Source organism: Guyparkeria sp. (assembly GCF_046540515.1).
GTDB lineage: Bacteria > Pseudomonadota > Gammaproteobacteria > Halothiobacillales > Halothiobacillaceae > Guyparkeria.
In genome coordinates this window covers 1-53,880 of the sequence record NZ_JBKHFB010000003.1, presented here as the reverse complement: position 1 = coordinate 53,880, position 53,880 = coordinate 1, and the positions used below count along the sequence as shown (strand labels likewise).

At 65.6% G+C, this 53,880-nt stretch carries 55 protein-coding genes and 1 tRNA gene; 15 read left to right on the top strand and 41 right to left on the bottom strand.

Annotation, left to right across the window (positions count from 1 at the left end; translation table 11 throughout):
* Positions 1-53 precede the first annotated feature (53 nt).
* The 4 genes from cysS (at position 54) to ACLFRM_RS00805 (ending at position 4,541) form a co-directional block, all read left to right on the top strand.
* Positions 54-1,442 carry a cysteine--tRNA ligase gene (gene cysS / locus ACLFRM_RS00820; protein WP_410753690.1) on the top strand — a complete coding sequence of 463 codons (1,389 nt, stop codon included), beginning with the start codon at positions 54-56 and terminating at the stop codon, positions 1,440-1,442.
* A 117-nt stretch (positions 1,443-1,559) separates the two neighbouring features.
* Positions 1,560-2,645 (top strand): DHHA1 domain-containing protein, encoded by a 1,086-nt coding sequence (locus tag ACLFRM_RS00815; RefSeq protein WP_410753689.1) that lies wholly within the window; start codon positions 1,560-1,562, stop codon positions 2,643-2,645.
* A complete protein-coding gene (greB, locus tag ACLFRM_RS00810) occupies positions 2,642-3,121 on the top strand; it encodes a transcription elongation factor GreB (RefSeq protein ID WP_410753688.1) in 480 nt (159 codons plus the stop codon). The genes ACLFRM_RS00815 and greB overlap by 4 nt, the downstream gene beginning before the upstream one ends.
* 166 nt (positions 3,122-3,287) lie before the next feature.
* A complete protein-coding gene (locus ACLFRM_RS00805) occupies positions 3,288-4,541 on the top strand; it encodes a diguanylate cyclase (RefSeq protein WP_410753687.1) in 1,254 nt (417 codons plus the stop codon).
* A gap of 10 nt (positions 4,542-4,551) precedes the next feature.
* Here the strand turns inward: ACLFRM_RS00805 and ACLFRM_RS00800 are convergent, their stop codons facing one another.
* Positions 4,552-4,896 carry a carboxymuconolactone decarboxylase family protein gene (locus ACLFRM_RS00800; RefSeq protein ID WP_410753685.1) on the bottom strand — a complete coding sequence of 115 codons (345 nt, stop codon included), beginning with the start codon at positions 4,894-4,896 and terminating at the stop codon, positions 4,552-4,554.
* Positions 4,897-5,000: 104 nt separating this feature from the next.
* Between ACLFRM_RS00800 and ACLFRM_RS00795 the strand changes: the two genes are divergently transcribed.
* Both ACLFRM_RS00795 and ACLFRM_RS00790 read left to right on the top strand, forming a co-directional pair.
* A complete protein-coding gene (locus tag ACLFRM_RS00795; protein ID WP_410753684.1) occupies positions 5,001-5,906 on the top strand; it encodes a D-hexose-6-phosphate mutarotase in 906 nt (301 codons plus the stop codon).
* Positions 5,907-6,303: 397 nt separating this feature from the next.
* Entirely contained in the window at positions 6,304-6,504 is a 201-nt protein-coding gene (locus ACLFRM_RS00790) for a cold-shock protein (RefSeq protein ID WP_125198616.1), read from the top strand.
* A 429-nt stretch (positions 6,505-6,933) separates the two neighbouring features.
* Here ACLFRM_RS00790 and ACLFRM_RS00785 read toward each other — a convergent pair whose 3' ends face one another.
* Positions 6,934-7,563, bottom strand: coding sequence for an exopolysaccharide biosynthesis protein (locus tag ACLFRM_RS00785; protein ID WP_410753683.1), 630 nt, complete (start codon positions 7,561-7,563; stop codon positions 6,934-6,936).
* 136 nt (positions 7,564-7,699) lie between these two features.
* Positions 7,700-10,420, bottom strand: a complete 2,721-nt coding sequence (locus tag ACLFRM_RS00780; RefSeq protein WP_410753682.1) for a cation-transporting P-type ATPase — start codon at positions 10,418-10,420, stop codon at positions 7,700-7,702.
* Positions 10,421-10,693: 273 nt separating this feature from the next.
* Here ACLFRM_RS00780 and ACLFRM_RS00775 point away from each other — a divergent pair, with 273 nt between their 5' ends.
* Positions 10,694-12,955, top strand: coding sequence for an Orn/Lys/Arg decarboxylase N-terminal domain-containing protein (locus tag ACLFRM_RS00775; protein WP_410753681.1), 2,262 nt, complete (start codon positions 10,694-10,696; stop codon positions 12,953-12,955).
* A gap of 33 nt (positions 12,956-12,988) precedes the next feature.
* Here ACLFRM_RS00775 and ACLFRM_RS00770 read toward each other — a convergent pair whose 3' ends face one another.
* From ACLFRM_RS00770 to ACLFRM_RS00755, 4 genes are all read right to left on the bottom strand, one after another.
* Positions 12,989-13,624 carry an exopolysaccharide biosynthesis protein gene (locus ACLFRM_RS00770; RefSeq protein ID WP_410753680.1) on the bottom strand — a complete coding sequence of 212 codons (636 nt, stop codon included), beginning with the start codon at positions 13,622-13,624 and terminating at the stop codon, positions 12,989-12,991.
* 69 nt (positions 13,625-13,693) lie between these two features.
* On the bottom strand, positions 13,694-14,032 hold the full coding sequence (locus tag ACLFRM_RS00765) for a hypothetical protein (protein ID WP_410753679.1): 339 nt from the start codon (positions 14,030-14,032) through the stop codon (positions 13,694-13,696).
* Positions 14,029-14,295 (bottom strand): hypothetical protein, encoded by a 267-nt coding sequence (locus ACLFRM_RS00760; RefSeq protein ID WP_410753678.1) that lies wholly within the window; start codon positions 14,293-14,295, stop codon positions 14,029-14,031. Before ACLFRM_RS00760 ends, ACLFRM_RS00765 begins: the two co-directional genes overlap by 4 nt.
* A gap of 5 nt (positions 14,296-14,300) precedes the next feature.
* Positions 14,301-14,642, bottom strand: coding sequence for a YqjD family protein (locus ACLFRM_RS00755; protein ID WP_410753676.1), 342 nt, complete (start codon positions 14,640-14,642; stop codon positions 14,301-14,303).
* Positions 14,643-14,878: 236 nt separating this feature from the next.
* Between ACLFRM_RS00755 and ACLFRM_RS00750 the strand changes: the two genes are divergently transcribed.
* On the top strand, positions 14,879-15,544 hold the full coding sequence (locus ACLFRM_RS00750; protein ID WP_410753675.1) for a putative metalloprotease CJM1_0395 family protein: 666 nt from the start codon (positions 14,879-14,881) through the stop codon (positions 15,542-15,544).
* A 70-nt stretch (positions 15,545-15,614) separates the two neighbouring features.
* On the opposite strand, the gene ACLFRM_RS00745 is transcribed toward ACLFRM_RS00750, so the two are convergent.
* Together ACLFRM_RS00745 and ACLFRM_RS00740 are read right to left on the bottom strand one after the other, a co-directional pair.
* On the bottom strand, positions 15,615-17,078 hold the full coding sequence (locus tag ACLFRM_RS00745; protein WP_410753674.1) for an NAD-dependent succinate-semialdehyde dehydrogenase: 1,464 nt from the start codon (positions 17,076-17,078) through the stop codon (positions 15,615-15,617).
* A 9-nt stretch (positions 17,079-17,087) separates the two neighbouring features.
* Positions 17,088-18,128 carry an aldo/keto reductase gene (locus ACLFRM_RS00740; protein ID WP_410753672.1) on the bottom strand — a complete coding sequence of 347 codons (1,041 nt, stop codon included), beginning with the start codon at positions 18,126-18,128 and terminating at the stop codon, positions 17,088-17,090.
* A 109-nt stretch (positions 18,129-18,237) separates the two neighbouring features.
* On the opposite strand from ACLFRM_RS00740, the gene ACLFRM_RS00735 reads away from it, so the two are divergent.
* On the top strand, positions 18,238-18,801 hold the full coding sequence (locus ACLFRM_RS00735) for a hypothetical protein (protein WP_410753670.1): 564 nt from the start codon (positions 18,238-18,240) through the stop codon (positions 18,799-18,801).
* A 13-nt stretch (positions 18,802-18,814) separates the two neighbouring features.
* On the opposite strand, the gene alr is transcribed toward ACLFRM_RS00735, so the two are convergent.
* The 6 genes from alr to ACLFRM_RS00705 all read right to left on the bottom strand — a co-directional run bounded on the left by alr (position 18,815) and on the right by ACLFRM_RS00705 (position 23,385).
* A complete protein-coding gene (alr, locus tag ACLFRM_RS00730) occupies positions 18,815-19,912 on the bottom strand; it encodes an alanine racemase (RefSeq protein WP_410753669.1) in 1,098 nt (365 codons plus the stop codon).
* A complete protein-coding gene (dnaB, locus tag ACLFRM_RS00725) occupies positions 19,912-21,336 on the bottom strand; it encodes a replicative DNA helicase (protein WP_410753667.1) in 1,425 nt (474 codons plus the stop codon). Before dnaB ends, alr begins: the two co-directional genes overlap by 1 nt.
* 293 nt (positions 21,337-21,629) lie before the next feature.
* Positions 21,630-22,085, bottom strand: a complete 456-nt coding sequence (rplI, locus tag ACLFRM_RS00720; RefSeq protein WP_410753666.1) for a 50S ribosomal protein L9 — start codon at positions 22,083-22,085, stop codon at positions 21,630-21,632.
* A 35-nt stretch (positions 22,086-22,120) separates the two neighbouring features.
* Positions 22,121-22,345 carry a 30S ribosomal protein S18 gene (gene rpsR / locus ACLFRM_RS00715; RefSeq protein WP_125198602.1) on the bottom strand — a complete coding sequence of 75 codons (225 nt, stop codon included), beginning with the start codon at positions 22,343-22,345 and terminating at the stop codon, positions 22,121-22,123.
* 19 nt (positions 22,346-22,364) lie between these two features.
* The gene (gene rpsF, locus ACLFRM_RS00710; RefSeq protein ID WP_410753665.1) at positions 22,365-22,772 is read right to left on the bottom strand and encodes a 30S ribosomal protein S6; all 408 of its coding nucleotides are present in this window, start codon (positions 22,770-22,772) and stop codon (positions 22,365-22,367) included.
* A gap of 277 nt (positions 22,773-23,049) precedes the next feature.
* Positions 23,050-23,385, bottom strand: a complete 336-nt coding sequence (locus ACLFRM_RS00705) for a c-type cytochrome (protein ID WP_410753664.1) — start codon at positions 23,383-23,385, stop codon at positions 23,050-23,052.
* A gap of 413 nt (positions 23,386-23,798) precedes the next feature.
* Between ACLFRM_RS00705 and ACLFRM_RS00700 the strand changes: the two genes are divergently transcribed.
* From ACLFRM_RS00700 to ACLFRM_RS00690, 3 genes are read left to right on the top strand one after another with little or no spacing between them, the layout of a single operon-like run.
* The gene (locus ACLFRM_RS00700) at positions 23,799-24,764 is read left to right on the top strand and encodes a hypothetical protein (protein WP_410753662.1); all 966 of its coding nucleotides are present in this window, start codon (positions 23,799-23,801) and stop codon (positions 24,762-24,764) included.
* The gene (locus ACLFRM_RS00695; protein ID WP_410753661.1) at positions 24,761-25,522 is read left to right on the top strand and encodes an ABC transporter permease; all 762 of its coding nucleotides are present in this window, start codon (positions 24,761-24,763) and stop codon (positions 25,520-25,522) included. The genes ACLFRM_RS00700 and ACLFRM_RS00695 overlap by 4 nt, the downstream gene beginning before the upstream one ends.
* Positions 25,515-26,333, top strand: coding sequence for an ABC transporter ATP-binding protein (locus ACLFRM_RS00690; protein WP_410753660.1), 819 nt, complete (start codon positions 25,515-25,517; stop codon positions 26,331-26,333). Before ACLFRM_RS00695 ends, ACLFRM_RS00690 begins: the two co-directional genes overlap by 8 nt.
* Positions 26,334-26,336: 3 nt before the next feature.
* Here ACLFRM_RS00690 and acpS read toward each other — a convergent pair whose 3' ends face one another.
* The 13 genes from acpS to rpoE form a co-directional block, all read right to left on the bottom strand.
* Positions 26,337-26,711, bottom strand: a complete 375-nt coding sequence (gene acpS, locus ACLFRM_RS00685; RefSeq protein ID WP_410753658.1) for a holo-ACP synthase — start codon at positions 26,709-26,711, stop codon at positions 26,337-26,339.
* Entirely contained in the window at positions 26,708-27,478 is a 771-nt protein-coding gene (gene pdxJ / locus ACLFRM_RS00680) for a pyridoxine 5'-phosphate synthase (protein ID WP_410753657.1), read from the bottom strand. Before pdxJ ends, acpS begins: the two co-directional genes overlap by 4 nt.
* Positions 27,479-27,529: 51 nt before the next feature.
* Positions 27,530-28,240, bottom strand: a complete 711-nt coding sequence (recO, locus tag ACLFRM_RS00675) for a DNA repair protein RecO (RefSeq protein ID WP_410753656.1) — start codon at positions 28,238-28,240, stop codon at positions 27,530-27,532.
* A 30-nt stretch (positions 28,241-28,270) separates the two neighbouring features.
* The gene (era, locus tag ACLFRM_RS00670; protein WP_410753655.1) at positions 28,271-29,170 is read right to left on the bottom strand and encodes a GTPase Era; all 900 of its coding nucleotides are present in this window, start codon (positions 29,168-29,170) and stop codon (positions 28,271-28,273) included.
* The gene (gene rnc / locus ACLFRM_RS00665) at positions 29,167-29,910 is read right to left on the bottom strand and encodes a ribonuclease III (protein ID WP_410753653.1); all 744 of its coding nucleotides are present in this window, start codon (positions 29,908-29,910) and stop codon (positions 29,167-29,169) included. Before rnc ends, era begins: the two co-directional genes overlap by 4 nt.
* The gene (locus tag ACLFRM_RS00660; RefSeq protein WP_410753651.1) at positions 29,897-30,307 is read right to left on the bottom strand and encodes a DUF4845 domain-containing protein; all 411 of its coding nucleotides are present in this window, start codon (positions 30,305-30,307) and stop codon (positions 29,897-29,899) included. The genes rnc and ACLFRM_RS00660 overlap by 14 nt, the downstream gene beginning before the upstream one ends.
* Positions 30,308-30,359: 52 nt before the next feature.
* Entirely contained in the window at positions 30,360-31,190 is an 831-nt protein-coding gene (lepB, locus tag ACLFRM_RS00655) for a signal peptidase I (protein ID WP_410753650.1), read from the bottom strand.
* Between the two features lie 43 nt (positions 31,191-31,233).
* Positions 31,234-33,048, bottom strand: coding sequence for a translation elongation factor 4 (gene lepA, locus ACLFRM_RS00650; RefSeq protein WP_410753649.1), 1,815 nt, complete (start codon positions 33,046-33,048; stop codon positions 31,234-31,236).
* Positions 33,049-33,182: 134 nt separating this feature from the next.
* Complete coding sequence (locus ACLFRM_RS00645) at positions 33,183-34,658, bottom strand: trypsin-like peptidase domain-containing protein (RefSeq protein WP_410753648.1); 1,476 nt, start codon at positions 34,656-34,658, stop codon at positions 33,183-33,185.
* Positions 34,659-34,744: 86 nt separating this feature from the next.
* Complete coding sequence (locus ACLFRM_RS00640; protein ID WP_410753692.1) at positions 34,745-35,251, bottom strand: SoxR reducing system RseC family protein; 507 nt, start codon at positions 35,249-35,251, stop codon at positions 34,745-34,747.
* Positions 35,251-36,363: a MucB/RseB C-terminal domain-containing protein gene (locus tag ACLFRM_RS00635; protein ID WP_410753647.1), complete on the bottom strand. Its 1,113-nt coding sequence runs from the start codon at positions 36,361-36,363 to the stop codon at positions 35,251-35,253. Before ACLFRM_RS00635 ends, ACLFRM_RS00640 begins: the two co-directional genes overlap by 1 nt.
* Before the next feature lie 10 nt (positions 36,364-36,373).
* The gene (locus tag ACLFRM_RS00630; RefSeq protein WP_410753646.1) at positions 36,374-37,054 is read right to left on the bottom strand and encodes a hypothetical protein; all 681 of its coding nucleotides are present in this window, start codon (positions 37,052-37,054) and stop codon (positions 36,374-36,376) included.
* Between the two features lie 16 nt (positions 37,055-37,070).
* Positions 37,071-37,661: an RNA polymerase sigma factor RpoE gene (gene rpoE / locus ACLFRM_RS00625; RefSeq protein ID WP_410753645.1), complete on the bottom strand. Its 591-nt coding sequence runs from the start codon at positions 37,659-37,661 to the stop codon at positions 37,071-37,073.
* A gap of 239 nt (positions 37,662-37,900) precedes the next feature.
* Here rpoE and nadB point away from each other — a divergent pair, with 239 nt between their 5' ends.
* Positions 37,901-39,571 (top strand): L-aspartate oxidase, encoded by a 1,671-nt coding sequence (nadB, locus tag ACLFRM_RS00620; protein WP_410753644.1) that lies wholly within the window; start codon positions 37,901-37,903, stop codon positions 39,569-39,571.
* A 130-nt stretch (positions 39,572-39,701) separates the two neighbouring features.
* Here nadB and pal read toward each other — a convergent pair whose 3' ends face one another.
* Positions 39,702-40,226, bottom strand: coding sequence for a peptidoglycan-associated lipoprotein Pal (gene pal / locus ACLFRM_RS00615; RefSeq protein WP_410753642.1), 525 nt, complete (start codon positions 40,224-40,226; stop codon positions 39,702-39,704).
* A 232-nt stretch (positions 40,227-40,458) separates the two neighbouring features.
* Here pal and ACLFRM_RS00610 point away from each other — a divergent pair.
* Positions 40,459-40,549 (top strand) — tRNA-Ser (locus tag ACLFRM_RS00610).
* A gap of 80 nt (positions 40,550-40,629) precedes the next feature.
* On the opposite strand, the gene ACLFRM_RS00605 is transcribed toward ACLFRM_RS00610, so the two are convergent.
* The 12 genes from ACLFRM_RS00605 to truA all read right to left on the bottom strand — a co-directional run bounded on the left by ACLFRM_RS00605 (position 40,630) and on the right by truA (position 52,928).
* A complete protein-coding gene (locus ACLFRM_RS00605; protein WP_410753641.1) occupies positions 40,630-41,319 on the bottom strand; it encodes an FMN-binding negative transcriptional regulator in 690 nt (229 codons plus the stop codon).
* A gap of 4 nt (positions 41,320-41,323) precedes the next feature.
* Positions 41,324-43,189 (bottom strand): dihydroxy-acid dehydratase, encoded by a 1,866-nt coding sequence (ilvD, locus tag ACLFRM_RS00600; protein ID WP_410753640.1) that lies wholly within the window; start codon positions 43,187-43,189, stop codon positions 41,324-41,326.
* Positions 43,190-43,225: 36 nt separating this feature from the next.
* Complete coding sequence (locus tag ACLFRM_RS00595) at positions 43,226-43,744, bottom strand: L,D-transpeptidase family protein (protein WP_410753691.1); 519 nt, start codon at positions 43,742-43,744, stop codon at positions 43,226-43,228.
* A gap of 166 nt (positions 43,745-43,910) precedes the next feature.
* Entirely contained in the window at positions 43,911-45,446 is a 1,536-nt protein-coding gene (gene purF, locus ACLFRM_RS00590) for an amidophosphoribosyltransferase (protein WP_410753639.1), read from the bottom strand.
* Positions 45,447-45,625: 179 nt separating this feature from the next.
* Positions 45,626-46,114 (bottom strand): CvpA family protein, encoded by a 489-nt coding sequence (locus ACLFRM_RS00585; RefSeq protein ID WP_410753638.1) that lies wholly within the window; start codon positions 46,112-46,114, stop codon positions 45,626-45,628.
* A gap of 55 nt (positions 46,115-46,169) precedes the next feature.
* On the bottom strand, positions 46,170-46,967 hold the full coding sequence (locus tag ACLFRM_RS00580; protein ID WP_410753637.1) for an SPOR domain-containing protein: 798 nt from the start codon (positions 46,965-46,967) through the stop codon (positions 46,170-46,172).
* An 18-nt stretch (positions 46,968-46,985) separates the two neighbouring features.
* The gene (locus tag ACLFRM_RS00575; protein ID WP_410753636.1) at positions 46,986-48,308 is read right to left on the bottom strand and encodes a bifunctional folylpolyglutamate synthase/dihydrofolate synthase; all 1,323 of its coding nucleotides are present in this window, start codon (positions 48,306-48,308) and stop codon (positions 46,986-46,988) included.
* Between the two features lie 41 nt (positions 48,309-48,349).
* Positions 48,350-49,234 (bottom strand): acetyl-CoA carboxylase, carboxyltransferase subunit beta, encoded by an 885-nt coding sequence (accD, locus tag ACLFRM_RS00570; RefSeq protein ID WP_410753635.1) that lies wholly within the window; start codon positions 49,232-49,234, stop codon positions 48,350-48,352.
* Between the two features lie 80 nt (positions 49,235-49,314).
* A complete protein-coding gene (trpA, locus tag ACLFRM_RS00565; RefSeq protein WP_410753634.1) occupies positions 49,315-50,169 on the bottom strand; it encodes a tryptophan synthase subunit alpha in 855 nt (284 codons plus the stop codon).
* On the bottom strand, positions 50,166-51,407 hold the full coding sequence (trpB, locus tag ACLFRM_RS00560; RefSeq protein ID WP_410753633.1) for a tryptophan synthase subunit beta: 1,242 nt from the start codon (positions 51,405-51,407) through the stop codon (positions 50,166-50,168). The genes trpA and trpB overlap by 4 nt, the downstream gene beginning before the upstream one ends.
* Entirely contained in the window at positions 51,388-52,038 is a 651-nt protein-coding gene (locus ACLFRM_RS00555) for a phosphoribosylanthranilate isomerase (RefSeq protein ID WP_410753632.1), read from the bottom strand. The genes trpB and ACLFRM_RS00555 overlap by 20 nt, the downstream gene beginning before the upstream one ends.
* A 101-nt stretch (positions 52,039-52,139) precedes the next feature.
* Positions 52,140-52,928, bottom strand: a complete 789-nt coding sequence (gene truA, locus ACLFRM_RS00550) for a tRNA pseudouridine(38-40) synthase TruA (RefSeq protein ID WP_410753631.1) — start codon at positions 52,926-52,928, stop codon at positions 52,140-52,142.
* Positions 52,929-53,281: 353 nt separating this feature from the next.
* On the opposite strand from truA, the gene ACLFRM_RS00545 reads away from it, so the two are divergent.
* On the top strand, positions 53,282-53,880 hold a 599-nt coding region (locus ACLFRM_RS00545), incomplete at its 3' end, for a TolC family protein (protein ID WP_410753629.1).

Here is a 53,880-nt window from a genome sequence, read left to right as displayed (position 1 = left end):
TGGCATTCGTGCAGAGTTTCCTTCCCGACCTTCGACCCGGAATCGTAGCCAACATGCTCACAATCTATGACAGCGCCGCCCGCGCCAAGCGCGAGTTCAACCCGATCCGACCCGGCCATGTCGGCATCTACGTCTGCGGGATGACGGTCTACGATCGCTGTCACATCGGGCATGCCCGGGTGCTGGTCGTCTTCGACATGGTGGTGCGCTACCTCAAGGAGCGCGGATTCGACGTCAACTACGTGCGCAACATCACCGACATCGACGACAAGATCATCGCCCGCGCCGCGGAGAACGCCGAGAGCATCGAGTCGCTCACCGAGCGCTTCATCGACCTGATGCACCGCGACGCCGAGGCGCTGGGCTGCCTGCCGCCGAGCGCCGAGCCACGGGCGACCGAGAACGTCGGCGAGATGATCGCGATGATCGAGACGCTGATCGAGCGCGGCAACGCCTACCGGGCGGACAACGGCGACGTCTACTTCGACGTCTCGACCTTCGAGCGCTACGGCGTGCTCTCCGGGCGCGACCCCGACGACCTGCGTGCCGGGGCCCGCGTGGCGGTGGACGAGGCCAAGGACGACCCGCTGGACTTCGTGCTCTGGAAGCACGCCAGGCCCGGCGAGCCTCAATGGGACGCGCCCTTCGGCCCGGGCCGCCCCGGCTGGCACATCGAGTGCTCGGCCATGTCCACCGAGGCGCTGGGCACCACCTTCGACATCCACGGCGGCGGCGCGGACCTGATGTTCCCGCACCACGAGAACGAGATCGCCCAGAGCGAGTGCGCCACCGGCTGTCACTTCGTCAACTACTGGATGCACAACGGTTTCGTGCGGGTCGACGACGAGAAGATGTCCAAGTCGCTGGGCAATTTCTTCACCATCGAGGAGGTCACCCAGCGGTATCACCCCGAGGTGGTGCGCCTGTTCATCCTCTCGTCGCACTACCGTAGCCCGCTCAACTACTCCGACCAGCACCTCGACGCCGCCCAGGCGAGCCTGTCGCGCTGGTACAGCGCCTTGAAGAAGGTACCGGCCAACGCCGAACCGCTCCCCGAGGTCATGGACACCTTCCACGCCGCCATGGACGACGATTTCAACACCCCGAAGGCCATCGCCCTGATCCACGAGCAGCTCGGTCTGGTCCACAAGATCGGCGAGGACGACAAGGAGGCCGCCGCACCGCACGCCGCCGCCATCAACGCGATGGGCGCGGTCCTCAATCTCGGCCAGCTCGACCCGGACGCCTTCCTCCACTGGAGTGCGGCGGGCCAGCACGAGGACACCCTCGACGACGCCGAGATCAACCAGCTGATCGCCCAGCGTGCCGAAGCCCGCGCGGCGCGCAACTTCGAGGAATCCGATCGCATCCGCGACCTGTTGCTCGACAACGGCATCACCCTCGAGGATGGCGCGCAGGGCACCACCTGGCGCCGCCAGTAAGAAACAGCCAAGAGCACACCGACGGGAAGCACTTGCATTTTCCCGTTCAATCAATAGCTTGAGGCTACCTTTTCATTCACGGCCGCCGCCCTTGGCGGCCGCTGTCAGCGAGCATCCATGAGCACACCGACCATCATCCGTCCCGAAGGCTGGCTGTACCACCTGTCGCACACCGACCTCGACGGTTACGGCGCGCAGTACATGGTCGACCAGACCGACCAGCGCTGCCATTTCTTCAATGCCGATTACCGCGACATCAACAACGCCATCGACGACATCGTCGCGCGCATCATCAAGGCCGGTGAACCGGCCGGCCTGCTGATCACGGATCTCAACCTGACCCTCGATCAGGCCAAGGCGCTGGACAAGCGCATCGGCAAGATGAAGGTCCCGGTCGAGCTGCAACTGCTCGATCATCACGCGACCGGCGCCGATTGCGCCGAGGTCTTCGACTGGTATTACCTCGACACCGACCGCTGCGCGAGCCTGCTGACGTTCGAGGCCGTCGCCGACCAGCTCGACGACACCAGGCGCGAACTGATGCGCCAGCGCGCCGAGTTCATCGACGTGGGCGACCGCTGGCTGCGCGACCACGACGATTTCCGTCGGGCCATCTACCTGATCGGCCTGGTGATGCAGGACGACCACCTCGCCCCGCCGCTCAAGGACCTGAAACGCGCCTATCGCTTCCACGTGATGGAGGCATTCTTCCGTTCGCACGAGTCGGGCGAGACGCTCGAGGCCTTCGAGCGCCAGCTGTTCGACGTGCGCAAGGGCTTTCTCAAGGGACGAGTGGAAAAACGCATCTTCAACGACGAGAACCTGCCGCTCAACGACAAGTTCCACATGCTGTCGGCCTCGGTACTCGACGAGGATTTCGTCCCGGTGGTGGAGATCGACGGCGTGCGCACGGGCGTGTTCTTCAACTGGCCGCACGACGTCTGGCGCGGCGTGATCATGGACATGATGGAAGTCCGCGGCCAGATCGACATGGCGATGGGCATCCGCGGCAACGGCCGGCTATCGCTGCGCGCCAATCCCGGCGTCAACGCCGGCGAGATTTCGGCGCGCTACTTCGGTGGTGGCGGTCACCCCGGGGCCGCCGGCGGCGAGCTCAAGGACACCCGTCTGCGCGATCTCGCCCACGCGGTCAGCGCCATCCAGAAGACCCTGGAGAAGACACCGACCGCCGGAGAGCGATGAGTACAGCTGTCATCACCCGGCCCGGATTCAAGGCCCTCGAGGCCGAGCTGGATCGCCTCTGGCGCGTCGAACGCCGCGAGACGGTCCAGGCGGTCTCCGAGGCCGCCGCGCTGGGGGATCGATCGGAAAACGCGGAGTACATCTACGGCAAGAAACGCCTGCGCGAGATCGACCGGCGCATCCGTTACCTGCAGAAACGCCTGCCGAACCTCAAGGTGGTCGACCGCGCCCCGGACGACACCGACAAGGTCTACTTCGCCGCCTTCGTCGAGATGGAGTGCGAGGCGCATGCGCTGGAACGCACGCTGCGCCTGGTCGGACCGGACGAGATCGATCCCTCCCGGGGCTGGATCAGCATCGACTCGCCGGTCGCTCGCAAGCTGATCGGCCGGCGCGCCGGCGACGTCGTTCGACTGCCCGCCGGCGAGGACCGCGGCCCCCTGGCGTGGGAAATCGTCGATATCCGGTACGACTGACTCGCCGGGACGAACATGACGTCATACGGCAGTGGCAATCCGAGACGAGGTTTCCTACCATTCATCGGTTGGCGTAGGCGATTAGCCACGGCAGCCCGCCGATGCCCGTCTGCGCGATCACTACCGGCGCTCCCGCCCATCCCCACACGCTGAACCAAGGGCCACCATGCTCGATAACGAGGACTTGAGACTGCTCCAGGCCGCCGTGGAACAGTCGTTCGATGCGGTAATCATCACGACCGCCGAACTCGATCGCCCGGGCCCCGAGATCGTTTACGCCAACCCGGCCTTCCTCGCCATGACCGGTTATCGACTCGACGAGGTTCTTGGCGAGACGCCGCGCCTCTTCCAGGGCGAGGCGACCCACCGACCGATGCTCGCTCGACTGCGGGCGGCGTTGAGCGCCGGCGAGCGCTTCGCGGCGCAGACGGTCAACTATCGCAAGGACGGCAGCGCCTACGACGTCGAATGGAGCATTTCACCAGTACGTGACGAAGCCGGCCGTGTCACTCATTTCGTGTCCATTCAGCGCGACATCACGCTCGAAACCCGTGAGCATGAGCGTCGGGAAATGCTGGTCTACGCCCTCGACGCCAGTAGCGACAACGTCGTGATCACCGACCGCGAAAACCGCATCCTCGACGTCAACCGCGCCTTCGAGGAGCATACCGGCTATAGCCGGCAGGAGGTGCGCGGCAAGAATCCCAGCATCCTGCAGTCGGGCATCCACGATCGCGGCTTCTACCAGCGACTGTGGGACACCCTCGAGCGTGGCGAGATCTTTCGTGACACCTTCATCGACAAGCGCAAGAACGGCCAGCTGGTCCACATCGAGGAGACCATCACGCCCGTCAAGGACGACCACGGACATCTGACTGGCTATGTCTCGATCGGCAAGGACATCACCGACCGGGTTCGCACGGAAAACGAGCTAAAGCGTCTTGCCACCACCGACATGCTGACCGGGCTGATCAACCGCATGCATTTCGAGAAGATCCTCGCGCACGAGCACGAACGGGTGCAGCGTTACGGCCACCCAGCGGCCCTGATCATGATCGACATCGATCACTTCAAGCAGATCAACGACGAGTGCGGCCATCCCTGCGGCGATGCCGTACTCACCCGGTTCGCCCGACTGATAAGCGAGCACGTGCGCGCCACGGACCATGTGGCACGCTGGGGCGGCGAGGAGTTCATGCTGGTCACCCCGGATACCGACGTGCCAGCGGCCAGGGCGCTGGCCGAGAAACTGCGGCGATTGATTCGCGAGACCGATTTCCCAGACGTGCAACGCGTGACCGCGAGTTTCGGCGTCGCCGCCCTGGCAGAGGATGCAACACCCGCACAAACGGTACATCTGGCCGACCAGCGACTCTACGCGGCCAAGCAGCAGGGGCGTGATCGAGTGGTGGCCGACTAGGGAAGATTCCCTAGCCTTTCTCGAAAGCCTCCAGGGCATTGTGCACTTCGGCGATGTAGGTCATGGCCGGGCCACCACCCATGAGAATGGCGACCTTGCATACCTCGATGATCTCGGCATGGGTTCCGCCGGCCTTGAGCACCTTTTGCACGTGAATGCCGATGCAATACTTGCACCGCGCGGTGATCGCCATACCCAGGGCGATCAGTTCCTTGGTCTTGGTGTCGAGTACGTCATCTTCCAGCACCTTCTCCATGAAGCCGCTGAACGCCTGCATGGTCTCGCCGGCCTCGGCCTTCATCATGCCCATGCCGGTCTGGAAATCGTGCATTGCCTCGGTCATTCCGTTACTCATCTCGCAGTCTCCCGTCGGGTTGTCGTTATGATCGAACCACCACGAGCATCGTCCAAAATCGATCCCAGTCAAGATAACTTTCCTCAATGTCATGGAAACTTCACATGATCGAAACCCTGCGCGACCGCTTCGCCCTGCCCGGGGTCCGCTTTCATCGGTGTGATCGGATCGTCGTGATGGAGCTGACCAACTCGCACGGCAGTGCCTCCATCACCCCGATGGGGGCGACCGTGCTCAGTTACCTCCCTGACGGAGAACAGGAAGTGATATGGGTCAGCGACACGGCCCATTTCGATGGAGTGCATCCGGTGCGCGGCGGGATTCCGATCTGCTGGCCATGGTTCGGGGCCCACCCGAGCGATCCCGGGCAGAAAGCGCACGGCTTCGCTCGGCGCCTGCCCTGGGAGATCGAATCCGTGACGGTCGAGGCAGACACCACCCGCACAGTCCTGCGACTGGACGCGGACGAGACCACGCGCCGTATCTGGCCCCGCGAGTTTGCCCTTCGACTTGCCGTGACGCTCGGGGACACCCTCCGTCTCGATCTGACCGCGGAGAACAAAGATGACGAGACCTGGGAACTCTCGGAGGCACTGCACAGCTATTTCCGGGTCCGGGACGCAGGCGACGTGACCGTCCACGGATTGGAAGGCTTGTCCTACTGGGACAAGCAACAGGGAGGTCGTCGTGGCATCCAGACCCGACCATTGCGTATCTGTCCACCCGTCGACCGCGTGTTTTTCGAGCATCTGGGTCAGGCCGTGATCGACGACGGCTCGCGGCAGATCGCGATCGAAAAGGCCGGGAGCGCCAGCACGGTGGTCTGGAACCCGGGCCCCGCCGGCGTTCTGGATCTTGATGACATGTCCGAACATGCCTGGCGCGAGATGTTGTGCGTCGAAACGGCGAACGCCGTCGATAACCGCTATACGCTTCGACCGGGCGAACACCACACCTTGTCTGCCGAAATTCGTGCCGAAACGGCAACACTTGCGGTCCAATCGGGATGAATCGAGGCGACTGCGCTTCGGGGGACAAAAAACTTTGTCGGCAAAAATGCCGACAAAAGTACCTTATTTTCGCAAACCGGTTGTCTTCGTCGCGTAAAACACATATCCGGCCTCGACGATGGACCGCGAACCACACGATTTCTGCAAAAAAACTATGGCCTTGCAGGCCGAACACGGGATAATGCGTTCCGGGAAAACGAAACAGCGTTGTCCCGAGAGGAATCGGTCAAGGACTCCTCAATTGCACCAGGCTCGAACCCCGCAGGACCACAGATTGAATTATCCAGTTTGTATTGCCCCGCTACGATTTGCAGTTCTCTGACGCTTTTGCAGTCCTTCAGTACCCCCTCGTTTTTCAATCCAAATATGCACATGCATAGCATCAGAGGTATCCATCATGGCTACAGGCACCGTTAAGTGGTTCAGTGACGAGAAAGGCTTTGGCTTCATCGCCCCGAGCGACGGCTCCAAGGACGTATTCGTCCATCACAGCGCCATCCAGGGCGGCGGCTTCAAGTCGCTGGCCGAAGGCCAGACCGTCACCTTCGAGGTCGAGCAAGGCCAGAAGGGCCCGGCGGCGGTAAACGTCCAGATCTAAACCGACCCACAGGTCGACCGCGAAACCCCGCCTCGTGCGGGGTTTTTTGTTGTCCAGCGGAACGTGCATTCGGAACCCACCGCAACCAACCGCTGACTGGAACCAGTTCGTCCGTGACCCGCCCCGCTGATCGTTCTGGCCCAGATCTTCGGCACATCGCTCAGGTTCAGCGTCAAAGGTGTCTCTGACGCCTTGGTAAACGAGTGGGGGCTAGCGACGATGAATCTCGGCATACTCATCGCCGCCGCGCACTGCTCACGGCCGCCGCGCAGTTGAGCCTTATTCTGGGGCATCCCGCTTACCGGCAAACTGTGGATGTCGTTGCGCGCGCATGAAATGGTCACTCCATCCCTGCCAGGCTACCTGCTCGGCGTCATGGTCATGCGTCCCTTGCTCGAGCGGCAAACACCATCGGTTTCGGCCAGCAGCTCATAACAAGGCCCATCCAACCACGCCGAAACTGACCCCGGTCAGGACAAAGGCGAACAGCGCCAGCAATCCGTCCCTCGAGATCAGTGCGAGACCGAATACCGTCAGCGTCGCCCCGGCGATATTCGCCGAGAACGGTACGAACTCCATCAGTGGCATCAGGATGGCGACCATCATGGCGAGAACAGCCACGCCGTAACGGGCACCGCCATTGACGAGAAAGGTCAGTCGGGGGCGCAGAAAACGATCGACGAATCGCGCGGTCGGCGTCATCCAGACGACAACCTTGTGCAGGGTTTGCCGCCGAATGCGCCGATCGAGCAGGAACTCGGGCATCCAGAAATACTCACGCCCCAGCATCAGTTGCAGGGCGACCAGAAAGACGAACACGCCGATCAGGGTCGGAACGCCGGGAATGTCACCGATCACCGGCGCGATCGTGACCAGCCCGGCCAGCAGCAGCATCGGCCCGAACGATCGGCGGCCGACCAGGTCCAGCACCGTCGCCAGACGAACCGACTCACCCTGCTCGCGAATGTTCGCCAGCAGCTGCAGCAGGCCAACCAGCCCTTCGGGCTCCCTATCCCGGTGGGCTGTCCGATCGTCACCACAATCACATGAATCCGCCATCGATACCCTCAACAAACGTATGCCTCACGCCTCCAACCGGGGTTTGTCGAGACCAAATCGTCCGGCCAACGACGCGCTGGATCAAACCGCAAGTCGGCGGTGTACCCGATCCTCGTGCCCTTATGCGACCTTCGGTCTAGGCTGAGGCACTCTGACGCCTTCCACGTAACCGCCTGCGAACCCACTTTTCCAACTCGAGCAGGGCAAACAGCGTCACGCCGATAGCGATGATCTCCATCCCGTGAATGAAGTCGACCGGCCGCGTGTCGAACAGGCGCTCCATGAACGGAGCATAGGTGAACAGCAACTGCAGGCCGACCACGACAGCCACGGCGATCAGTACGGCCGGTGTGCCCTTGATCCGCGCAAACCCGAGCGAGCTGCTGTCCAGGTAACGGATACTGAACAGGTAGAAGACTTCCATCACCACCAGGGTGTTGACGGCATAGGTGCGCGCCTCCTCCAGGGTCGAGCCGTGGAACTGGCTCCAGGCGAAGATCCCGAACACGCCGCTGACGAACAACGTCGACACGAATCCGATCCGCCAGAGCAGGAAGGCCGACAGCATCGGCTCGTCGCGCCGCCGTGGCGGACGCCGCATGACGTTCGGTGCGGGGGGCTCGAAGGCCAGCGCCATGGCCAGACCGACGCTACTGACCATGTTCACCCAGAGGATCTGCAACGGGGTGATCGGCAGGGTCAGACCGACCAGCACGGCCGTCAGGATCGCCAGCGATTCACCGCCGTTGACGGGTAGCAGGAACAGGATGGCCTTCTTGAGGTTGTCGTAGACCGTGCGACCCTCGCGCACCGCTTGAGCGACCGAGGCGAAGTTGTCGTCGGCCAGCACCATCTCGGCGGCCTCGCGGGCCACCTCGGTGCCACCATGGCCCATGGCCACCCCCACGTCGGCACGCTTGAGTGCCGGCGCATCGTTGACGCCGTCGCCGGTCATCGCGACCACCTGCCCCTGAGCCTGCAGGGCGGTCACCAGGCGGAGCTTGTGCTCCGGAGTGGTCCGGGCGAAGACATCCACCGTCATCGCCTTGCGTGCCAGTTCCTCGTCGTCGAGACCATCGATCTCGTGGCCGGTGATGACCTCGTCGACGTTCTCGAGCGCAAGCTGGCGCGCGATCCCGGCAGCCGTCCGGGCGTGGTCTCCGGTGATCATCTTGACCCGGATGCCGGCCGTCCGGCAGTCGTGCACGGCCACGATCGCCTCGTCTCGCGGCGGATCCATCAGCCCGAGCAGGCCGAGGAAGGCCATGCCGTCGTCCAGGTCATCGTAGCTCAACGTGCGATGCTCCGCCGGCACGCGGCGCACGGCGATGCCGAGCATCCTTTGGCCCTCGGTGGCGATGTTCTCGATCCGGCCTTCCCAGTACGGGCGATCGAGCGGCTGGCCTCCACCTTTCGCGTCTCGCTGCTCGCGGCATAGATCGAGAATGCGCTCGGGCGCGCCCTTGACGAAAATGTAGCCCTGCCCCTCGTGGTCGTGGTGCAAGGTGGCCATCAGCCGATGCTCGGTCTCGAAGGGAATGACGTCGGTGCGCGGCAGTCGCTCGTCTTCGTGATCGAGGTCGAGACCCGCCTTCATGGCGCCGACCAGAAGCGCCCCCTCCATCGGGTCTCCGTCGACCTGCCACACGTCCCCGTGGCGGCGCAGGGAGGCATCATTGCACCGCGCGGCGGCCTGCACGGTTTCCCGCAACACCGGCACCCCCTCCGGATCGACCTCGCCGCCGTCGATGGAGAAACCGCCGTGCGGATCGTAGCCCGCCCCGCTGGCGGTGAACGTTTCTCCCGACGTCACCACGGTGCGCAGGGTCATCTCGTTGCGTGTGAGCGTGCCGGTCTTGTCCGAGCAGATGACCGACACCGAGCCGAGCGTCTCCACAGCGGGCAGGCGGCGGATGATCGCCTTGCGCCCCGCCATGCGCTGGACGCCTATCGCCAGCGTCACGGTCAGGATGGCGGGCAACCCCTCGGGTATCGCCGCCACGGCGAGACCCACCACCGTCATGAACATCTCGGTGGCCTCCCGGCCCTGCAGCCAGAACCCGTAGGCGAACACCGCCGCCGAGATGCCGACGACGACCATGGCCAGCAGTCGGGCGAAGCGGTCCATCTGCTCGAGCAACGGGGTCGTGATGGACTCGACCTCGGCGAGCATGCCGCTGATACGGCCGATCTCGGTGTCCGCCCCCGTGGCCACCACCACGCCGACACCCTGACCGCCGGCCACCAGGGTGCCGGAATAGGCCATCCCGACACGGTTGCCCAGGTCGGCATCCGGCGCGACCGGCTCGACCGCCTTTTCCACGGCCACCGATTCTCCGGTCAGCACCGCTTCCTGGACACGCAGGTTGTGCACGCGCAATAGCCGCAGGTCGGCCGGCACCTTGTCGCCCGGCTCGATCAGCACCACGTCCCCGGGCACCAGTTCCTCGGCCGGCAACGTGCGCCGCTTCCGGTCCCGGGTGACCGACGCCCGCGGCGAGAGCATGTGCCGGATGGCTTCCAGCGCCTGCTCGGCCTTGCCCTCCTGAACAAAGCCGATCACCGCATTGACCACCACCACGCCCAGGATCACCCAGGTGTCGATCCAGTGACCGAGCAGCGCGGTGACGACGGCCGCGCCGATCAGGATCTGGATCAGGAGGTTGTTGAACTGGGCGGCAAGACGCGCAATCGGGCTGCGCCGTTTTCCGGCCGGCAGCCGATTCGGTCCATGCGACTCCAAGCGGCGATCCGCCTCGGCCTGGCTCAACCCATCCTTGCCGCTGTCGACACGTGACAGTGCCTCGTCGGTGTCCAGGCTGTGCCAGTCGGTCACCTGATCGCGTCGTTCCGCCATGCCGCCCCCATCATGATGCCGGGATCGTCCCCGGGATATTCCGCCCCGAGCTTACGACACAGAACCTCGACCGACATCCTGCATGTTTCCCGGCCGCCGGATCGGCCACCCGTCGCGGGTTCCAGCTCGGTCGAGCACAGAAGTATGGTGTAGAATTCGAGGTTATTCCGCCCGGGGTCCCAGCCCCGGGTTTTGCCATTGACGACTGACAGGGCGGTCCGTCCGGTTTCGTCGTCCGATCAGCCATTTGCGGGTTCCGAGGTTGCCGCTCCCATGATCTTCCGCTTCCCCATCGTCATCATCGACGAGGATTTCCGTTCCGAGAACGTCTCCGGTCTCGGCATCCGTGCTCTGGCCGACGCGATCCGTGCCGAGGGCGAGGAAGTGCTCGGGGTGACCAGTTACGTCGACCTCGCCGCCTTCGCGCAGCAACAGGCCCGGGTATCCGCCTTCGTCATCTCCATCGATGACGAGGAATTCCATGGTGGCAACGCCTCGGTGGACGAATCGCTGGAGGTCATCGTCCAGCTACGCAACTTCATCCAGGAGATCCGCTTTCGCAACGCGGACATCCCGATCTTCCTCTACGGCGAGACTCGCACCAGTCGCCACCTGCCCAACGACGTGTTGAAGGAGCTGCACGGCTTCATCCACATGTTCGAGGACACGCCCGAGTTCGTCGCCCGGCACGTCATCCGCGAGGCGCGCAGCTACCTCAGCTCGCTCGCCCCGCCGTTCTTCCGCGCGCTGACCGGCTACGCCGCCGACGGGTCGTATTCCTGGCACTGTCCGGGGCATTCCGGCGGGGTGGCCTTTCTCAAGAGCCCGGTCGGCCAGATGTTCCACCAGTTCTTCGGCGAGAACTTGCTGCGCGCCGACGTCTGCAACGCCGTCGACGAGCTCGGCCAGCTGCTCGACCACACCGGACCGGTGGCCGCCTCGGAGCGGAACGCCGCGCGCATCTTCAACGCCGACCACCTGTTCTTCGTCACCAACGGCACCTCGACTTCCAACCGCATGGTCTGGAACTCGAACGTCGCCCCCGGGGACGTGGTGGTCGTCGACCGCAACTGTCACAAGTCGATCCTGCACTCGATCATCCTCACCGGGGCGATCCCGGTGTTCCTGATGCCGACGCGCAACCACTACGGCATCATCGGACCGATCCCGCGCAGCGAGTTCTCCAGGGAGAACATCGAGAAGAAGATCGCCGAGCACCCGTTCGCCGGCAAGGCCGAGGATCAGCAGCCCAAGATCCTGACCATCACCCAGTCGACCTACGACGGCATCCTCTACAACGTCGAGGAGATCAAGGACGAGCTCGACGGCTTCGTCGAGGTGCTGCACTTCGACGAGGCCTGGCTGCCGCACGCCGCCTTCCACGACTTCTACGGCGATTACCACGCCATCGGTGCCGACCGGCGCCGCTGCAACGACTCGGTGATCTACTCGACCCAGTCGACCCACAAGCTGCTTGCCGGCCTGTCGCAGGCCTCCCAGGTGCTGGTGCAGGACTGCGAGAAAAAGCGCTTCGACCAGGACGTGTTCAACGAGGCCTACTTGATGCACTCCTCGACCTCGCCGCAGTACGCGATCATCGCCTCCTGCGACGTGGCCGCCTCGATGATGGAGCCGCCGGGCGGCACCGCCCTGGTCGAGGAGTCGATCTTCGAGGCGATGGACTTCCGTCGCGCCATGCAGAAGGTGGATGCCGAGTACGGTGACGACTGGTGGTTCAAGGTCTGGGGGCCGGATACCATCCCCGAGGAAGGCATCGGCACGCGCGATGACTGGATGCTGCACGAGGACGACCGCTGGCACGGCTTCGGGCAGGTGCCGACCGGGTTCAACATGCTCGACCCGATCAAGGCGACCATCATCACGCCCGGCCTCGACGTCGACGGCGACTTCCACGACTGGGGCATCCCGGCGGCGATCGTCACCCGCTATCTCGCCGAGCACGGGGTGGTCGTCGAGAAGGCCGGCCTCTACAGCTTCTTCATCATGTTCACCATCGGCATCACCAAGGGCCGCTGGAACACGCTCCTGACCGCGCTACAGCAGTTCAAGGACGAGTACCAGCGCAACCAGCCGCTGTGGCGGATCATGCCGGAGTTCGTCAACAAGCATCCGCGCTACGAGCGGGTCGGGCTGCGCGACCTCTGCGAGAAGCTCCATGCCGTCTACCGCGAACACGACGTCGCCAGGCTGACCACGGAGATGTACCTCTCCGACATTCAGCCAGCCATGCGCCCGGCGGATGCCTGGTCGAAGATGGCGAGAAAGCAGATCGACCGCGTGCCGATCGACGAACTCGCAGGACGGATCACCGCATCGCTGGTCACACCCTACCCCCCCGGCATTCCGCTGCTGGTCCCCGGTGAGCGGTTCAATGCGCGTATCGTCGAGTACCTGAAATTCGTTCGGCACTTCAACAAGCAGGTACCGGGCTTCGAGACCGACGTCCACGGCCTGGTGGCCGAGGACACCGAAGAAGGGCTGCGTTACTTCATCGATTGCGTGCGCGACGATTGATCGAAAGCCGACGTAAGTCGGCCCATCGCTATGTCAGGCAGCGGTCAGGCCACCCACGGCCAGGCTGGCCACGGTCAGCAGGTAGAACACACCGAACAACACGAACAGACCGTCGAGCGCGACCAGTGCCAGGCCGAACGCGACCACGGCCAGGCCCGCCGCCGTCGCCGAGAAGGGCACGAGCTCCATGACCGGCATGGCGAGACCGAGCACCAGGCAGATCGCAGCGATCAGCAACGCGCCGCCATTCGATGCCAGCAAAGACAGACGGGGGCGTAGCCACCAGTCGATGAACCGTGCCGGCCGGTCCAGCCATGCGAGTGCACGCCGGAGTCGAGCACTCGAGATATGCCGATCGAGCAGCCAGCGCGGCAACCAGAACACGTCTCGCCCCATCACGAGTTGCAGCGAGATCAGCACCAGGCCCACGCCCATCGTGGTCGGCATACCCGGCAGTCCGCTTAAGGGAGAGACCAGGATCACGCCGATCAGCAACAGCACGGGCCCGAACGAGCGCGTGCCCAGAGCATCCATGATCGTGCCGAGATAGACCTCATCCCGCTCCGAGGCCACTTGGGCAATCCGTTGCAGAAGATCACCCAGGTTGCGGGGCGGCTGGCCGATGGTCACCAGCCGCCCCGGCTGCGTTCGATCGTCATCTCGCGGCATGAGCGCTCTCCCCAGTGTGCCGCCCAAGTGGAAGCCGGCGTGTGCCGTTGAAAGGCCTAGGCTGCGCGGTTAACGCAGTCCAAGACCGCCACGAGACACGCCGGTTCGCACGACACGCCACAGCAAACGAGAAACAGCGCCGTGGCTCGCCTCGTCCAGCCAGCCGAACGTTGCTCCGGCAATGCCGGCAAGCCCGAGGGTTTTCCAGGGATGCTGATCGATGCCCACCGACACCGGCAACCAGACGATGTCGATCTCCATCGAGACTCGACGCCCGGATGCCCGCAACGCCGCCTTGGCAGCCCGCACTTCGTCGACGGGCGACAGCTCACGACGCTGGCTGGCGCCGGTGTCAGTGCCGGCGTCGACGAACCGTGCGTGCGCTTCGAGCCGATCGATGCCGCTCATCGTAGCCATCGATATGCCCAGAAGGCGAAGACTGCACCCATCGTCAAGCAAAGCCCGGCGATAACCGCAAAACCGCCGGCCGCCCCCCAGAACGGCGTCACCCAGTGGTATACGGCGGCGAGCGCGAGGCCGATACCGGCGAGCGCCAACAGCGCGACAACACCCAGCAGCACCACGGCGGCGGCGACGCGCCCGACCTGCTGCCGCAACAATCGTCCCTCGGCCTCGACCAGATGAGTCAGGGCGAGGACATAATCAGTCAAGGCTTTCAGCGTCGACCTCCGTCGAGCAACTTGGCAATCACGAAACCGACACCGAAGGCGGCCACCACCGACGTCAGGGGGTGACGCCCGACGAGCTGTTCGGCTTCTTCCACGCCCTTCTCGCCACGTTCACGTGCCCTCTCGTAGCCTCGATTGAAGGTTTCCATGCCCTCGTCGAACGCGGCCTTGACCTCGTCTCGCGCCTGATTGGCCCGATAGCGTACCTGCGCCTCGTTCTGTTCCTTGAAGGCCTTGAGCAGGTCACCCATGTCGCCACGAAGTTTGGCCAGATCGGCCTTGACCGCATCGAGCTCGGCATTGCTGTCTTTTTCTGGAGACTGTGCCATGTCATTGATCCTCGTGATATGTGATGGAGCCTGTCGCGTCCATCAAAAGACTAGTCGCCCCGACGGCCGAATCCAAATCCGCCCTTGCAGATCTCCTAAGCACCTGATCGGTCATGACCGGATCGGGAGCGTCGTTGCCCGTGTCGCGACTGCACCCGGCCTTGGCCACCGTCTCATTGCAGACAGCAGGGAAACGGGATATAACCCATTGAAACAGCCACAACCGAACCGTATTCATGACACCGATCGGCGCCTCGTTATCCAGCCTGCCTCCCGCCCCGGCCCTTATGCCGGGCGGCGTGGCCGACGTGGGGTCCCGTGCCATCGGAGCCGGCGCGGGTGGCGGAGAGCCGGCATCAGGCGCCAATGCAACGGGCAACACGAGACCGTCCACCCCAGGGCAACGCGCAAGCGAGGGGCAAGTAGCCCCTACCCCCACCCCGGACCGCAGAGCAACCGCCGAGGAACAGCGCGCCCTGGTCGAGCTCAAGGCGCGCGACCAGGAAGTACGAGCCCACGAGAACGCCCATCGTGCTGCCGGCGGCGATCTGGTGCGCGGCGGGTCATACGACTACCAACAGGGACCCGACGGCAAGCGCTACGCGATCGGCGGCGATGTCCAGATCGACACCACCCCCGTACCCGGGGATCCTCAAGCCACGGCGGAGAAGATGGCCCGGGTGATTCGTGCCGCACTGGCCCCGGCCGAGCCCTCGCCCACCGACCTGGCCGTCGCCGCCCAGGCGACCGCCGAACGCAATCGCGCTCTCGCCGAGAAAGGTTCGACCAACGACGAACCCGCCGAAAACGGCAACACAAGCGAAACCAACGGTGTCACCGGCACCTATCGCCGCGCGACCGAACCATCCATCGCCGGCGCCACCTTCGACGCCACCGCCTGACGCCCCCCGATCATGGCGTCGTCGTTACCTCCAGGCGCCGAAACCGACCGATTGCCGCATCCGGTCACGATCAGCCCATCAACAGGTACTTGGTCTCCAGGTACTCGTCGAGTCCCTCGATGGCGCCTTCCCGGCCGAGGCCGGATGCCTTCACGCCGCCAAACGGGGCCGCGGCGTTGGAGATCAGCCCCGCGTTGATGCCGATCATCCCCGCCTCGATCGCCTCGGCGACGCGCCAGATCCGGTGGACGTTCTCGCTGTAGAAGTAGGCGGCCAGGCCAAACGGCGTGTCGTTGGCCATCTCGATCGCCTCGGCCTCGTCGCGAAAGCGGGATACGGCGACCAGTGGACCGAAGGTCTCTTCCTGCATCACCTGCATGGACTGGCGGATCTCGGTCAACAGGGTGGGTAGCACGTAGTTCTCGCCACGCGGGTCCCGCCCCCCGCCGGCCAGCAGTCGCGCGCCCTGCCCGGTCGCCTCCTCGATCTGGGCCATTACCTTGTCGGCAGCCCCCTTGTCGATCAGGGGCGTCACGTCGGATTCCGGGTCCATCCCGTCGCCCAGCTGCAGGGTGCCGATACGGCGCCTGAGCCGCTCGACGAAGGCATCATGCACGCCGTCCTGGACGTAGAAGCGATTGACACAGACGCAGGTCTGGCCGGTGTTGCGGAACTTGGCGGCGATCGCCCCCTCGACCGCGGCGTCAAGATCGGCGTCATCGAACACGATGAAAGGGGCGTTGCCGCCCAGTTCCAGCGAGATCTTCTGCACGTTGCCCGCCGCCTCACGCATCAGCCGGCTGCCCACCTCGGTCGAGCCGGTGAACGAGAGCTTGCGCACCGTCGGGTTTGCCGTCATCTCGCCGGCGATCTCGCCAGCCGATCCGGTCAGCACGTTGAAGACCCCGGCGGGCATGCCCGCCCGTTCGGCGAGCACGGCGAGTGCCAGCGCCGAGAATGGCGTGGCACTCGCCGGCTTGACCACGATGGGGCAGCCGGCGGCCAGCGCAGCGGCGGCCTTGCGGGTGATCATCGACGAGGGAAAGTTCCATGGCGTGATCGCCGCACACACGCCGATGGGCTGGCGCAGCACGACGATCCGCTGACCGGGCTTCGCCGCGGGGATGGTGCGCCCGTAGGCACGGCGGGCCTCCTCGGCGAACCACTTGAGAAACGAGGCGGCATAGCGGATTTCCCCGGCCGATTCGGCCACGGGCTTGCCCTGCTCGAGCGTCATGATCCGCGCCAGCGTCTCCTCGTGCTCGAGCATCAGCTCGTACCAGCGATAGAGGATCGACCCACGCGCCTCGGCGGTCTGCTCCCGCCAGGCCGGCCAGGCACGTTCGGCCGCCTCGATCGCCCGCCGGGTATGCTCGCCAGCCAGTCTTGGGACGGCACCGATGGTCTGTCCATTGGCCGGATTGTCGACCTCGATCCGGTCGCCGTCGTCCGTGGCCACCCACTGACCATCGATGAAACATTCCTCTCGGAACAGTTGATTGGCGCGGATTTCTTCGAGAATGGATGGGCTCATGGGGACCCTTCAGACGGTGGGATTGGGGTAGCGCGCATCGATCGCGTCGATCGCCTCGAGCAACTCCGCCGAGAGTGACACGTCGGTGGCGGCAATGTTCTCTTCAAGTTGAGTCAGGTTGGTGGCACCGATAATGGTCGCCGCCACCTCGGGCCGCCGCAGGGTGAACGCAATGGCCATCTGCGCAGGCGTCAGGCCGTGTTCGCGCGCCAGCTCCACGTAGGCTCGGGTGGCCGCCGCGGCGTTGGGTTTCTCGTAACGCTGACCAAAATCCGGGAACTGCGTGATCCGCCCGGTAGCAGCGGGGTTATCGACGTACTTGCCGGTCAGGTGGCCGAAGGCGAGCGGACTGTAGGGCAGCAATGCCACGTCCAGCTCGTTGCATACCTCGGCCAGACCACCGGTCTCGAAGCTGCGATTCATCAGATGATAGGCATTCTGCACCGAGGTCACCACGGGCAGGTCATGGCGCCGGGCCGCCTCGACGAACGCCATCACGCCGAACGGCGTCTCGTTCGACAGGCCCAGGTAGCGGATCTTCCCCGCCTCGACCTGCTCGGCCAGCGCTCGCAACTGCTCGTCGATCGGTTCGCTTTCCCAGCGTCGCTCCGGGTCGTAGTAGACCTGGCCGAACTTGGGTACGTAACGATCCGGCCAGTGGATCTGGTAGAGGTCGACGTAGTCGGTCTGCAACCGCTGCAGACTGTCGTCGATGGCCCGTCGCACCTGTTCGCGCGTCACGCGCGGTCCGCCCCTGACGTGGTTGAGGCTGGTGCGGCCGGCCCCGGTGATCTTGGTGGCGAGGACCAACTGGTCCCGGGGCTGGTTGCGCAGCCAGGTACCGATGTAGCGCTCGGTTCGCCCCTGGGTTTCGGCCCGCGGCGGGACCGGGTACATCTCGGCGGTATCGATGAAATTGATGCCGGAGGCGACCGCGTGATCCAGTTGCCGGTGGGCCTCGGTCTCGCTGTTCTGCTCGCCGAAGGTCATGGTCCCAAGGCAGATTTCGCTTACCTCGAGGCCACTGTTGCCAAGACGTCGGTATTCCATCGTTGCTCCACGCGTTTTAGTCTGTGTCGTCATGCCGGACGCATGGCGCAAACGTCCCCGCCTTGGGATGAGCCACGTCCGGTCCAGCCAGCCCTGTAGAGTAGCCAAGATGACAGACGTTTCCAGCCAGGTCGCCGCCGCCCACCTCGAGCTGATCGAGGCGATCACCACCGCGCTCTCCCCTCAGCCGGACACGACAGCCCGGATCGCCGCCCGATCGATGATCGTGCGCTACCGGGAAGACGGCTGGCAGGCGCTCGCCGATATCCTGGAATCAAGGCTGGCCGACCGGAGCGACGATATCCCCGAGGCCTCCCGCTCCACGCTGGACGAGGAGGACCGCCTCATACTCTCTGCCATCGACCGGGCCATCGCTGAGCCAGATTGGCTGGAAGGCGTGGTCGAACAGGCCGAGATCGACGCCGCCGAGCAGATCGCCGCCCTGATACTGGCCGCGACCTGGGGCGAACGCGAGGCCCTGGCCGCCTTGAACGAGATGCGCGAGGCGGCCCAGGCAGCGGGTGTCGATGGTTCGACGGCCCATGCCTTCGTCGCCATGGTCGAGGGCGAGCGCAATCGTCACACCCTGCTCGCGACACACGTCAATGCCCAGGCCGGGCTGGTCGAGCGGACGCTGGATGCCCTCGAACGACGCGAACGCGACGAGAGCTGATGGCGCTACGCGTCTATTCGCCGAGAATGGTGGCCTCCGCCCGCAACTGGCCGCTGACCTGGCACATCAACTCGTAGCTTATCGTCCCGGCCGCCTGGGCTATCTGGTCGATGGAAAGGGCGCCGCCCCAGCATTCGACCTCGTCGCCCACCCGCGCCTCGACGCCGCGCAGATCCACGGTGACCAGGTCCATCGATACCCGGCCGACCACCTGGCAGCGCCGCCCGTTGACCAGGATCGGCGTGCCGTCCGGGGCGTGGCGCGGGTAGCCATCGCCATAACCGACCGAGGCCAGCCCCACCGGCATGGTCTCGGGGGCGATGAAGCGCCCGCCGTAACCGATCGGCTCGCCGCTGGGCACCTCGCGCACGGCGACCAGGACCGTCTTCAGGGTCATCGCGGCCTGCAGCCGGTGTTGGGCCGCCTCACCGAAGATGAAGGGGTTGCCGCCGTAGAGCATGATGCCGGGGCGCACCCAGTCACCGGCGGCCGCATGTGCCCCCAACAGCCCGGCCGAGTTGCACAGGCTGGTCTCGCCATCCCAGTTCGCCGCCACCGATCTGAATGTCGCGATCTGCCGTTGCGTGGGTGCCGGGTCCGGCTCGTCGGCACGGGCGAAATGCGTCATCAGACCGATCCGGCCATCGATCGCGGCGCTTCGCTCGAGGCGCTCGCGGGCCGCTGCCACGCGCTCGGGCATCAGCCCCTCCCGGTGCATGCCCGTGTCCACCTTGATCCAGGCACGGACACCACGGACCGGCAAGGTCGCGTCGTATCGCTCGAGCAGTTCGAGTTGCGCCGGGTCGTGGAAGACCAGCTCGAGCGAACGCGTCGCGGCCACCTCGAGCTCGTCGGGAAGCAAGGCCCCCTGCATCACCAGGATGCGCTCCGCGAAACCGGCCTCGCGCAGGGCCACCCCTTCGCCAGGCGTCGCCACGGCGAACCCGTCGGTCCCCGCCGCGGAGAAGGCGCGCGCCGCCGTCAACAGCCCGTGGCCGTAGCCGTCGGCCTTCACCGCGGCAAAGACCGACCGACCGCCCGCCGCCTCGCGGGCCACGCCAAGGTTGTGCCGCATGGCCGCGGCATCGATCAGGAGCCGTGCCCGCCGCATCACCGGTAGGCTTCCGGCACGCTCTCGGGGCTGATGAAATCCTCGAACCGCGTGTTCTGGCCGCGGAAGGTCATCGGCACGGTCCCCACCGGACCATTACGCTGCTTGCCGATGATGATCTCGGCCATGCCCTTCTTCTCGGTATCCGGCTCGTAGACCTCTTCCCGGTAGATGAACATGATGATGTCGGCATCCTGCTCGATCGCACCGGATTCGCGCAGGTCCGACATGACGGGACGCTTGTTGGGACGCTGCTCGAGCGAGCGGTTCAGCTGGGAGAGCGCGATCACCGGCACGTCGAGCTCCTTGGCCACCGCCTTGAGCGAACGCGAGATCTCCGAGATCTCGGTGGTGCGGTTCTCCTTGGAACCCGGTACCTGCATCAGCTGCAGGTAGTCGACCACGATCAGGCCGAGATCCTCCTCGCGGGCCAGCCGGCGGGCCCGCGAACGCAGGTCCGACGGCGAGAGTGCCGGCGTGTCGTCGATGTAGATCTTCGTCTGGCTCAACTGCCCGACCGCCCCGGAAATCCGGTGCCAGTCACTGTCCTCGAGCCGACCAGTACGGACCTTGGTCTGGTCGATGCGGCCCAGCGAGGAGAGCATCCGCACGGCAAGCTGGTCGCCGGGCATCTCCATCGAGAACACGGCCACGGCCTTCTTGCTGTAGAGGGCGACGTTCTCGGCAATGTTCATCGAGAACGTCGTCTTGCCCATCGAGGGACGCCCGGCGACGATGACCAGATCACCCTTCTGCAGCCCGGTGGTCATCTCGTCGAGATCGCTGAAGCCGGTGCTGATGCCCGTGATCTCGCCCTTGTTCTCGTAGAGCTCGGCGATGCGGTCCATGGCCACCGTCAACAGGTCCGTGATGCTCTGAAAGCCGCGCCGCGTGCGCGAGCCCTCGTCGGCAATCGCGAAGATCTGCTTTTCGGCCAGTTCCAGCACGTCGTAGGCCGTCTGCCCCTCGGTCTGGTAGCTCTTGCGCGAGATCTCGGTGCCCACCTCGATCAGGCGGCGCAGCAGCGAGTGCTCGCGGATGATCTCGGCGTAGGCGGCAATGTTGGCCGCACTCGGCACGGAATCGACCAGCGCGGCGAGGTAGTCGTTGCCGCCGATGTCGTCCAGCTTCTCGAGCGTCTTCAGACGTTCGGAGACCACCATGGCGTCGAACGGCTGGTTCCGTTCGGCCAGTTCGCCGATCACCTGGAAGATCACACGGTGATCGTGAAAGTAGAAATCCGCCGAGGTGAGCTTGTCGCCGACCTGCTCGAAGGCGAGCGGGTCGAGCATCAGGCCGCCCAGCACGGCCTGCTCGGCCTCCTGCGAATGCGGGGGCACGCGCAGTGCCAACGGCGAACCCCCGGTGGCATTCGCGCTGCGACGGGGCTTGGGCGTTTCGGAGTCGTATTCCGGAAGTGACATGAATCTCGCGTACCAGAAGGTGTCAGGGCGCTGGGGGCCTGGTCAGAGGGGCTTGACCTCGTCCCGGCCGCGACGGCCGGGGCCGAACCCGAATCAGACGGAAGATGATACGCCTTGCACTCGGCATTGACCACGACGAGACCGGCCGGTTCCGGCCCCCACCAGCACAGCTTGGAGTGCCGGACACACGGGAGGAAAACAGAAAGGCCCGCGCCTCATGCGAGGGCGGGCCTTGTCGTCACCGCGATCACCAACACGGACCCGTCTGGGCCCTTGGGCAATCGATCGCGCGATTACTGTTCGGGAACAACGACGACGTTGATCTCGACGTCGACTTCCGAGTGCAGGTGCAGCTGGATCGGGAACTCGCCCAGGGCACGCAGGGCGCCCTCCGGCATCCGCACCTCACGCTTCTCCATCTCGACACCGAAGGTCTCGGTGACGGCGGCGGCGATCTCGTCGGTTCCGACCGATCCGAACAGCTTGCCTTCCGAACCGGCCTTGACCGGGATGGTGACGCTGGCCTCTTCACCGATCTTCTCGGCACGAGCCTGGGCGGCAGCCAGCTCTTCGGCGGCCTTCTTCTCGAGCTCGGCGCGGCGCGCCTCGAACTCTTCCATGTTGGCCTTGGTGGCCGGCTTGGCCTTGCCGTACGGGATCAGGAAGTTACGGGCATAACCCGGGCGGACGCGAACCACGTCGCCCAGCGAGCCCAGGTTCTCGACCTTACTCAACAGAATGACTTGCATGGATATTGACTCCTGGAATCGGGGGACGGACGCGATCAGTGACGGTCGGTGTACGACAGCAGGGCCAGGAAGCGCGCACGCTTGATGGCGGTCTGCAGCTGACGCTGATAGCGGGCGTTGGTACCGGTCACGCGGCTCGGCACGATCTTGCCGGTCTCGGTGACGTACTGACGCAGGGTGTCAATGTCCTTGTAATCGATGTGCTTCACGCCCTCGGCGGTGAAACGGCAAAAACGCTTGCGACGGAAAAAACGGGCCATGGATCAAACCTCTTGAAACTTATTCGCTGGAGTCGTCTGACTTGTCGTCGTCACGACGCTCTTCGCGCTTCTCTTCATCGTCACGACGGCGCGGGCGACGCTCGGCTTCGCGCTCCTGCATCATCGGGGAGGCGTCGGTGTAGGCCTCGTCGCAACGGATGGTCATGTGACGCAGGACGGCGTCGTTGAACTTGAACGCTTCCTCGAGTTCGGCAAGGGCAGCCTGGTCGGTCTCGACGTTCATCAGCACGTAGTGCGCCTTGACCAGTTTCTTGATCGGGTAGGCCAGCTGGCGGCGACCCCAGTCCTCGAGGCGATGGACCGTGCCCTGCGCGGCTTCGATGATGCCGCGGTAGCGCTCGATCATGGCCGGGACCTGGTCGCTCTGGTCCGGGTGGACCATGAAGACGATTTCGTAATGACGCATGGATCAAAACTCCTGTGGATTGAAGGCAGCCTGCCGCATGCGGAACGGTCAGGCAGGAGAAACAAGGCGCGCATTCTACGCTGACTCGATCGCACCATCAAGGCCTTGGGGGCTTGCCCGCCTGTCCCATCGAAGGAAAGTCTTTCGATAGCGGCCCATCCGCTCCCCTCACACAAGCGACTTCCCATCGGTATTCCGAAGGGAAACCACGGGGTCGCCCGGGCACAAAAAGACCCGGGCAGGGCCCGGGTCCGAAACAACGACCATCATAGCCGGATCACAGAGACTCGATATACGCACCGAGGTTCTTCATGTCGTCCTCGCTGAGGGAGGCGGCATTGGGCGCCATCTGCGCATAGTCGTCCCCGGCCAGTCCCTTTTCCTTCAGCGCCTCCTTGTCACCCGCCTTGTAGAGCGCAAGAACCTCGGCGACCTCGTCCTGGCTCTGGCCCTGCAGAGACGGATAGACGTCCGAGCCCTCGCCCTTGGCGCCGTGGCAGGCGGCACAGACCGAGTCGTACTTCGACTTGCCCGCGTCGGCGTCAGCAGCCATCGCCTGCGGGCCCATCAAGGCGAACGCAAGACCGGCAAGACCTGCAATCGTGGATCTCATGGCGAATTCCTCCATTGCTAGCGTGGTACATCACGCCCAGTCCCGAATAACGGCGGACCGGAACTGATCGCGCGCCAACCTAACATGGCAGATTTTCGGCAACAAATCCCGAATAAACGGGTCGATCGGCCTCGTCCAGCCGGAATCGAACATGCGACCGGAGTGAAATCTCGGGCGTTGGAGCGGTAACCGGGCTTTGGCCTCGCTGACCGGCGTCCGCCCTGCCCGCGCCCGTCCGCCCGCTTCGGACCGGCAATGCGGGAGCCACCCGCGATCATGTCCTGCCGATCGATCGTTCGAGCCGACCGAGGCGAACCCCCGCTCATAAATCCCTTGTATCTACCCATAGTCGGAATTATTCTCATTGCGGTTGAGTAACGCATCCGCATGACACATCCCTCGGAGGATTCACGATGGAATCGATCACGCGCCAACTGGCTCGCCTTTCGGCCCTGCCCCTGGCACTGCTATTCGCTCTCCCCTCTCAAGCGGCGGAAATCCGGTTGTCGTTGCCGCCGGATCCCAACGCCCTGCCGGTGTTCGTGCTCGAGGCGAAGCAGGAACGGTTCCTGCCGGAAGATGACCTCAAACTGGTCTCCAACCCGGCCGGGGATCCGTCGGCGATGCGAGCGATGATCCAGGCACGTCGGGTGGACTTCGCGCTGTTCAACCTGATCGGGGGCGTGCGGTTCCACGCAGGGGGCCTGCGGGATATCAGCCTGGTCACGCCCTGGGTCTGGCGGGGGATCTACCTCCTGCAACCGGTCGAGGACAACGACCTCGAAGAACTCGACGGTCAGCGCGTGCTGGTCGCACCCGGCACGTCCACGCCGCCCCACGTGGTCACGGCAGAGGTGCTGACCGACATGGGCATCCGGCCCGAATTCGTCACCGGCGGCGCCGGCACGGTGTTGATGGAGCAGCTGCGCGACCCGAAGCGGGCCCCCGCCGGCGTGGCCGCGCCCGAACCGCTGGTCAGCCAGATCCTCGATCGCCAGGAAGCACAGGACTGGGAGCAGCGCTGGGAGATCCGGCTTGATCCGGCCGAACAGCTCGGCGGCGAGATCCCGCTTGGGGCGCTCTGGCAGGCCCACCCGGACGTCGACCCCGAGGTCAGGCAACGGCTGGTCGCGGCTCTCGACGAGGTCGCCAACTGGCTCGAGGATCCGGCCAACCACGACGAGGCCGCCGCCATCGCCGCCGCGGGCTATCGCTCGTTCTTCCGAATGCCCGTTCCGGAATCGACCTTCCGCGGGCTACTCGCCGCCGAGCGCGTTCGCTGGGACACCGGCACCGATGCCGAGATGCGCCGCACGGTGAGGGCATATCTGCGCTCGGTGTTCGAACTCGACGCCCCGGCAGACCTGTTCCAGCGATGAACGCCCCCCGCCTGCAGGCCGCGCTGATCCCCCTGGCCGGTGTGACCGGCCTGGTGATCGGCTGGTGGCTGCTTGCCGGCCAGGTGCCCGACTCGATCCTGCCGGGGCCCGGACCGGTGATGAGCCACCTGCTCTCGGCCCTCTCCGAGGCAGCGATCTGGAAGGACACGGCCCTGACATTGACCAACGTGCTTGCCGCATTCCTGATCGCCGTCGTAGGCGGCACCCTGCTCGGGCTGTGGTCCGCCTCTTCGGCGGTGGTCGAACGGCTGCTTCACCCTCTGGTGGTCGTTATCGAGGCAGCACCGACCATCGCCTGGCTGGTGCTGGCCATTCTCTGGCTGGGTCTCGGCGCCGGACCGCCGATCCTGGTCGGCGTGAGCATGGCCCTGCCACTGATCGTCATCGCCACCAGCCACGGCCTGCGCGAGATCGACGCCGGGCTGCTGGACATGGCCCATGTCTATGGATTGTCGGGCTGGACCCGGCTGACCCGCATCCTGCTGCCCTCGCTGGCGCTGACCCTGGCCGGGGCCGCGTCAGGAGCACTCTCGGTTGCCTGGCGCGGCATCATCATGGCCGAGGCATTCTCGGCAAGTCACGGTCTCGGTCCGTCCCTGTGGGGCAGCTACCTCTACGGCGAGATCCACGACGTCTACGCGGTGATCCTGTGGATCATCCTGCTGGGTCTCGCCCTCGAGTACCTGCTGGTCCACCCCGCCAGAACACTGATCGGAAGGCGTCTGCGCCATGAATGACCATCGCTATTGCGACCTGCCGGCCTGTCCGCTCCAGTCCGGCGTGCAGCAACCATCCGCCCTCGACGGAATCCGGGGCGAACGCCTGCTCGCCCTCGACGGCGTCTGTCGCCACTTCGAGGGTAGTGCTGGCGTGCAGGGGATCGACCTGGCGGTCCACCGCGGCGAGATCCTCGGGGTCTGCGGACCGAGCGGCTGCGGCAAATCGACGCTGCTGCGACTGGTCGCCGACCGGGAGACCCCGACCGCCGGCCTTATCGACCGGCGGTTCGCCAGGCTGGGGATGGTATTCCAAGAGCCACACCTGCTCCCCTGGCTCACCGCCCGAGACAACGTGGCCCTGGTGAGGCGGAACAAGACTTCGGAGGGCCGGGAGGTCGCGCTGGCCACACTCGCCTCCGTCGGCCTGACGCACGCCGCGAGCCAGTACCCGGCACAGCTCTCCGGGGGCATGCGCCAGCGGGTCGGCATCGCGCGTGCCCTGGCCGCGGAACCCGACCTGCTGCTGATGGACGAACCCTTCTCCAGCCTGGACTACTTCACCGCCGTCGATCTGCTCGAGCTGGTCCGTCGTCGCGTGCTCGAACGGGGGATCGCCGTGGTGTTCGTCAGTCACGACGTGCGGGAAGTCGCCCGACTGTGCGATCGGGTGGTCGTGATGGGCGGAGCGCCGGGACGGCTGATCGACGAGCTGATCAATCCCCTGCCCCACGACGAACGCGGCTGCCGCCCCGGCGCGCTGGCTCGGTTCGAGGAGCAGCTGCTCGAGGCCATCCGCCGAGGGCAGCCCGACGACCCGGCCGCCTCTTGAGAATCAGTCACTGATGACGACGAAGGCGAGCGCGTAGGCCCGCTCGTCGGTCACCGACAGCGAGACCGTCCGCCCGCCCAACCGTTCCAGCGACATCGCGGCCACCCCGTCGAGCGCGACCTCCGGCCGACCGTTGCCGTCGTGCCGGGTCTGTATGTCCGCCAGGCGCAATCCGTCGCGAAAGCCGGTGCCCAGGGCCTTGGCCACCGCTTCCTTGGTCGCGAAGCGCTTGGCAAGCCAGGCCGAGGGGTCTCCCGCGGGCAGGCACTCGCGCTCCGCGGTGCCCAGCACCCGATCGGCCAGGCGGTCACCATGGCGCTCCCAGGCCCGGCGAATACGGGCGATCTCGACCAGGTCGGTCCCGATGCCGAGGATCATGAGCCCGAGGACTGCGCCCCGCGACGTGCGGCGTGCATGAGTTCCTTCATCTCCCGGACGGCGCCGGGAAGACCGGAGAACACCGCCTGCCCGATGATCGCGTGGCCGATGTTGAGCTCCTCGATCTGCTCGATCGCGGCGATCGCCGCCACGTTGTGGTAGTGCAGGCCGTGCCCGGCGTTGACGGCGAGGCCCACGTCGGCGGCATCACGTGCGCTCTGTCGAATCAGCTCGAGCTGCTCCTGTGCGGCATGGTCGTCCGCTGCATCGGCGTAGTGGCCGGTATGCAGTTCGATCACCGGGGCCTCGCAGGCCACCGCGGCGTCGATCTGGCGCGGGTCGGCGTCGACGAACAACGAGACCCGGATGCCGGCCTCGGCCATGCGGTCGCAGGCGGCGTGGATGCGGTCGATCTGTGCCGCCACGTCCAGCCCCCCCTCGGTGGTCAACTCCTCGCGGCGCTCGGGCACCAGGCAGACGTCATGGGGACGGATCCGGCAGGCAAGATCGATCATCTCGTCGGTCGCTGCCATCTCGAGATTCATGCGGGTCTGCAGCAGCTCGCGCAGGATCTGCACGTCCCGGTCCTGAATGTGGCGACGGTCCTCCCGCAGGTGCAGCGTGATGCTGTCGGCGCCCGACTGCTCGGCGAGCAATGCAGCCGTCACCGGGTCCGGATAGCGGGTGCCGCGGGCCTGTCGCAGGGTGGCCACGTGGTCGATGTTCAGACCGAGGAGCGGATACTGGGCGGTGACGCGGTTGGTCATGGTCGTCGGCTTCCGGGTTGGCGTTTGAGCGTGAATGGTGCGTCGGACAGTCTAACCGCTTGCATCGCCGGCCGGTGCCGACCGCCCCGAACCGGGCCACAACCGACGCGACAAAAACGGCGCGGACCCGACGTGGGGAGCAAGCAACGACTGCATGAGATCGCGGGCCTGGCGCCGGTCCTCGGGGTCGTCGAGCGTCTCGTCCTGGCGTAGCGCCAGCAGCACGCGACCGCTCACCGCGTTCGTACCGCCGGCCGGCACGATGTCGCCCTGCAGGCCGACGCGATAGTGACCTCCCGCCTCGATCGCTCGGCCGTCGGACGACCGCGACCAGTCGAGCCCGGCACCGAGGTGATCGAGCAGACGGCGCTCGAAGCGACGCACGGTCACGGAGACCGGCACGTCGGGCGATTCCAGCATGGCGAGACTCTTCCAGTAATCGAGAAACAGCCCCGGCACCGGCTCTTCCGGCCGCAGGGCCCGCAGGATCAGTTCGTGCAGGTAGAAGGCGCCGGCCAGTGACTGCCCGTGCAGAAAGCGCTGACCTTCGATCGGCTCGGCCGCTGTCAATATCGGCCAACCACCCCGCCCGGCCGTCTCGATCTCCAGGCAGACGAAGTTGGGCGGGCGTTGGCTGCCGCGTTTCCTCACCCGGCGGCCACCGTTTTGCCGCATGCGCACCCAGCCATGGCCGTCGGTGAGCCAGTCGAGCAGCAGGCCGTGTTCCTTGAACGGTCGGGCGTGGAGCAGGAAACCGCGCATTGCGTCAGCTCACCCGGCTGCGCGGCGATCTCATTCGGGCAGCTGGTAACCGAGCGCGGCGATCGACCGCTCGTCGTCTGCCCAGTCGTCGGCCACCTTGACCCACAGGTCCAGCATGACGCGTTTTTCCAGCAGGTGTTCGATCGCCTCGCGGGCCTGCTGACCGACGACCTTCAGGCGAGAGCCGCGGTTGCCGATCACGATCCCCTTCTGGCCGGCCCGGGCGACGTAGATCACGGCGCCGATGGTCACCAGCCGATCGGTCTCCTCGAAGCGTTCGATCATCACCGTGGTCTGGTACGGCAACTCGTCGTGCAGCGAACGGGCCAGCTTCTCACGGATGATCTCGGCGGCCATGAAACGCACCGGCGCGGTGGTGACCTGGTCCTCGTCGTATCCGATCGGTCCTTCGGGCAGGTAGGAGAACACCAGATCGAGCAGCCCGTCCAGCCCGCGGCGGCGCCGGGCACTCATCGGGTAGATCTCGGCAAAGTCGCCCTTCCCTCCCACCTGGGCGAGAAACGGCAGCAGCTCGGTCTTGTCGTTGACCAGGTCGACCTTGTTCACCACCAGCACCACCGGCGCCTCGACATGCGACAGCAGCTCGAGCACGGCCTCGTCCTCCGTGCCGAACTGGCCGGCCTGCACCATGAACAGGATCAGGTCGACCCCTTCGAGCGCACTGCGAGCGGTGCGGTTGAGCTGACGATTGAGTGCGTCCTTGCCGCCCTGATGCAAACCCGGGGTGTCGATCAGCACGATCTGACCACGCGGCTCGGTGATAATGCCGGTGATGCGGTGACGGGTCGTCTGCGGCTTCGGCGCGGTGATCGAAACCTTCTGCCCCACCAGTCGGTTGACCAGTGTCGACTTGCCGACGTTGGGCCGCCCCACGATAGCGACGTGACCGAAACGGGTGGCGGTGGTCATGTCTGCTTCTCCGACAGGGAGGTTGGGGTGTCACGGTTTTGCAGCGTCTTGAGCATCCGGCGTGCGGCGGTCTGTTCCGCGCGGCGACGCGACGAACCACTCGCACGCGTGGCGAACGGTTCGCCCTGGAAGTTGACCCGGCAGGCCACCTCGAAGGTCTGCTTGTGGGCCTGGCCGGTCTGCTCGATCACCTCGTATTCCGGCAGGGGCTGACGATCACGCTGCAGATACTCCTGCAGCTGCGTCTTGGCGTCCTTGAGCTGCTGGGCATCCGGCAATGAAACCAGCTCGTCCCTGAACAGCGCCTGCACCCAGTCATGCGCCGGGGCGAATCCCTGGTCGAGATAGAGCGCGCCGATGATCGCCTCGAGTGCATCGGAGAGAATCGAATCGCGACGATGCCCGCCGCTCTTGAGCTCGCCCGAGCCCATGACCAGGTAATCGCCCAGCCCGATGCGACGGGCCACCCGCGCCAGGGTCTCCTCGCGCACCACCGAGGCCCGCAGGCGCGACAAGGCCCCTTCGGTGGCCTGCGGCTTGTGACGGTAGAGGTAGTCCGAGATGGCGAGATTTAGGATCGAGTCGCCCAGAAACTCCAGGCGCTCGTTGTTCAGTCGCCCGGAGGAGCGGTGCCGCAGCGCCTGGCCGAGCAGATCGGCATTGTCGAAGGACAGCCCCAGCGACCTGGCCAGCGTGTCGGGGTCTCGGATAAGGGGATTGCTGCTCTTAGTTACGGACACGGGTCTGATGTCTGAACTCGGCGACGAGAGACAGGTTGCCCAGCAGGGTGGCGCGACCGTCGTAGTTGTAAACGACGTTGTGCCCGCCCCTGACCGGACGAATCTCGAAATCCTTGGAATCGAAATGATCGTCGATCTCGTTGATGTCGAGCTGCCTGTCGATCTTGCGACGAATCTCCGCCGGGCTGCCGGCGGATTCTTCCTCGAGGCTCTTGAAGATCGTGGTGAGTTTCTGATCGGCGATGTAAAGCGGCACGATCTGCATTACCACCAGGGCGGCGAAGCCCAGGACGATCGCCGCAATGATCAGCCCGACCAGCGACATGCCCCCCTGGCGCCCGCGGCTCACGCCCCGTCCAGCGGTCTGCTTCATTTCCTGCGAAACGCCCTTGTCCATTTCCTTTATCCTCGCCTAGCCCACGAGTCGCGGGGCTTTCCTTCGGTTGACGTCAATCGGTGTCGATGGAACGACCGATGCGGCCGGCATCGAACCCACCGTCCTGCCAGTTCCAGTGCAGCCAGATCATAACCGCTTTGCCGACCAGATTCGATTCCGGCACGTAGCCCCAGAAGCGGCTGTCGTTGCTGTGGTTGCGGTTGTCCCCCATGACGAAATAGTGACCATCGGGCACCGTCCACTCGGCCGCACCCAGGCGGCGATCGGTGTCCATCAGGACGCGATGCGGTCCGCCGTCCGGCAGGGTCTCTATGCCCGTGGTCAGCCCGGCGTGCTTGAGGTTCGCGTCACCCTCGTAGCGGCCGGTGGTCTCCAGCTTCACCTCTTCACCGTTGATCCACAGGCGCTGGTCGTCCACGCGCACCTTGTCGCCCGGCAAGCCGACGATGCGCTTGATGTAGTCGACCTCGGGCTGCTCGGGGTAGCGGAAGACCGTCACGTCGCCGCGCTGCGGCTCACCGATCGGCAACACCTCGGTGTTGATCACCGGCAGGCGCAGGCCGTAGCTGTACTTGTTGACCAGGATGAAGTCGCCCACCAGGAGCGTCGGCATCATCGAACCGGAGGGAATGCGGAACGGCTCGAACAGGAACGAACGGATGACCAGCACGGCCAGCAGGATCGGGAAGAACGACTTGGCGTAGTCGACCAGCATCGGTTCGTGGTCCGCCGATCCCTTCGTCTCGATGCCCGCCTCGCTACCGAGCTCGCGCGCCTCGTTTGCCAACCGGGCACGACGGCGAGGCCGGAAGACCAGTCGATCGATCAGCCAGATCAGGCCACTGGCCGCGGTGGCCACCACCAAGAGAAGTTCGAAATCCACGACGTGCTCCGCGTTGGGTCAGTCGGGTCGCGCCCGGCGACGTTCAGTTGTTCTTGTTGTCCATCTGCAGCACGGCGAGGAAGGCCTCCTGCGGCACCTCGACCTTGCCGATGTTCTTCATGCGCTTCTTGCCGGCCTTCTGCTTCTCGATCAGCTTCTTCTTGCGCGAGACGTCGCCGCCGTAACACTTGGCCAGCACGTTCTTGCGCAGCGCCTTGACGTTGGTTCGGGCGATGATCTTGCCGCCGATGGCCGCCTGCAGCGCCACTTCGAACATCTGCTGCGGAATCAGTTCCTTGAGCTTCTCCACCAGCTCGCGACCGCGCTGTTCGGACTTGTCGCGGTGGACGATCAGCGACAGCGAATCGACCGCCTCGCCGTTGATCAGGATGTCCATCTTGACCAGCTTGGCCGCCTCGAATCGATCGAGGTGATAGTCGAAGGAAGCATAACCGCGGGAGACGGACTTCAGGCGGTCGAAGAAGTCGAGCACCACCTCGGCCAGCGGCAGATCGAAGATCAGCGTGACCTGGTTGCCCGAGTAAAGCATGTTCTTCTGCACGCCGCGCTTTTCCATGCAGAGGTTCAGTACCGGCCCGACGAAATCCTGCGGGCAGAGGATATGCGCCTCGATGATCGGCTCGCGGATCTCGTTGATCAGCGTCGGTTCGGGCAGCTGCGAGGGGTTGTGGATCTGGTAGGTCGTGCCGTCCTTCTCCTCGACCTCGAAGATGACCGTCGGCGCGGTCGTGATCAGGTCGATGTCGTACTCGCGCTCGAGCCGCTCCTGGATGATCTCCATGTGCAGCAGCCCCAAAAACCCGCAGCGGAAGCCGAAGCCCAGGGCGGTGGATACTTCCGGCTCGAAGTGCAGCGCGGCGTCGTTCAGGCGCAGCTTGCGCAGTGCCTCGCGCAGATCGTCGTAGTGGTCGGACTCGACCGGGTAGAGACCGGAAAAGACCCGCGGCTGCATCTCCTTGAAGCCCGGCAGCGCCTCGGCGGCCGGATTCTCGGCGTCGGTGAAGGTATCCCCGACCTTGGCCGAGTCGATGTCCTTGATCCCGGCGATGACGAAGCCCACCTCGCCGGCGAACAGGCCGTCGCGCGCCAGCGTCTTGGGCGTGAACACCCCGGTCTTGTCGACGGTGAACACGTCACCGGTGCCCATGGCCTTGATCTTCGCCTTGGGCCGGATCGCCCCGTCGATGACGCGCACCAGCGCGACCACGCCGACGTAGTTGTCGAACCAGGAATCGACGATCAGCGCCTTGAGCGGGCCGTCCTCGTTGCCCTCGGGCGGCGGGATCTGCTCGATCAGCCGCTCGACGACCTCCTCGACGCCCTCGCCCGTCTTGGCCGAGCAGGTCACGGCGTTCTGCGCCTCGATGCCGATGATGTCCTCGATCTCGGCCTTGACCCGGTCGGGCTCGGCGGCCGGCAGGTCGATCTTGTTGAGCACCGGCACGACCTCGAGCCCCAGGTCGATCGCGGTGTAGCAGTTGGCCACCGACTGGGCCTCCACGCCCTGGGAGGCGTCCACCACCAGCAGTGCGCCCTCGCAGGCGGCCAGCGACCGGGATACCTCGTAGGAGAAGTCGACGTGCCCCGGGGTGTCGATGAAGTTCAGCCGGTAGGTCTCGCCGTCGCGCGAGTGGTAGTCCAGCGAGACGCTCTGCGCCTTGATGGTGATGCCGCGCTCGCGCTCGATGTCCATCGAGTCGAGTACCTGCGCGCTCATCTCGCGCTCCTCGAGCCCCTCGCAACGCTGGATGATGCGATCAGCCAAGGTCGACTTGCCATGGTCGATGTGCGCAATGATCGAGAAGTTGCGAATCCGCGAGAGTCGCTCGGACGCCATAAGGGTTTAACTTTCGGTTCGTGGGAACGCCCCGCGACCGACTGGGACCGCCGCGGGAGAAGCCGCACAGTATATAGGTCAAGCCTGGCCGCTGCACGAAACACGGGGCACGGCCGCCCGGTCTCGCCGAACGGTCAGCCGGCGTCGTGGGGGCTGCCGGACAAGGCAGGCATGAAAAAGCGTTGCTCGCCATCACGTTCGACCAGAAACAGCACCAGGTCGTTGGCCTTGCCACCACGGTTGTGGGCAATTCGCGCGATCTCGCGGTAGGCCTCGGTGAGCGTCTTGACCGGCTTGCGGTCGATCGACAGGACACGATCGCCGGGCATGAGTCCCGCCAGGGTCGCCGGCCCCTGCGGGTCGAGTTCACCGACGCGCACGCCACCGTCCTCCCCCTGTCGAAGGATCATGCCGAGCGTCTCGATCACCACCAGTTCCGGCTCCCCTGACGACTCCGGGTCGATCCGGCTCGGCTCCGTGCCTGCGGCATCGGGCAATTCCGTGAGCGTCACATCCACTTGACGCGTTTCCCCCCGGGCCAGCAGGTCGATCGTCACCTTCGACCCCGGCGGCAGGGAGCCCAGCGCCTCGGTCAGAGCGGCGCCGTCGGCAATCGGAATGTCGTTGACGGACAGGATGACGTCGCCGGCGAGGATTGACGAATCCGCCGCCGGGGAATCCTCGACGATACGCACCACCTCGGCGCCCCGCGCGACGTCGAGTCCGAGGCGATCTGCCAGTTCGCGGCTGACAGCGCGCACCTCCACGCCCAGAAAACCACGTCGGACCTCGCCGTTCTGCTTGATCTGGCGAATCACGTCGACCACGTAATTGATCGGAATGGCGAACGATATCCCGTTGAAGGCACCGGACTCGGTGAATATCTGCGCGTTGATCCCGACCACCTGCCCGCGCGTGTTGAACAACGGCCCGCCCGAGTTGCCGGGATTGATCGCCACATCGCTCTGGATGAAGGGCACGTAGGGCTGTCTCGACTGGCCAGGAAGGTGCCGGCCAAGCCCGCTGATAACGCCCGCGGTCACCGTCTGGTCGAAGCCGTAGGGCGAGCCGATGGCCAGCGCCCACTGGCCGGGGCGGACCTCGTCGGAATCGCCCAGCGATACCGACGGCAGCCCCTCGGCATCCACCTTGAGCAGCGCGATGTCGCCGATACCGTCGATACCGACCACGTCGGCGACCAGTTCGCGCCCGTCGGTCAGCCTCACGAAGACCTTGTTCGCCCCGTCGATCACATGCGCGTTGGTCACCACGTAGCCGTCCGAGCTGAGGATGAACCCCGACCCGTCATTTTCCTGTGGCAGCAACGGCCCCGGCACCGAGTCCCCGCGCTCACCGAACAGCCCGCGCCACAAGTCGTCCCGGTTGCCCCCGTTTTCGCCATCGCCCCCGATCGACGGCAGGCTGCTCACACCGGTTACATTGACCACCGAGGAGGCGTTGGCTTCCACCAGCCGTGTGAAATCCGGCAATCCGGTGACCTGCTCGGCCGGGCGTTGGTCCTCGGGATCGGCACAGCCTGCGACCAGTCCTGCCGACAGCATCGCGGTCAGGGCGAGGACTCGCCACCAGGCGAAGCGCGGGGAGCTCATTCGGAGTGAAAACATCAAGACAGCATGACCGAGAAAGATGTACGACGGCGACCCTTTGACACGAGCCCCCTGTCAGGCGCGCTAGCTTACTGCGAATCGCGGAACGGATCGACGGATGACTCACCGGCCTGGCGCAAGGTAATTTCATGAAGGACCGGGAAGAAGGCTCCGGAGCGAGCCTGGCGTTGCTGGCGGGCCCGTACCCACCACAGGCTGCCGGTCAACCCCAAGGCGGCACCCGAGACGGTGAGCCATTCCCTAGCGAACAGCACCTCCGCCAGAAGCGCGCCACCCAACAGGCCCAACAGCGGGGCCAGATAGAGCCAAAGCGAGGCAATCAGCACCGCCCGTTGCGACAAGGCGATCACCACGTGATCGCCGACGCCCAGGGTCTGATCGGTGGGCAGATAGAGCCGGTGCCGGGGAAGGCGAAACAGCCGCTGGAAAACGCTCACCCCGCAGCCACGCCCGTCACGGCAGTTCGCACACCCGCCTTGCCCCTCCGATTCCAGCCAGGCCCCGCCGGGCTCCACGGCGACCACGCGAGCGGCCTCGAGTACCGGCTGGTCGATGGCATGCCGATCATCCACCATCACTCGACCGGGCGCTCCTCGTCGGACCCGGCCTCAGGGATCGTGTTTTCCACCAGTGCCTCCACCGTGGCCGCGGGCACGTCACCGATGGCCGTGATGCGCACGTCGTCGACGCTGCGCGCGGCCATCGTCATGCCCTGGTCGGTACGAGTGACCTGACGAGCCACATCGCTGTCATGCTTCTCGACGAAAACGGACGCCGTGGCCAGCCCGTCGGTGACCACCATGTGCTCGAAGTACTGCCCGGTGACCGGATTGCGCCGCCAGTCGCGAGAGCGGATTTCGTAACCCGCCGGCAGCGGATCGACGATCCAGCCGCTCTGTCGAATCGGTGCCTGCTCGACCGGTTCGCCGCCGAACTCGATCCGCTCGTAGTCATCGCCGAGGCCGTCGAGCAACTCGTCCTGAAAGGACAGTTCCGCCGACTCCAGCGGCTCGACCCGGGTGAACTGGTTGTGCTCGATCGGCCGACCCCGCTCGTCGTAGATGCTCATGCGCAACAGCAACGGCTCCTGCTCGCCGATGCAGAGCTTGTAGCCGTAGCGGTAGGCGTCACGCGGCACCACGGCCATCAGATGGCAGCCCTCGCCCGCCACACGGCTCCTGCCAAGATCGATCAGGCGGTAGTCCCCATCGAGCTGATCGATGGACTCGAAGCGCTCGCCGGAAAGGCGACTGTTGATGTTGGGATAATCGCCCAGCATTACCTGCCGACGCTCCGGCCACAGGCAGGCACACCGATTTCCGACTCGTCGGATCTCGCGCACCTCGCCGTTTTCCGCCACCAGCAGTTCGACTCGCTTGCCGTCCACGCGACGATGAACCACCCGCATCAGGTCGATCTGGTCACCCCGAATATGGATGAACCGACCGCCGTAGGTACGACTGGCCATGGCATCGACCATGGCCCGAACCCGTTCGCGCAGAACCGCGCTCCCGACAACACCGGCGCCCTCACCCGGGGCCTCCAGACTGGTCGGTTGCTCTGGCTCTGCCGGCAGGGCCTCGAGCAGCGGCTCGGCCCGTACAGGCGAACAGCAGAAGGCCACCCCCGCAAGGACGAAGGTGGCCAACGAGAGTCGCTTCGGAAACGGTAACCGCAATGCTTGCATCACGCCTCGCTTACTTCTGATCAAAGGCCGCCGCACGAGCCTCGGGAGCGGTGGTGCCGAATTCGGGCGTCGCCATGCGGTAGTGCGTAACCACGTAGGGATCCGGCCCGGTATTGCCGCCCCCCGTCGCCCAGTCCGGAAGCTTGGTGTTGCTTCCCGAGGCAGCCGAGGCCTGTACCACACGGCTCTGCTGTGGGTTGACCGCCGCGGCCGCCGGCGAGGCATCCTTCGGAACATCCTGGGCATTGAGCGACGCCATCACGGCCCGATCATTGTCGGTCGGACCCTCTGCCTGCATCGGCTCGACACCGCTGCGATCTTCCGTCGAAAGCGTCAGGCCCACGGCCGTGACTGCGGCGAACAGCGAGGCCGCAACCGCACCCAGCCAGACGCGCCGACCACGCCAGGAGCGGGCGGCCGCCAGGGAGACGACCTTGCCGCCTCCGGGGCGTTCGTTCTCGGGGATCTCGTCGAGTCGGGCATTGATCGAATCGAGCAGATCCCGTGTGGCAAGCGCCTCACCACGCAGGCGACTACCGATGAGGTCGTAGTTGCGCGTATGCGCTCGCACGCCGTCGATGTCTGCCAGCAGCGAATCGATTTCCGTTTCACCCGCCCGGCTCTCGTCGTCCCACCAGTCCGAAACCGTGACCCGGAGAGATGTCGTCTGGTTTGCCTGCCGTTGCTTCATACCGTTACCACCTAAGTTAACCGCCCTTGAACGGTTCAATCGACTGCTCAATGGCCTCGCGGGCGCGGAATATCCTCGACCGTACCGTGCCGATGGGGCAATCCATCACCGACGCGATCTCCTCGTAACTCAGCCCTTCCATCTCGCGCAGGGTCAATGCCGTGCGCAGATCCTCGGGAAGTTCACCGATCGCCCGGTCGATGGCCACCTTGAGTTGTTCGGTGGCGGCCAGTGCGTCGGGCGTCCCGCCATCGCGCAGCGCCTCGGGCTCGATCATTGGTTCGTCAGACTCGTCGGAGCCGCCGGAGTTCAACGAAACCATGTAGCCACCTCGGGCATCCGAGGCAAGCTGATTCTTGGCGGTGTTGACCGCGATCCGATAGATCCAGGTATAGAAGGCGCTGTCACCGCGAAAACGGTCGAGTGCCCGATACGCCTTCACAAACGTTTCCTGAGAAAGATCAAGAACCTGCTCATTATCGCGAATGTAGCGCGCGATGAGTCGCTGCACGCGGTGCTGGTATTTCAGGACCAGGAGATCGAAGGCTCGCCGGTCACCCTTGCGGGCGCGGGCCACCAGGGCCTTGTCGTTCTCCTCGGCGCTCATTTTCGTATCCGTTCTGCCTGTATATGAAGTCGTGATATGAAGTCTTGATGGAAGTGGTGGAGACTCGCCTCGGGTCATTCGCTCAGGTGGCAACACCCGACATCGCGCCCCCGCCCGGCACAATCGGCGCAAGCACGTATACTTGGCCGACGACAGTGTATCGAAATCCCGCGCAGCAGGCATATGTTGCCGACCGCATCTGCACGGATCACGACCCGAGCCCCGAGCCCCGAGACCCCATGAGCGATTCGACCAAAAGCAGCACCCTGGAAAGCGATGTCCTGATCATCGGTTCAGGCGCCGCGGGCCTGGCCATGGCGCTGCGCCTGCCAGACACCTTGCGCGTGCTGGTGATCAGCAAGGGTCAGCTGGTGGGTGGAAGCACCCCCTGGGCCCAGGGAGGCATTGCCGCCGCCCTGGGCGGCGACAGGGACGTCCGGCAGCACGTCGAGGACACCATAAACGCCGGCGCCGGGCTGCCCGACCGCGAGGTGGTCGAACGCGTGGTCCGGGCCGGGCCCGACCAGATCCAGTGGCTCGAATCACTCGACATGCCGTTCACCCATGACCGGGATGCCCCGGACCGACTGCATTTGACTCGGGAAGGCGGCCACAGCCAACGCCGGGTCGCCCATGCGGCCGATCACACCGGCCGATCGCTGATGGACACACTGGTCGAGGCGGTCAACCGCCGGGACAACGTCACCGTGCTCGAGCGCCACAACGCCGTCGACCTGATCACCGCCCGCCGGCTCGGTGAAACGCGTGACGCCTGTCTGGGCGCCTATGTGCTGGACATCGAGAACGACCGCGTCATCACGATCCGGGCACGCCACACGGCGCTGGCCACGGGCGGGGCGGCAAAGGCCTACCTGTTCACCACCAACCCCGATGGCGCCACCGGTGACGGCATCGCCATGGGCTGGCGAGCCGGTTGCCGGGTGGCTAACATGGAGTTCATCCAGTTCCACCCTACCTGCCTGTACGAGCCGCGCGCCAAGTCGTTCCTGATCAGCGAGGCCGTACGCGGCGAAGGCGGTGTGCTGCTGCGCCCCGACGGCACGCGCTTCATGCCCGACCACCACCCGGATGCCGAACTGGCACCGCGCGACATCGTCGCCCGCGCCATCGATGCCGAGATCAAGCGACTGGGTATCGACTGCGTCTACCTCGACATCAGCTTCAAGGGACGGGAGTTCATCGAGACCCACTTCCCGATGATCCACGCCCGCTGCCTCGAATTCGGCTACGACATGACCCGCGAGCCCCTGCCCGTGGTGCCCGCCGCGCACTACACCTGCGGCGGGGTGATGGTCGACGAACACGGCCGGACCGACATCGACAACCTCTACGCGATCGGCGAGACGGCACATACCGGACTGCACGGCGCCAACCGGCTCGCCAGCAACTCGCTGCTCGAATGCCTGGTCTTCGCCCAGGCCGCCGCCGAGTTCATCGGCGAACATCCCGACGCCGGACAGCGCGAATATCCGCCGATCCCGCCCTGGGATGAAAGCCAGGTCACCGACCCCGACGAGGCCGTCGTGGTCACGCACAACTGGGACGAACTACGCCGCAGCATGTGGAGCTACGTGGGCATTGTGCGCACCACCAAGCGGCTCTACCGCGCCCGCGATCGCATCAACCTCCTGCGCCGCGAGATCCACGACTACTACGCGCACTTTCGCGTGAGCAACAACCTGATCGAGCTGCGCAACCTCGTCGAGGTCGCCGACCTGATCGTCCGTTCGGCCCTGACCCGCCACGAAAGCCGGGGCCTGCACTACAGCAAGGACTTCCCGCAGACCAACCCGCGAGCCGAACACTTCAACACGGTCCTGGTCCCGCCACCGGCCCGACCGTACCCAAGCGTACTCCGACGACACCACCGCATCCCACCGGAAGCCTGACCCCTCGGACTCCGAGGGTATACGGACGAACGACATCGACAACAAAAAAGCCAGGCATCAGCCTGGCTTTCGGACGTTGGAGACCGGAGCGAGACCCGGCGGCAACGCCGGGAGCGTGCCCGTCTGGGGATTACTGACCGTATTCGATAACCGCACGACGGTTCTTTGCCCAGGCATCCTCGCCACTGCCATCGACGGCCGGGCGCTCCTCACCGTAGCTGACGGTGTCGATCTGGTTCGAGGACACCCCGTAGGAGAGCAGCACGTCGCGAACGGCGTTGGCACGCTTCTCGCCCAGGGCGATGTTGTACTCGCGACTGCCGCGCTCGTCGGTATGCCCCTCGATCACCACCTCACGGTTACCGTTTTCCTTGAGGAAATCGGCGTTGGCTTCCAGCATGTCCTGGTACTTGCCGCCGACGGAGTACTCGTCGAAGCCGAAGTAGACCACGCGCTCACGCTCGGCCGGCTGCCCTTCATAGAGCTCGGCCGTGCTCATGCCGTCGGCACCGGAAACACCGGTACTACGAGCACCATCGGCCGACGTGCCGTCACCGCTGGCGGCACCGTCCTCGGCACCCGGGCCCGGGGTGGAACTACAGGCCGACAGCACAACGGCCAGCGCGCCGACAGAGGCAAGATAGGACCAACGCATAATTCGATCTCCTTGAATTGGAATCAACATCACGAAACGGCAAAAACAATACCACAGCGCACGGACATGCGAACCATGTCGAGGTGCCGCGCTGAGACCCTGAAGATCGGTCCGGGTTCCCCAGGAACGGCGTGTTCATTGCACATATGCAACACGTGCCGTTGCATTATCGCCACAACCGAAGGCCGACTTGACAACATCCAGCCAGATCATGGAATATGCGCCGCTTCGCGGAGGGTTGGCAGAGCGGTTGAATGCACCGGTCTTGAAAACCGGCAAGGGTTAATAGCCCTTCCAGGGTTCGAATCCCTGACCCTCCGCCACAACACGAGAAACCCCACAAGACCTGTTGATCTTGTGGGGTTTTTTCATGCAAACGATTTCTGGGTTACAGAATATCGCGTCACGGCCCGTTGCCATTGTCCGATGCGATATCCGTGCGCCTCTCCATCAAAGCCGCCATGATTCCGCACTCCCCGTCTGCCCGACCAAGAAGCCCGGCAATCACCCCCTTGCGATCCCGTCGGGTCTTGTTCTGGGAGAGCTTCTCGATTCCGTCGATTCGCTCGGGCAGCAATTCGATGCCGACGATCGCCGCCTTCATCTCGGTGATCTGATGCTCGGGCAGGTGATCCCAGTCGAACGGGTCGCCATCGATCCGTGTCTGGTGGGTATCGATCAGGTCATGCAGGTGTCGATCGAGCCAGTCGGAATCCCCCTCGCCGACCAATCGTACCCGGCCCCGCACGTGCACCGCCTGGTAGTTCCAGGTCGGCACGCTGGTCTCTCGGGCATCGACGTACCAGCGCGGCGAGACATAGGCATCCGGGCCGGTGAAGATCAGGATCGCGGCCAGTTCGCGGCCGTCGACCAGCGCCTCGGCCACCGGATTCGCGCGGGCCAGGTGCGACTCGAATCGCCAGGTCTCGGGCCGTGCCGGCTCGCCAAAACGCAGAAAGGGCAGGTGCACGCACGGCATCTGCCCCTCGATGGCCAGGACCAGCGCGGCGAACGGGTGGGTTGCCACCACCTCGGCGAGCACCGCCGGATCGTCCTGGCGGAAGTGAGGCGGGATGTAGGTCCCGACCGACACCCGCTTACTTCACGCCGATCTGCGAGAGGTCGCGTACCGCGCCCAGCGAGGCCGAGGTGGTCAGCGCCGCGTAGGCCTTGAGCGCCTGGCTGACGTGGCGTTGCCGGTTGACCGGCTTGTAGGCGGCATCGCCCCGCTCGACCATCTTCTCGCGCCGGTGCGCCATGGTGGCGTCATCGATGTCCAGGTGAATGGTGCGTTCGGGGATGTCGATCACGATGGTGTCGCCCTCCTCGACCAGCGCGATCTCGCCACCGGCGGCCGCCTCTGGCGACGCGTGGCCGATCGACAGGCCCGAGGTGCCCCCGGAGAATCGCCCGTCGGTCAGCAGCGCGCAGTCCTTGCCCAGCCCCTTGGATTTGAGATAGCTGGTCGGGTAGAGCATCTCCTGCATGCCCGGGCCGCCCTTGGGCCCCTCGTACTGGATCACGACCACGTCGCCGGGCACGATCTGGTCGCCCAGGATCGCCTCGACGGCCGCATCCTGCGACTCGAAGATCCGTGCCCGGCCGGTGAACTTGAGGATCGACTCGTCGACGCCGGCGGTCTTGACGATGCAACCGTCGCGGGCGATGTTGCCGAACAGCACCGCCAGGCCGCCGTCCTTCGAGTAGGCGTGCTCGTAGTCGCGGATACAGCCGTTGACCCGGTCGATGTCCAGGCTCGGCCAGCGGGTGTCCTGCGAGAAAGCCGTCTGGGTGGGAATGCCGGCCGGACCGGCCAGATAGCGGCTCTTGGCCTCCTCGCAGGCCGTCTCGCGGGCGATGTCCCAGCGATCGAGGGCCTCTTCCACGGTCCTGCTGTGTACCGTCGGGATGTCGTTGTGCAGCAAACCGGCGCGATCGAGCTCGCCCAGGATCGCCATCACGCCGCCGGCACGGTGCACGTCCTCCATGTGGTACTGCGCCGTGCTGGGGGCAACCTTGCACAGGTGCGGGATCTTGCGGCTCATGCGGTCGATGTCGGTCATGTCGAAGGCAACCTCGCCCTCGCGCGCCGCGGCCAACAGGTGCAATACCGTATTGGTGGAGCCGCCCATGGCGATGTCGAGCGCCATGGCGTTCTCGAAGGCCTCGCGGGTGGCGATCGAGCGCGGCAGCACGTCATCCGCGTCGTTCTCGTAGTATTCCTTGGCCAGGCGCACGATCTGGCGACCGGCCTCGAGGAACAGCTCGCGACGATCGGCGTGCGTGGCCAAGAGCGAACCGTTGCCCGGCAGCGACAGGCCCAGCGCCTCGGTCAGGCAGTTCATCGAGTTGGCCGTGAACATCCCCGAGCAGGACCCGCAGGTGGGACAGGCCGACCGCTCGATCTGGGCGAGCACCTCGTCGGAAACCGAGTCGTCAGCAGCCTGGACCATGGCATCGACCAGGTCGAGCTTGACGATCTCGTCACCACCACCGGCGAGACGGGTCTTGCCCGCCTCCATCGGCCCGCCGGAGACGAACACGACCGGAATGTTCAGCCGCATGGCCGCGTTGAGCATACCCGGGGTGATCTTGTCGCAGTTGGAGATGCACACCAGGGCGTCGGCACAGTGGGCATTGACCATGTACTCGACCGAGTCGGCGATGATGTCTCGGCTGGGCAGTGAATAGAGCATGCCGCCGTGACCCATGGCGATGCCGTCGTCCACGGCAATCGTGTTGAATTCCTTGGCGATGCCGCCGGCCTTCTCCACCTCGCGCGCCACCAACTGGCCCATGTCCTTGAGATGGACGTGACCGGGCACGAACTGGGTGAACGAGTTGGCGATCGCGATGATCGGCTTGCCGAAATCGTCGTCCTTCACGCCCGTGGCGCGCCACAGTGCGCGGGCACCGGCCATGTTGCGGCCGTGGGTGGTGGTCTTGGAACGATAATCGGGCATGGATCGGGTCTCCGAACTACGGGTTGTCGTCTGTGCTTATTCGATGATGTCGACCAGCGCGCCTTCCCGGACGCGGTCGAACAGCGTGATCACGTCGGCGTTGGTCATGCGCACGCAGCCGTGCGAGGCCGGCTGGCCGATGCGGCCCTCTTCCGGCGTGCCGTGGATATAGATGTAGCGCTGCTTGGAATCGACGTCTCCGCCCTGGTTGACGCCGGGCTCGAGGCCCTCGAGCCACAGGATCCGCGTGGTTACGTCGTCGCGGGGGGCGCGTTCCTCCGGCCCGGTCAGGATGTCCGCCAGCTCGCCGGTGGGCACGCGACCGCGAAAGATCATGCCGCTAGGCGCATCGCCGCCGATCTTCACATCGACTCGGTGCAAACCCAGAGGCGTCTGCAGGCTCCCTTCCCGGTTTCCGGTGCCCCGCTCGGCGGTGGAAACCGGGAAGGTGCCGGCCAGGGAGCCGGACTCGAACAGGTAGAGCCGCTGGCTAGGCACGTCGACCACCAGTGCCTGGCCGCCGCGGTCCGAGCCGTGGGCGAGGCGCTCTGCCATCGCCGCCGCCGAGCGCGTGACGCGCTCCGGAACGCCCGAGGTCGATTGCATCTCGGACTGAGGATCCATCTCACCGCCCACCGCCGCGGCGGGCGCGTCGGCAAGTGCGCCCGGCGACGCCAGCGAGGCCAATAGGCCGACGAACAGCCACGCCAGCCCAGCCCGCTTATTGGTCATTGTAGAGACCGACGGAGACGATATCGCGCGATCGGCGCGAGGCGCCAGCCGCCCCGTTGGCCTGATCACGGGCGGAATCGGCGCGGTTGCTGGCCAGGTTGTCGAGGTAGGCGACATCGATATCGTTGGTGACGTAATCGCCGGTGAAGCAGGAGCAGTCGAACTCGTTGAGCGTCGGGTTGCCCTGACGCACGGCTTCCTTGAGGTCCTCGAGGTCCTGGTAGATCAGGTCGTCGGCACCGATGGCGTCGCGAATCGCCTCGACGTCGCGGTTGTGGGCGACGAACTCGTTCGCCGCCGGCATGTCGATGCCATAGACGTTCGGGTAACGAACCGCCGGGGCCGCCGAGGCCATGAACACCTTCTTGGCACCGGCCTCGCGGGCCATGCGGATGATCTCGCTCGAGGTGGTACCACGCACGATCGAGTCGTCGACCAGCAGCACGTTCTTGCCGCGGAACTCGAGGTCGATCGCGTTGAGCTTCTGGCGCACGGAGCGCTTGCGCTTGGCCTGCCCCGGCATGATGAAGGTGCGCGCGATATAGCGGTTCTTGACGAAGCCCTCGCGGTACTTGAGGTTCAGGTTGACCGCGATCTCGAGCGCGGCGGTGCGGCTGGTATCGGGGATCGGGATCACCACGTCGATGTCGTGGTGGCTCCACTCGCGCTGGATCTTCTCGGCGAGCATCTCGCCCATGCGCATGCGGGCCCGGTAGACCGAGACATCGTCGATGATCGAGTCGGGACGGGCCAGGTAGACGTACTCGAAGATGCAGCTGGCGTACTGCGGATCATCGGCACACTGGCGCAGCGTGACCTCGCCCTCGCGGGAGATGAAGATCGCCTCGCCGGGGGCGAGATCGCGCACCAGCTCGAATTCGCCGGCCTCGATGGCGACCGACTCCGAGGCGATCATGTACTCGGTGCCACGCTCGGTCTCGCGCTTGCCGTAGCAGACCGGGCGAATGCCACGCGGGTCGCGGAAGGCGAACACGCCCACGCCGGCGATCAACCCGATGACGGCATAGGCGCCGCGCGCCCGGCGATGCACGTTGGTGATGGCACCGAACACGTCATCGGCCGTCGGACAGGCACCGGCGATCGCGGCCAGTTCGTGGGCGAAGACGTTGAGCAGCACCTCGGAGTCGGAATTGGTGTTGAGGTGGCGGCGATCCTCCGCCACCACGGCGGCACGCAACTCGTCGACGTTGGTGAGGTTGCCGTTGTGACCCATGGCGATCCCGAACGGCGCATTGACGTAGAAGGGCTGCGCCTCGGCCGAGGAGTCGCAGCCGGCCGTCGGGTAGCGCACATGACCGATGCCCATGCTGCCCATCAGCTGGCGCATGTGCCGGGTGTGGAAGACGTCCTTGACCAGACCGTTTTCCTTGCGGAGAAAGAGCCGTTCCTCGTCGGAGGTGAGAATGCCCGCGGCATCCTGACCTCGGTGCTGCAGTACGGTCAGCCCGTCATACAGCGCCTGATTCACCGGCGATTTCGCCACCATCCCAATAATGCCGCACATGCGTCAAACCACCTCGGTACGTAACCGTGCAAAAAGTCAAAAGGTCTCGGCCCGGGCGCTCCCGCCCGAGACCGAAACGGCGACGCCGGAGCGATCGGTCGACCGTTCCGGCGTGATTCGGGGCATCCCCGAAGGCGGGCCGCTTCCACCAGCTCGCCAGGTTGTTCTTCGAGCCGCCGTCACCACTGCACGTTGCGGGCGACGTCGGCCGGCAGGATGGCCAGCAGCCACTCCGATACCACCTGGAAATGCGGTATCAGCATCGAGGCCTGCCACCACTGCTCTTTCGGCAAGGCGGTAAACCCGCCCAGGAGCAGCAGGCCGGCGACGATCAGCACCCCGCGCAACAGCCCGAAAACCATGCCCACCGAGCGGTCCGTCCCCGACAGCCCGGTGGTCTCGACCAGCTTCGAGATCGCCCAGTTGATGATCCCGCCCAGGATCAGCACCACCACGAACAGCGCCACGAAGGCAATGGCCACCCGCGCGGACGGAATGTCCACCGCCTCGGGCACCAGTACCGAGGCGGTCTGCGAAAACGCCAGCGCGATGCCGAAGGCCGCCAGCCAGGTAATCAGCGAGATCACCTCCTTGACGAAACCGCGCACCAGGGCAATGGCCGTGGAGATCAGCACGATCGCCAGCAATACCCAGTCGACCAACGTCATGACTGCCTCCCTGCCAATGCGGTCACGCGTTGGTTCGTCCGGCCCATTTGGTCATTCACTTGGTCATCACCAGACCATCGCGACCGATGCGCTGGCGGAGCCGCTCGGTTGCCTCGCTGGCCAATTCACGCGTGTCATACGGCCCGACGCGGACCCGCCATACCGTACCCTGCTCGGAAAACAGCGGCTTGACCGTGACCTCGAAGCCCGAGGATTCGACGGAGGACGCCAGTGCCCGGGCGTTACGCTCGTCCGAGAAGCTGCCCAATTGCACCACGAACTCGCCGCTCTCCGAGCTTTCCGGCAGATTCTCGGACGAGGAGGACTTCTCGTCCGACGATGCCGACTTCGACTCTTCCTCCGGCTCGGCGTCCGACTTCTCATCCGCCCTTGAATCAGTGGGCTCATCGGCGGACGGAGACGGTGCCTCTTCCGAGGGTTCGCCGGGTTCACCGGGCTCGCTGACCACGCTCGCCTCAGAGACTTCGGTGTTCATTTCCTCGGGCAGCGCAGCGGCCTCGATCTCGTTTTCCACCTTCGAGCCAGACTTGTCCGACTCGGGCTCCGGTGCCTCGTCCGTCCGGGCCTCAGCCGGCTCCTGGTCCGGAAACAGCGATGTCGGCGGATTCTCCAACGGTTCGCCGGTCTCGCCGGGCGGGTCGGGGATCTCGATTTCTTCGCTGCCGTTCACCTCAGGTTTCTCGGGTGCCGTCTGCACCCGCAGGCTGTCGATGCCGCTGCCGTCCAGCCACAGGGGCAGCAACAGGACGGCCAGCGCGACGACCACCGACGCGCCTACCAGGCGTTGGCGAAAGCGCGATTCGGTCCAGCTAGATTCGGTTTGCTCAGCCACGGCGTCCTCTTTGCCTAGTTACGACGGGGGCGATACGCCGGCATTCTCTCGCGTATCCAACCGCGCCCGCAATGGACCGACGACGTGGAAGGAACCGAACACGACGATTTCGTCGTTCTCGCCGGCCGCGGCAAGCGCGGCATTATACGCTCCCCACAGGTCGGCTTCACGATTGACGACGTTCGCGCCGGCTTGGGCAAGCGCGGCCTCGATACGACCGATCGACGCCCCCCGGGGTTCCGCCAGGGGCGCGACGAACCAGGCATCGACGCCAGCGGCGAGTGTCTGCACGATGGCCTCGATCGGCTTGTCATCCAGTGCGGAGAAGACCGCCAGCCGGCGCCCGACCCTTCGATCACCCATTCGAGCGTCCAGGTCCTCGGCAAGCGTGCGCGCCGCCTCGACATTATGGGCCACGTCGAAGGTAACGGCCCGCCCGCGATCGACGAAACGCTCCAGACGACCGGCCAGCCGCACCCCGGCCAACCCGTCTCGGACCGCGCGATCCGGGATCGCAAGCGGGCTGCGCGGGTGTTGTAGCAGTGCAACGACGCCGGCCGCGTTGTTCCACTGGTGGCGCCCGGCGAGAGCCGGTCGGGGCAGGCTGGTGGTGACGCCGTCGCGAACCAGCCCGAACACCGCGGCGTCATTGTCATCAGGCGCCGGACAGGTCGCCGTCACGGCAAAGTCCACGTCGAGGCAGAGCAGATCCGTACCCAGCCGTTCGGCGATCTCCCGCACGGCGGCCACGGGGTCGGGATCGACATACACCGCCGGCTGACCGGCTCGGAGGATGCCGGCCTTCTCGCGGCCGATCGCCTCGCGACCCTCGCCCAGCCAGTCCTGGTGATCGAGGCCAATGGCCGTGATCAGGGCCAGGTCGGCATCCAGCGCGTTGACCGCGTCCAGACGGCCGCCCAGGCCGACCTCGAGCACCCAGACATCCACCCCGGCATCGGCGAACACCAGGAAGGCCGCCACCGTGAGCCACTCGAAGTAGGTCAGCGCGTTGCTGTCGGGATGCGAATCGATGCGTTCGAAGGCGCGGACCAGGGCGGCCGCATCGACCATCTCGCCGTCGATCAGGAAGCGCTCGCGCACGTCCACCAGGTGCGGCGAGGTGTAGCTGCCCACCCGGTAGCCCGCCGCCCGACAGATGGCGGATGCCATCATCACGCTCGAGCCCTTGCCGTTGGTGCCGGCCACCGTGATCACGCAGGCGCGGGGGCGGTCGCCCATCAGGTCTTGCGTGATCCGGCGACAGCGGTCGACACCGGGCTCGATCCGGTTGGGATCGCGCTGCAACAGGGCCTCGAGCCAGTCGTTGATGGAGCGGGTCACGTCACGTTACCCCGCGGGCAACCGAATAACGGCACGAGCTCTCACGAGGCCGCGCGGGCACGCTCGCGGGGCAGGTCCTTTTTCTGCAGGTTGGCGACCAGCAGGGCCACGGTCTGCGGCAGTTCGGCTCGGGGAACGATCATGTCGATCGCGCCGTGCTCGAGCAGGAACTCGCTGCGCTGGAACCCCTCCGGCAGGGTCTCGCGCACGGTCTGCTCGATGACCCGCGGGCCGGCAAAGCCGATCAGGGCGTTCGGTTCGGCGATCTGCACGTCGCCCAGCATGGCCAGCGAGGCCGAGACGCCCCCCATGGTGGGATCGGTCAGCACCACGATGAACGGCAGCTGCTTTTTCGACAGTCGCGTCAGCGCCGCCGACGTCTTGGCCATCTGCATCAGGGAGAACAGCGCCTCCTGCATCCGTGCCCCGCCCGAGGCGGTGAACACCACCAGCGCACAGCGGTTCTGCATGGCCGCGTCCACCGCGCGGACGAACTTCTCGCCGACCACCGAGCCCATCGATCCGCCCATGAAGGCGAAGTTGAACGCCGCGGCGATCACCGGCACCCCGTCGGTGCTGCCGCGCATCACCACCAGGGCATCCTTCTCGCCGGTCTTCTTCTGGCTGGCCGAGATGCGATCGCGGTACTTTTTCTGGTCGCGGAACTTGAGCATGTCGACCGGCGCGATCTCGGTGAACAGCTCCTCGCGACCGTTGGCGTCGAGGAAGGCATCGAGCCGGTCGCGCACGTCGATGCGCATGTGGTGGCCGCACTTGGGACACACCTCGAGGTTGCGACGCAACTCCTCGCGGTACAGCACGGCATCGCACCCGGCGCACTTGACCCACAGGCCTTCCGGCACGCCGCGCTTGCCGGTGCTCTCCGTTCGGATGCGTGATGGAATCAGCTTGTCCAGCCAGCTCATGCTCGAACTCTCCCGGGACGATAATCGTTACCGTGGCATGCCGACGCGCTCATCGCCGTCGGCCGCCGTCGTTTGTTGTGTCAGGTGGACGAACGGGCCGATTCCACGGCCGCCCGCAGCTCGGCGAGAAAGCCACGCACGGTCTCCAGCACCTCGTCGTTCATGCCTCCGGCCGCCGTGACCTGCTCGTGGATCAGGCGCACGATCGCGCTGCCGACGATCACGGCATCGGCCACGCGGCCGACCTGCCCGGCCGTCGCCGCATCGCGGATGCCGAAGCCGACACCCACCGGCAGGTCGCAGGTCTCGCGAATGCCCTCGACCTGGGAGGCCAGGGCCGCGGTGTCGAGGTTGGCCGCCCCGGTCACGCCCTTGAGCGAGACGTAATAGACGAAGCCGGAGCCCTTGCTGGCCACCTCGCGGGTCCGCCCGGCGCTGGTGGTCGGGGCGAGCAGGAAGATCGGGTCCATGCCGCGTGCGCCCATCGCCGCGGCCAGCTCGTCGGCCTCCTCCGGCGGCAGATCGACCGTCAGCACGCCATCGACGCCGGCGGTGGCCGCCTTGTCGACGAAGGTATCCACGCCGATGGCCTCGATCGGATTCTGGTAGCCCATCAGCACCACCGGGGTCTCGCCGTCACGGCGGCGGAACTCGGCGACCAGATCGATCACGCCACGCAGTCCCAGGCCGGATTTCAATGCCCGCTCGTGGGCCGCCTGGATGACCGGCCCGTCGGCCATGGGGTCGGAGAACGGCACGCCGATCTCGATCGCGTCCGCCCCGCCCTCGACCATCGCGTGCATCAGGGCCACGGTGGCCTCGCCGCTCGGGTCGCCGGCGGTAATGTAGGGGATCAACGCGGCGCGGCCCTCGCCCTCCAGGCGCTCGAACAGGGCGGCCAGGCGGCTTGTCGGTTGCTTGGTCGTCTCGCTCACAGTTCGATCCCCTCGAGCTTGGCCACGGTGTTGATGTCCTTGTCGCCCCGGCCGGAGAGGTTGACCAGGATGCGCTGACCGCCGCGCGCCTCGGCCAGCAGCCTGGCATGGGCGACCGCGTGAGCCGATTCGATCGCGGGGATGATGCCCTCGCAGCGCATGGTGTCGTGGAACGCCGCCATGGCCTGCTCGTCGGTGATCGCCGCGTAGCTCACCCGCCCGATATCCTTGAGCCAGGCGTGCTCCGGTCCCACACCCGGATAGTCGAGGCCGGCGGAGATCGAGTGCGTGCCGATGATCTGACCGTTCTCGTCCTCCATCAGGTAGGTGCGGTTGCCGTGCAGGACACCGGGTCGACCGGCGGTCAGCGGCGCAGCGTGCCGACCGGTCTCCACGCCGTCGCCACCGGCCTCGGAACCGTGCAACTCGACCGACTCGTCGGGCAGGAACTCGTGGAAGATGCCGATCGCGTTCGACCCGCCACCCACGCAGGCGACCACCTGATCGGGCAGCTCGCCGGTCTTCTCCAGCATCTGGGCGCGGGCCTCGCGGCCGATCACCGACTGGAAGTCGCGCACCATCTGCGGGTACGGGTGCGGGCCGGCGACGGTGCCGATGATGTAGAAGGTGTCGTCGACGTTGGTGACCCAGTCGCGCATCGCCTCGTTGAGGGCGTCCTTGAGCGTGCGCGTGCCGGAATCGACCGGCACCACCTTCGCGCCCAGCAGGCGCATGCGAAAGACGTTCGGGGCCTGGCGCTGGATGTCGTCGGCGCCCATGTAGACCACGCACTCGATGCCCAGGCGCGCGGCGACCGTGGCCGTGGCCACGCCGTGCTGGCCGGCGCCGGTCTCGGCGATGATGCGGGTCTTGCCCATGCGCTTGGCCAGCAGGGCCTGGCCGAGGGCGTTGTTGATCTTGTGCGCACCGGTGTGGTTGAGATCCTCGCGCTTGAGCCAGATCTCCGCGCCGTAGAGCTCGGACAGGCGCCTGGCGTGGTAGAGCGCGGTGGGACGGCCGACGTAGTCGCGCAGGTCCGACTCGAACTCCTCGACGAAGCCCGGATCGTCGCGATACGTCTCGTAGGCGGCGGCCAGTTCCTCGATCGGCCCCATCAGGGTCTCGGCGACGTAGCGGCCACCATAGTCGCCGAAGCGCCCGCGCTGGTCCGGGAAGCTAGCGTAATCCACCGGCGCGCCGATCGACTCGACACTGGCCTTATTGCTGGTTTCGGGCATGCCCCACCCCTCGCATGAATGCATGAATTTTGTCGGCCGACTTGATACCCGGCGCCTCCTCGACCCCGCTGGAAACGTCCACCGCGTAGGGCGACAACGTACCGATCGCCTCGCCGACGTTTTCCGGCGTCAGGCCGCCGGCCAGTATCCACGGCCGGCGATCGCGACCGTTGTCCCGTGGCCAGCGGCTCCAGTCGAAGGTGTGCCCGGTGCCGCCCAGGCCAGTGACCGCATGGCTGTCGAGCAAGAAGCCGCGCGCCGTGTGGTGTTCCTGCAGGACACGCCGACGGGCCTCGTCGTCCAGCTCGGCGCTGACCGCCTTGATGTAGGGACGACCGAACTGTCGGCAGAACCGCCCCGTCTCGCTGCCGTGAAACTGCAGCAGATCCGGGCCGACCTGGTCGATCACCGTCTCCACCCAATCGACCGTCGGATCGGCGAACAACGCCACCGCCTGCACGAACGCCGGCACGCGTGCGACCAGCTCACGGGCGGTCTCCACGCGGATCGAGCGCCGGCTTGCAGGCACGAACACGAACCCGAGCGCATCCGCGCCGGCCGCCACCGCGGAGTCGATGTCCGCCTGACGAGTGATTCCGCAGATCTTGACCCGTGTGCGGCTGATGTCCACCGGTGGTACGACCCTCTCGCGAGCATTGAATGGAAAGACAAGCAGGGCCGCGGATTCTAGCAGGATTCCACCGACCACTCGACAGGGAGTGATGCCGGCCGTCAGTCGATCTGTTCGAACAGCGGGCGGCGAGCGGCCGTCGGCAGGCCGAACCGTTCCGGGTAGGTCACCCCGGTGAGATACAGGCCGTCCGCCGGGGCTGTGATGCCGGCCGCCTCGCGATTGCAGGCGGAAAGGGCCTCGCTGATCCAGTCGACCGGCCGCTCGCCGCCCCCCACGGCGAACAGGCTGCCGACGATATTGCGCACCATGTGGTGCAGGAAGGCGTTGGCCCGTACGTCGATGAACAGGTAGTCGCCACGACGGCTCACGGCGATCTGCTCGACGCGGCGCACCGGCGAATGCGCCTGGCAGTCCTTGCCACGGAAACTGGAGAAATCGTGCTCGCCGATCAGGCGATCGGCCGCGGCCTGCATGCGCGCCTCGTCGAGGGGGCGATACCACCAGCTCAAGCGCCCGGCCGAAATCGCCGGACGAGTCGAGCGGTTGATCAGGCAGTAACGGTATTCGCGCGCGGTCGCGCAAAAGCGGGCGTGAAACGCCTCGTCCACCTCGTGAACCCACAGGGCGGTGATGTCGCGCGGCAGATGCTGCATCGTGCCCATCTGCCAGCCATAGAGGGGGCGTTCGACCTCGACGTCGAAGTGGACCACCTGGCCTGTCGCGTGCACGCCGCGATCGGTGCGACCGGCACAGACCACCTCGACCGGTCCGTCGGCGACGCGGCCGATCGCGCGCTCGACGCGTTCCTGGACCGAATCGCTGTGCGACTGACGCTGCCAGCCGTGGTAGCGCCCGCCGTCGTATTCGATGCCCATGGCCAATCGCATGCCCCGTTCCCCTCCAGTTGCCTTGTCCCGCCCGGCGTTTCGCCCGGGAGGGGCGATGATACCGGTTAAGCCGTCGGCCACCCACGCGCGGCCGGACACGGCATCGAAAAGCCCCGTTCATCAGTAGCTTGCAACCTACTGATACACCGATCCATTTGGGCATCGCGTGCTAGCATCCCATCGACAAGGAATACCACGCGGGTTTCATATATTAGTGCCTGCTGATATACTCCGCGCCTCACCGGCGAGGCGACCCGCTCGGGCGCTGGGCGGCGCCTCGGACGGAACTTCGCCAGAAAACGCGAACGACGTCCTCTTCGGGCGCTCCGCAACCGCATTCAAGGACACAGAGCATGGCGTGCAGCACTACTCCCCTGCTTTCATCGAGGGTTTCCACGCGGTCCGCGTCTCCACGCGGAGGCCGCTCGCCCGCTTGCCGACCACGACTGCTCCCGGCGACCATCGCCCTGGCCCTCTCGATGGGTTCACTGACCCTTGCCGGCCCGACGCCGGCCGCCGAGGACCCGGTCGACTTCACCGCGAACACCCAGGCCGAGTCCCGCCAGGCACTTGCCCTGCCCTTCAACGAGGCCGTCGAGCGCACGCTGAACCAGAACGCCGCCGTGGACATTTCCCAGGCCCGCATCGACGAGGCGCGCGCGGCGATCGAGCAGGCCAACGGCAACCTGCTGCCCACGCTCGACCTGTCGTTTGGCGTGACGGGGTCGAACAATCCGCTGAATGTCTTCGGCATGAAGCTCCAGCAGGAGCAGGCGAACTTCAATGACTTCGGCGCCGGGGAGTTTTTTCAAGCCGCCGGGCAGGATTTCAGCAATCTAGACAACGCCTTGCAGACCGAACCGGACAATCTCAATGACCCGGGCTGGCACCACAACGTCCAGACCTCGCTCAAATTGTCCGTGCCCGTCTACAACGGCGGCAAGATCCGCGA

Coding starts and splice junctions, on each gene's coding strand:
- ACLFRM_RS00800 (WP_410753685.1), bottom strand. CDS start 4,896: ATGAGTAACGGAATGACCGAGGCAATGCACGATTTCCAGACCGGCATG.
- ACLFRM_RS00770 (WP_410753680.1), bottom strand. CDS start 13,624: ATGCCGCGAGATGACGATCGAACGCAGCCGGGGCGGCTGGTGACCATC.
- accD (WP_410753635.1), bottom strand. CDS start 49,234: ATGAGCTGGCTGGACAAGCTGATTCCATCACGCATCCGAACGGAGAGC.
- ACLFRM_RS00735 (WP_410753670.1), top strand. CDS start 18,238: ATGACAGACGTTTCCAGCCAGGTCGCCGCCGCCCACCTCGAGCTGATC.
- ACLFRM_RS00755 (WP_410753676.1), bottom strand. CDS start 14,642: ATGGCACAGTCTCCAGAAAAAGACAGCAATGCCGAGCTCGATGCGGTC.
- pdxJ (WP_410753657.1), bottom strand. CDS start 27,478: ATGACCAACCGCGTCACCGCCCAGTATCCGCTCCTCGGTCTGAACATC.
- ACLFRM_RS00815 (WP_410753689.1), top strand. CDS start 1,560: ATGAGCACACCGACCATCATCCGTCCCGAAGGCTGGCTGTACCACCTG.
- dnaB (WP_410753667.1), bottom strand. CDS start 21,336: ATGTCACTTCCGGAATACGACTCCGAAACGCCCAAGCCCCGTCGCAGC.
- trpB (WP_410753633.1), bottom strand. CDS start 51,407: ATGCCCGAAACCAGCAATAAGGCCAGTGTCGAGTCGATCGGCGCGCCG.
- ACLFRM_RS00640 (WP_410753692.1), bottom strand. CDS start 35,251: ATGGTGGATGATCGGCATGCCATCGACCAGCCGGTACTCGAGGCCGCT.
- pal (WP_410753642.1), bottom strand. CDS start 40,226: ATGCGTTGGTCCTATCTTGCCTCTGTCGGCGCGCTGGCCGTTGTGCTG.
- ACLFRM_RS00765 (WP_410753679.1), bottom strand. CDS start 14,032: ATGAGCGGCATCGATCGGCTCGAAGCGCACGCACGGTTCGTCGACGCC.
- ACLFRM_RS00795 (WP_410753684.1), top strand. CDS start 5,001: ATGATCGAAACCCTGCGCGACCGCTTCGCCCTGCCCGGGGTCCGCTTT.
- rpsF (WP_410753665.1), bottom strand. CDS start 22,772: ATGCGTCATTACGAAATCGTCTTCATGGTCCACCCGGACCAGAGCGAC.
- ACLFRM_RS00635 (WP_410753647.1), bottom strand. CDS start 36,363: ATGCAAGCATTGCGGTTACCGTTTCCGAAGCGACTCTCGTTGGCCACC.
- ACLFRM_RS00690 (WP_410753660.1), top strand. CDS start 25,515: ATGAATGACCATCGCTATTGCGACCTGCCGGCCTGTCCGCTCCAGTCC.
- purF (WP_410753639.1), bottom strand. CDS start 45,446: ATGTGCGGCATTATTGGGATGGTGGCGAAATCGCCGGTGAATCAGGCG.
- ACLFRM_RS00630 (WP_410753646.1), bottom strand. CDS start 37,054: ATGAAGCAACGGCAGGCAAACCAGACGACATCTCTCCGGGTCACGGTT.
- era (WP_410753655.1), bottom strand. CDS start 29,170: ATGACCACCGCCACCCGTTTCGGTCACGTCGCTATCGTGGGGCGGCCC.
- ACLFRM_RS00780 (WP_410753682.1), bottom strand. CDS start 10,420: ATGGCGGAACGACGCGATCAGGTGACCGACTGGCACAGCCTGGACACC.
- ACLFRM_RS00775 (WP_410753681.1), top strand. CDS start 10,694: ATGATCTTCCGCTTCCCCATCGTCATCATCGACGAGGATTTCCGTTCC.
- alr (WP_410753669.1), bottom strand. CDS start 19,912: ATGCGGCGGGCACGGCTCCTGATCGATGCCGCGGCCATGCGGCACAAC.
- rplI (WP_410753666.1), bottom strand. CDS start 22,085: ATGCAAGTCATTCTGTTGAGTAAGGTCGAGAACCTGGGCTCGCTGGGC.
- greB (WP_410753688.1), top strand. CDS start 2,642: ATGAGTACAGCTGTCATCACCCGGCCCGGATTCAAGGCCCTCGAGGCC.
- nadB (WP_410753644.1), top strand. CDS start 37,901: ATGAGCGATTCGACCAAAAGCAGCACCCTGGAAAGCGATGTCCTGATC.
- ACLFRM_RS00595 (WP_410753691.1), bottom strand. CDS start 43,744: ATGGCAGAGCGCCTCGCCCACGGCTCGGACCGCGGCGGCCAGGCACTG.
- ACLFRM_RS00660 (WP_410753651.1), bottom strand. CDS start 30,307: ATGGACAAGGGCGTTTCGCAGGAAATGAAGCAGACCGCTGGACGGGGC.
- acpS (WP_410753658.1), bottom strand. CDS start 26,711: ATGATCCTCGGCATCGGGACCGACCTGGTCGAGATCGCCCGTATTCGC.
- ACLFRM_RS00700 (WP_410753662.1), top strand. CDS start 23,799: ATGGAATCGATCACGCGCCAACTGGCTCGCCTTTCGGCCCTGCCCCTG.
- ACLFRM_RS00750 (WP_410753675.1), top strand. CDS start 14,879: ATGACACCGATCGGCGCCTCGTTATCCAGCCTGCCTCCCGCCCCGGCC.
- ACLFRM_RS00705 (WP_410753664.1), bottom strand. CDS start 23,385: ATGAGATCCACGATTGCAGGTCTTGCCGGTCTTGCGTTCGCCTTGATG.
- ACLFRM_RS00785 (WP_410753683.1), bottom strand. CDS start 7,563: ATGGCGGATTCATGTGATTGTGGTGACGATCGGACAGCCCACCGGGAT.
- ACLFRM_RS00585 (WP_410753638.1), bottom strand. CDS start 46,114: ATGACGTTGGTCGACTGGGTATTGCTGGCGATCGTGCTGATCTCCACG.
- rpsR (WP_125198602.1), bottom strand. CDS start 22,345: ATGGCCCGTTTTTTCCGTCGCAAGCGTTTTTGCCGTTTCACCGCCGAG.
- rpoE (WP_410753645.1), bottom strand. CDS start 37,661: ATGAGCGCCGAGGAGAACGACAAGGCCCTGGTGGCCCGCGCCCGCAAG.
- lepA (WP_410753649.1), bottom strand. CDS start 33,048: ATGGCGTCCGAGCGACTCTCGCGGATTCGCAACTTCTCGATCATTGCG.
- ACLFRM_RS00695 (WP_410753661.1), top strand. CDS start 24,761: ATGAACGCCCCCCGCCTGCAGGCCGCGCTGATCCCCCTGGCCGGTGTG.
- cysS (WP_410753690.1), top strand. CDS start 54: ATGCTCACAATCTATGACAGCGCCGCCCGCGCCAAGCGCGAGTTCAAC.
- ACLFRM_RS00790 (WP_125198616.1), top strand. CDS start 6,304: ATGGCTACAGGCACCGTTAAGTGGTTCAGTGACGAGAAAGGCTTTGGC.
- ilvD (WP_410753640.1), bottom strand. CDS start 43,189: ATGCCCGATTATCGTTCCAAGACCACCACCCACGGCCGCAACATGGCC.
- ACLFRM_RS00645 (WP_410753648.1), bottom strand. CDS start 34,658: ATGAGCTCCCCGCGCTTCGCCTGGTGGCGAGTCCTCGCCCTGACCGCG.
- truA (WP_410753631.1), bottom strand. CDS start 52,928: ATGCGATTGGCCATGGGCATCGAATACGACGGCGGGCGCTACCACGGC.
- ACLFRM_RS00740 (WP_410753672.1), bottom strand. CDS start 18,128: ATGGAATACCGACGTCTTGGCAACAGTGGCCTCGAGGTAAGCGAAATC.
- recO (WP_410753656.1), bottom strand. CDS start 28,240: ATGCGCGGTTTCCTGCTCCACGCCCGACCGTTCAAGGAACACGGCCTG.
- ACLFRM_RS00805 (WP_410753687.1), top strand. CDS start 3,288: ATGCTCGATAACGAGGACTTGAGACTGCTCCAGGCCGCCGTGGAACAG.
- ACLFRM_RS00745 (WP_410753674.1), bottom strand. CDS start 17,078: ATGAGCCCATCCATTCTCGAAGAAATCCGCGCCAATCAACTGTTCCGA.